Below are 55,673 nucleotides of genomic sequence, written 5' to 3'. Positions count from 1 at the left end.
CTGGAACACCGAGTTGGCACACCCCGACGGCGGGAACATCGTCGGTCACAACGATGTGTGCGTGGAGAACGTCGTGGTGCGCGACGGGCAGGCAGTGGCGCTGATCGACTTCGAGTTTGCTGCCCCGACCGATCCGCTGCACGACCTCGCGGTGTTGGCACGGCATTGGGTCCCTGTTGATACCCAGCAGGATGCGGAGCGCTGGGGACGTTCAGGTTTTGACGTTGGTTCCCGGTTGCGGATCGTCGCCGACGCTTACGGTATTCCCCTCGGTCCGCAGCGGGACGAGTTCCTGGATCGCATCGTGAGGGGCATTCACCGTTCCGGGCCCTTTGTTCTTGCCCGGATCGCGCGCGGAGAGCAAGCTTTTATCGACATGTGGGAACGCAGCGGGGGCCAGGAACGGATCACGCGTCGCATTGCCTGGATCGACTCGATCCGATCCGAACTGTCCGCAGCCCTCAACAAAAACTAGTCGGGAAATCCCACCGGTCTCGCGCTGATCCGGGCCGCATTGGGCTGCCAGACCGGCAGTTCTTCGCCACAATGGGGCGCATGGAACAGTTCACGCCCCGCACCGCCATCGTCACCGGTTCCGATTCGGGCATCGGCCGGGCCACCGCCGTCGCACTTGCCCAGGCAGGAATGGATGTGGGCATCACCTGGCACTCTGACCGGGACGGAGCGGAGGCCACAGCGGAGGAGGTCCGCGCGCTCGGACGCAGCGCCGTCGTCGTTCATTTGGACACCACTGACCTGCCCGACTGCGGGGACGTGGTCGATGCGCTGGCGGAGCAGCTCGGCGGGCTGGACGTGTTCGTCAACAACTCCGGGACCGGTGCCATGGAGCCGTTCCTGGACCTTGACTATGAGACGTGGCGGAAGGTGGTTGCCACCGATCTGGACGGCGCGTTTGTCTGCATGCAGCGGGCGGCCCGGAAAATGGCGGCCGCCGGCAACGGCGGACGGATCATCGCGGTGACCAGCGTGCACGAACACCAGCCGATGGTCGGTGCCGCGCCGTACGACGCCGCCAAGCACGGACTAGGCGGACTGGTGAAGAACATGGCGCTGGAGCTCGGCCGGCACGGCATCACGGTCAATGCCGTCGCGCCGGGTGAGATTGCCACCGCCATGACCGGCAACGAAGACGAGGACCCGCAGGGCATCGACCGGCCCGGCATCCCGCTGTCCCGGCCCGGCGACGCCCGTGAAGTGGCCGCGGTGATCGCGTTCCTGGCCTCCGCAGATGCCGGTTATGTGACCGGGGCGTCCTGGGCCGTGGACGGCGGGATGTTGCAGATGGGGCCGCAGGCGGGAGCTGCCGTCACCGGGCATGATTGGCGCGAGGCGTAGCGGAGCAACGAGACCCGCCGAGCAAGGGGGACGGCATGCCTTGGATGCCGGAAGGTGCCGGGTCTACGTGCGGCCGCAAGCGGCCTTAATCGACCACCGGGCTTTGGGCAGCCACTGCCGTCGTTCGTTAGCCGGCGGCGGTCCGCTCCGTGGAGCCGCGAACGATCAGCGAGCTTTCCAAGGTGAGTTGGGGCTGCTCGAGGTCGCGGCCTTCGATCAGGCCGCGCAGCTGTTCTCCGGCCTTGAGGCCCAGGCGGGTGGCGGGAAGGTGGACGCTGGTGAGGCCGGGGTTGCTGGACGCGGAGTAGGGCAGGTCGTCGAAGCCGGCGACGGCGAGCTCGGCCGGGATCCGCAGGCCGGCCACGCGGGCTTCCTGCAGCACTCCGTACGCATGCGTGTCGGTGGCGCAGACGACGGCGCTGACACCTGCCTGCCGCCACTGCGGCCAGGCCGCGGCAAACGCCTCCGCCGCTGTGCCGACGTCGATGGTGGTGCTGATCCGGTGCTCCGGTTCGACGGACATCCCGAGCGCCTCCGCCGCCTCCAGGAACACCGTGCGGCGGAGGGTGAAGGTGGCCGTTCCGGTCACGCTGTCCAGATAGGCCACACGCCGGTGGCCGGCACCCGCCAGATGCGCCGCGAGTTCGCGGGCGCCGCTGGCGACGTCGAGGTTCACCGACGGCGCATAAGCCTCCACCCCGGGCGCGTCGAGCAGCACCATGGGGACGGTGGTGGAGAGGTTCTCGAGGAAGGCGGCATCGGGGGCATCGACCAGCAGACCTGCAGGGCGCAGGGCCGACAGCCGCCGGATGTCGTCGGCGCGGGGAAATTCGCCGGCCTCGGTGACCGACAGCAGCAGCTGGAAATCCGAGCCGAGAGACTCGCGCACGCCCTCGATCACCTTGGCGAAGAACGGGTTGGAGATGTCCGGTGCGACCAGGATCACGATCGAGCTGACACCCTTGGCCAGCGAACTGCCGACGCTGTCCACCACATAGCCGAGTTCGGCGATGGCCTGTCGGACGCGGGAGATGTTGTCTTCCGAGACCCGGCCATGCGTCTTGCCGTTGGCGACCAGGGAGACGGTTGCAGTGGAGACGCCGGCCCGCGCGGCGACCATCGCGGCGGTCACCCGCCGTCCGGGACGCTGCTGTAGCTCAAGATCTGATGCCGATGCCATAGCCCCATGTTAGACATCTCACCGTGGCGCAAGGCATCAAACGCTTGACGTAATGCACGTCAAGCGTTTGACGTGACCGATTGGAGGGTGTCACACTTCCCTGTGATTGAATTGCCGCCGCGGCGGCCCCCAATGACGTGGAGAGAAAATATGGACGCCACCTCCGTGACCCCTGGACCGAAGAAAATCATCCTCGACTGCGATCCGGGGCACGACGACGCCGTGGCGCTGCTGCTGGCCCACGGCAACCCGGACATCGAGCTGCTCGCCGTAACCACCGTTGTTGGCAACCAGACTCTGGCCAAGGTCACCAAGAACGCTCTGGCCGTGGGGACCATCGCCGGCATCACCGGTGTCCCGTTCGCCGCCGGCTGCGACCGCCCGCTGGTGCGCACCATCGAAACCGCGCCGGACATCCACGGCGAATCTGGCATGGACGGCCCCGCGCAGCCGGAGTCCACCATTGAACTGGATCCGCGCCACGCCGTTGATCTCATCATCGACACGATCATGGCGCATGAACCCGGCACCGTGACCCTGGTCCCGACCGGCGGCCTGACGAACATCGCGATGGCAGCCCGCAAGGAGCCGCGCATTGTGGAACGGGTCAAGGAAGTCGTGCTGATGGGCGGCGGCTACCATGTGGGCAACTGGTCCGCCGTGGCCGAATTCAACATCATGATCGACCCTGAGGCCGCCCACATCGTCTTCAACGAAAAATGGCCCTTGCTCATGGTGGGATTGGACCTCACACACCAGGCGCTGGCCACCCCCGACGTCGTGGAGCAGATCGAAGCCGTCGGCACTGGTCCGGCCCGTTTTGTCCGCGAACTGATGGACTTTTTTGCCCAAACCTACAAGGACGCCCAAGGCTTCGACTACCCGCCGGTCCACGACCCGTGCGCCGTCGCCTACGTCATCGACCCCACCGTCATGACCACCCGCAAGGTCCCGGTCGACATCGAACTGCAGGGCAAGCTGACCCTTGGCATGACCGTGGCCGACTTCCGCGCTCCCGCACCGGCCGACTGCCACACCTCCGTGGCCGTTGACCTTGACCGCACCAAGTTCTGGAACCTGGTGACCGATGCCCTGGTCCGGATCGGCGAGGTAGACCTCGGAACCGCCGCCCCCACGACGACGGCGGCGCCCGACCCCGCAGCCACCGCCGACACGCTGACGACGACGACGGCGGTGCCCGCCTCCGCGGCCCCCGACGCCAACGGCGTGGCGGAGAACGGCGCGGCAGCGAAATGAGCACCGTTCTTCAGGAAGCCAAGGTAACCCGCGGCGGCAGTGCCGCCCTGATGGTCGCCCTGCTGACGGCTTGCGTGGCCTTCCAGCTCAATGCATCCATGCTCAGCCCCGCCCTGGTCACCATGGGGGAGGAGTTGCAGACCGACCAGGCCGCGATCGGCCTGTCCCAGACCTGGTTCTTCACCACCGCCGCGCTGTTCTCCCTGTTCCTGCCCCGGCTAAGCGACATTGTCGGCCGTAAGCGGATCCTCGTCGGGATGATGCTGCTGACGGCCGTCGGCTCCGTGATCGCCGCGCTGGCCCCGGACGTTACCTGGCTCTTCGTGGGCCGGATCATCCAGGGCGTTAGCGGTCCCACCGTGCCGCTGTGCCTGATCATGCTGCGCACCGCCGTGCCCAACCTGCGCACCTACGGCACGCTGATGGGCGTCATCCTTGCGGTCAACGGCGGCGTGGCCGGCGTCGATTCCTTCCTCGGCGGCTACATGGCCGAGCACTACGGCTTCCGCAGCATCTTCTGGATCATGGTGGTCCTCGGTGTGATCGCCGCGGTTCTCGTCGCAGTCCTGACAGCCGAGAGCAAGCCGCAGGCCGGGACGCGGATGGACTGGACAGGCGTCGTCTTCATTGTTGTCGCGGTCGGTGCCCTGCTCACCGCACTGAACGAAGCGGCCAAGCTGGTCGGCGGGTTCTCCGGGGAGACCCTGCTCCTCTCGCTGGTGCTGATCGCCGTGGCCGCCGCCGCGTTCGCCGGCTTCTGGGCCACCGAGAAACGCGCGAAGCAGCCGATGGTCGAGATTGTCCATCTGCGCCAGCGCTCGACGTGGGCGCCGTTGCTGACTACGGTCCTGACCATGACCGGAATCTTCGCCGTCATCAACGGGATCGTTCCCGCCTACGTACAGGCCGCCGCACCCGGCTTCGGCATCGGCCCCACCGAAACGGCCCTGCTCATCCTGACTCCCCACGCGCTGCTGGGCTGGGTCTTCGGCCCGATCAGCGGACGGCTCGCCCCGGTCCTCGGCTACACCAATGTGCTGCGCATCGGCATGATCGGCAGCGTCGTCTCTTTGGTGGTCATTGCGCTGTTCGGCCTGAACAGCCTGCCGCTGATGGTCGCCGGCACTGCACTGCTCGGCATCATGTACGCCGGAACCGCAAACATCATGCTCAACGGGCTCGGCGTGGTGCTCTCGCCCCCGGGCAACCCCGGCTTCCTGCCCGGCATGAATGCCGGAGCCTTCAACCTCGGCGCCGGACTGAGCTTCCTGGTGCTGCCGGCGGTACTCGTGGGCACCTCGGCGCTGGGCGACCACGCCTCTTACCTCACGGTGGTCGTGGTCGGTCTGGTCATCACGGTCGCAGCCTTTGCCGCTTCGCTGCTGATCCCCAAGCCAGTCGACGCCGAGGTGGAAAAGTGAGTCCGCAGGCCGGACGCATCGTCGTCGTTGGTTCGCTGAACGCGGACCTGACCATCTACACCGAGCGGCTACCCAACCCTGGCGAAACCCTTCACGGCGAAGGCTTCGCCGTGAATCCGGGCGGCAAGAGCGCCAACCAGGCCGTGGCCGCTGGCCGACTGGGCGGCAACGTCGCCCTGATCGGCGCCGTGGGCGAGGACTCCAACGGGGACATGCTGCTGGCCTCCGTCGCAGGGGCCGGCGTGGACGTTTCCCGCGTGCGCCGCGCCGCCGGGGTCGAGACCGGCGTCGCCGTCATTACCGTTGACGCCGCGGGGGAGAACAGCATCGTCATTTCCCCTGGCGCTAACGGCACGGTAGGTCCGGAAGACGTCGTCGCAGCCAGCGAGGTTTTCGCTGACGCCGCCGTGGTTTGCCTCTGCCTCGAGGTCGGCTTGGACGCCGTGGAGGCGGCGGCAAGGTCAGGGCACGACGCCGGAGCAACAGTGTTGCTCAACCTCTCGCCCTACGCGCCGGTGCTGCACAGCCTGGCCGAACTCAGCGATGTCCTGCTGGTCAATGCGCACGAGGCTTCGCAGTTCCTCGGAGCCGAGATGCCCGGTGCCGATGCCGCCGTTGCCGACTGGGAGCAGGTGCGCTTGAAGTTTGCGGGGCAGGGACTGGACCGCGCTGTGGTTACTCTGGGCGCCAACGGCTCCATCGTGCTGGATTCGCAGGCCAAGGACGGGCAGCGGATCACCCGGATCGCCCCCACCAAGGTTGACGCCGTGGACACCACCGGCGCCGGCGACGCTTTCACCGGGGCGCTCGCGGCACAGCTTGCCGCGGGGGAGAGCTTGGTCGAGGCGGCGGCGTTCGCTTCGACCGCTGCTGCGTTAGCTGCCACGAAGAAGGGAACCCAGGCCGCGTATCCGCGACGGGCAGACGTGGAGCGCCTGCGGCCTGACGCCTGACGTCCAGGGGCCGAACGCGACGTACTCAACGGACGGCGCGGTGCACCGCGAGGTGCGCCGCGCCGTCGTCGTTGGTGGCCGCCTACGTGCAGGTGCGGGAAGTCCGGACAGAGCGTTGCCTTAGGGCGTCCCCGTTGAGACGAAGTGACCGGCCACGATTGGCGCGGGGTTTAGCTGCGGCCGATGCCCGCCGGAGCTGCCCGCGGCCTGGGTCTCCACGCGGCCGCGGGCGGCCTTGGTCGACCACCGGTGACGCGGGCGGGGGTCTCCACGCGGCCGCGGGCGGCCTTGGTCGACCACCGGTGAGGCGGGCGGCCTTGGTCAACCACCGGTGAGGCGGGCTGCCTTGGTTGACTGCCGTTAGGCCAGGAACTTGTCCGCGGTCAGCGGCAGGTCCCGGACGCGGATGCCGGTGGCGTTGTAGGCCGCGTTGGCCACTGCCGCAGCCGCTCCGACGATGCCGATCTCGCCGATCCCGCGAGCCCCGAGCGGGCCGGCGTGCTCGTCGACTTCCTCCAGCCAGAAGGCTTCCAGTTGACGGATGTCCGCGTTGGCCGGCACGTGGTACTCGGCCAAGTCGTGATTCACGATCATTCCGAACCGCTCGTCCATCACGCTCTGCTCGTGCAGCGCCATGCCGATGCCCATGGTCATGCCGCCCAGGAACTGGGATCGGGCGGTGCGCGGATTGATGATCCGGCCGGCGGAATAGACCCCCAGCATCCGCGACACCCGGATCTCGCCGGTGTCCGCATGCACCTGGACCTCGGCGAACTGGGCGCCGAAGGAATGCAGCGCGTAGTTCTTGCTGGCCGGGTTCTTTTCGCCGTCGCCCTCCGACATGTCCTCGGCGGCGGGAAAACCGCCGTGCTCCTTGCGGAACATCTGGGCCGCGCCGATGATCGCCGAGCCCCAGCTGGCCGTTCCGGTGGAGCCGCCGGCAACGGTTGCCACCGGCAGGTCCGTGTCGCCGATCTGCAGCCGGACCTGTTCCGGACCGCACTCGAGTGCCTCGGCGGCAATCTGGGTCAGGGCCGTCCAGGCACCCGTGCCCAGGTCCACGGCGCCGATCTGCACCTCGTAGAACCCGTCGGCCGTGAAGCGGATCCGGGCGGTGTTCGCCGGCTGCCGTCGCGCCGGATAGGTGGACGCCGCCACTCCGATCCCGGTCCGCCAGCCGTCCACCAGCCTCGTTCCCGGTTGCGGGTTGCGCCGTTCCCAGCCGAACCGGCGGGCACCCTCACGCAGGCAGGCCAACAAGTGCCTGCTGGCAAACGGCTTGCCGGTCTCCGGATCGACGGCGGGTTCGTTCCGCACACGCAGCTCAATCGGGTCGACCCCACACGCCTCCGCCAACTCGTCCATCGCCACCTCCAGGCCGAACGAGCCCGGGCACTCACCCGGCGCGCGCATCCAGGACGGGATCGGAACATCCAGCGACGCCAGCCGGTGGGTGGTGCGCCGGTGATCGGCCGCGTACATCATCCGCGATATGGTCGCGGTTTGCTCGGCGAACTCCTTGATCGCCGACGTCTGCTCCACCACGTCGTGCGTCAGCACGGAGATCCGTCCGTCCGGGCTGGCGCCCAACTGCAGCCGCTGTATGGTCGGCGTGCGGTAGCCCGCCAGGAAGAACATCTGCTGCCGGGTCAGCGCGTACTTTACCGGACGGCCCCCGGTGACTTTCGCGGCCAGCGCGGTCAGCACCACGTGCGCATGCGGCAGTCCCTTAGAGCCGAAGCCGCCGCCCACGTGCGGCGCCACCACGCGGATCTGCTCCACCTCCACATCGAAGAGCGGTGCCAGCGTCTTGCGTGCGTTGTGCACCGCCTGGGTGGAGTCGAACACCAGTAGCCGGTCGCCGTCCCACTGCGCCACCGTGGTGTGCGGTTCCATCGGATTGTTGTGCTCCGTTGGGGTTGTATAGGTGCGGTCAACCACGACGGCGGCGCTCGCCAGGGCGGCGTCCGGATCCCCGGTGCGGGTGTCGGTGTCGAATCCGGCGTTGACCGTCTCCGGCTTGTAAAGGTCCTCGTGGTCAGCCCGCAGCGCCGCGTGGTGCGGCTCCCGCTGGTACTGCACGTGCACGTGGGCTGCCGCCTCGCGCGCGGTCTCGGGCGAATCGGCCACCACAGCGGCGACGAACTGTCCGCGGAAGCCCACTGCGTCGGACTGAAGCACGGCCAGTTCCTTGTCCTCGGTGTTGGCCAGCCGCGGAGCGTTCAGGTGAGTGAGGACCGCGACCACGCCGTCCATCGTTTCGGCCGCGGCGGTGTCGATGGCGGTGATCCGGCCGCGAGCAATGGTGGATTGGACGGCGTGCAGGTAGGTCGGGTGCTCCGCCGCGTGCTCGTAGGCGTAGGGGGCCAGGCCGAGAACCTTGGCCCGCCCGTCGACCCGTTCCAGGTCCAGTCCGGTGGCCGCCGGCTGTTGCGCGCTCATGGTCGGTCCTCTCCGGAAGCCGGAGTCCCCGTCCGGCCGTCGCGCTGCTCGCTGTTCCCATCTCTGGCTTGTCCGCCGCCCTGGTCCAAACCGCCCTCCAGGCCACACAGGTCCCGCAGCACGGACACCACCGTGTTGCGGACCATCGGCACCTTGAACGCATTGTCTGGCAGCGGGACCGCGTGCTGCAGTTCGGCGTCGATGGCCCGGCGGAACTTCCCTTCGGTGGCAGGCTGCCCTCGCAATGCCTCCTCGGCGAACGTGGCGCGCCAAGGCTTGTGCGCGACGCCACCCAAAGCGAGCCGCACCTCGGCGATTCTCGGTGGTGAAGCCGGGGCGCCGCCGTCGTCCGCGTCGCTGGGTTCTTCCAGCCGCACCACGGCGGCCACCGACACCAGGGCGAAGGCGTAGGACGCGCGGTCGCGCACCTTGCGATAGGCCGAGCGGGTTCCCTCCGGCAGTGGCGGCAGCACCACCGCAGTGATCAGCTCACCGTGGTCCAGCACAGTGTCGCGCTGCGGCTGATCTCCGGGCAGCCGGTGGAACGAGTGCAGGCCCACGCTGCGCTCGCCGGAAGGCCCGAGGATCTCCACCCGGGCATTCAGCGCCGCCATCGCCACCGCCATGTCCGAGGGGTGCACGGCCACGCAGTCCATCGAGGCCCCGAGGATCGCGTGGTAGCGGGTGTAGCCCTCCAGCGCCGAACAGCCGGAGCCGGGGCTGCGTTTGTTGCACGGAGTGGTGACGTCCTGGAAGTAGACGCACCGGGTGCGCTGGAGGAGGTTGCCGCCGGTGGTGGCCGCGTTGCGCAGCTGGCCGGAGGCGCCGGAGAGCAGGGCCTGGGAGAGCACCGGGTAGCGCTGCCGGACCAGCGGGTGGGCGGCGAGGTCGCTGTTCGGGACGGTCGCGCCCAGCCGGAGGCCGCCGTCGTCGGTCGTGTCGATGGTGTTGAGCGGCAGTTGCGAGATGTCCACCAGCTGCGCGGGCGCGGCGACGCCCAACTTCATGTGGTCCACCAGGTTGGTGCCGCCTGCCAGGAAGGCGGCGGCCGGGTTGCCGGCGACGGCGGCGACTGCCTCGGGCGGACTGGCGGCGCTGGCGTAGTCGAAGGGCTTCATCCGCGCTGCCCCGTTCCGCCGCCGGGAGTGTTCATTCCGGATTGGTTGCTGCTGCCAGCGGTCTGGCCGGTTGACGGCTCCGGCTGGTCCATCCCGTTGCCGGGCTGCGGTATGGCCGATTCGGTGGCCGGTCGGCCGGGCGTGCCGCCGACTTGTTCGCCTGCGAGGGACTGGCGGATGGCGGCGACAATGTTCACGTAGGCCCCGCAGCGGCACAGGTTCCCGCTCATCCGCTCGCGGATCTCGTCGTCGGGCAGTTCCGGTGCCTGGGTGGGTGGGGAGCCGTCCATCTGCGCGTCTGCGCTGGCCTCCGGCGTCCCCGGTTGCGTGCTTCTATCGGAGCGGCTGGCGGTGACGTAGCTGGGATGGCCGCGGGCGGCTTCGTCCAGCATTCCGACGGCGGAGCAGATCTGTCCCGGGGTGCAGTAGCCGCATTGAAAGCCGTCCTGGTCCAGAAACGCCTGCTGGACCGGATGCAGTTCGCCGTCCGAGGCCAGCCCGGCCGCGGTAACGACGCTAGCCCCGTCCTGGGCCACTGCGAAGACCAGGCAGGAGTTGATCCGCCGGCCGTTGAGCAACACCGTGCAGGCACCGCACTGGCCGTGATCGCAGCCCTTCTTCGGCGAGTAGTTGCCCAGCCGGTCCCGCAGGGCATCGAGCAACGTGGTGCGCGTGTCCAGCATGAGCGTGGTGGCGCGGCCGTCCACCTGCAGTGAGATTTCGGCGTCCATAGGCTACCTCCGGCGTCCGAGTCCTCCATCTGGAAGATTGCGGCCGGCGATTCCAACGCCAAGGTGTAGACGCCGTGTGGTGGCGCCGGCCGCTGCTCTAGCTGGAAACCTAGTCGACTCCACCATGGGCGACAACCCCTCTCCTGCTTGAGGCTGCCCACGATGCCAATTGCGCCGAGGCCCATGTGGTCATGCGGCTACAGTTCGCCCATTCCCTCGCGGGAGGTCCAGCGCCCGGCATCGGGCTGCTGCCCTTCCGCGCCGAATTCAGATCGGCAGAACGCAATGAGAGTACGGACTTTCGCCGTTGGGGTCGTGCCTTCCGGGTAGGCCACGACGACGGCGTTCTCAGGGATATCGTCAGCGATCCGCCGGTAAACCAGCGGTAGGCCATCATACGTATAGTCACCGTACGGACGGCCCATGATGATTGTGTAACCCAACCCCCTGGCGACCATTGAACGAATCGTCTCCACATTCGTGCTCCGCCATCTCACGTTGGGACGCAGACCGGCCCGCCGCAGGATGTCCTCCACATGCCCCATCGAAGGCTGCACGCCCAGCAGGATCGCCTCCTCGTTTTCAAGTTCGCGGAGCCAGATTTCCTCGCGCGCGGCCAAGCGGTGCCCGGGGGCGAGCGCCAACTGTAGCCGCACCGGCACGATTTCCGTCCCGGTGACACCGCCGGCCATGTGGTTGGCGTACAGCAAAGCTACGTCGAGTTCTCCAGCCTTCAGCCGTGCCTGCAATTCGGCCGATGCTCCTTCGATTAGCTGAACGTCGATCCCGGGATGCTCGGCCGCGAAGTGCGCAGCGATGCGGGGAAATAGCCAAGGGGACAAGGTGCTGAAGCAGCCGATCCGAAGAGGACCGGCGAGTTCGCCCCGAACCACCGCCGCCACAGAAGTGATGCCTTCTGCACCTTCGAGTACTTTACGAGCCTGGTCATAGACCCACTTCCCGGCAGGAGTCACCGCCGCGCCCTTCCCCCGCCGGCGGAGGATCAGCTGAACCTTGAGGGTGGCTTCCAATTGACTCATGGCCACCGAGACGCCGCCCGGTGAGACCCTGAGCCTGCTGGCCGCTTCTGTTACGGATCCCTCCTCCACCACGGCAACGAAGAATTGCAGTTGTCTTAGACTGAAGTCGCTCACTTTAGGAAGTGTAAACAATCAATCCAAATACTTGTGATTGTCGAATGTGTGGAAGCGAACCATAGTTGTTGAGGCTCCATGTGAAATACATCTCCCCTGCAAGGAAGGCTCGACGATGAGTGTCTCGCAACATCAAAGGACCGAAGCTCTGCCAAAGGAGCAGAGCCTGAACAGCCCGCAGATGCGGCGCATTTTGGCGTCGAGTTTTCTCGGCAGTGCGATCGAATTCTACGACTTCATGCTCTACGCAACGGCGGCCGCCGTCGTATTTTCTCAGGTGTTCTTCGCTGACCTGTCGCCGGCTTTGGCCACCTTTGCCTCCTTCGGAACCCTGGCTGCGGGCTACGTGGCGCGGCCCCTTGGTGGCATCGTCTTCGGCCATTTCGGCGATCGGCTCGGACGCAAGGGCGTGCTGGTAGTTTCCATGCTCATGATGGGTATCGCCACCACCATCATCGGGTTGCTCCCCACCGCCGCCCAGATCGGCACATTGGCGCCGATCCTGTTGGTCACCCTGCGGATCGTCCAAGGCCTGGCAGTCGGCGGCGAATGGGGAGGGGCGATGCTGATCGCTCTGGAACATGCCCCCGGGGGCAAGCGCGGATTCGCCGCTGCCTTCGCCAACCTGGGCGCTCCGGCGGGGTCCTTGCTCGCGGCCGGCGCGCTGTCCTTGGCAACACTGTTGCCTGAAGAGCAGTTCTTCGCCTGGGGCTGGCGGATCCCTTTCTTGCTGAGCATTTTCCTCGTCACCATTGGCCTCTTCGTGCGGCTCAAGGTGGTTGAAAGCCCGTTGTTCCAGAAGTTCAACTCGGAGGCTGAGAAGCGCCGCATTCCGATTTTCGAAGTCTTCGCCCGGCACCCCAAGAACCTGCTTCTGGGCACCCTGGCAGCAATGAGCCAGTTGACGATTTCGGGTATAGCGAGCGTGTGGGCGGTCAGCTATGCGGTCTCACAAGGCGCGGAACGGACCGGAGTACTGAATGCCAAGGCACTAGCTGCGATCGCGCTGTTCCTGATGACGCTGCTCAGTGCGCGGTTGTGTGACAAATTCGGCCGGCGGCCCGTGATCATCGCAGGCATCTCGGCAGCCATCCTCTTCGCCTATCCGTTGCTCCTGTTGGTGGAAAGCGGAACGGTCGTCGGGTTCACGGTAGCCGTCATGGTGGGACAGGGCATCCAGGGAATCATCCTCGGTCCTCTGGCCTCATTCCTAGCTGAGCTGTTCCCCACTGCCGTGCGCTTTACCGGATCCTCCGTCTGCTTCCAAGGCGCTTCAGCACTGGGAGCTGGATTCACGCCCGTTATTGCGTCAGCGGTCGTGGCCGGCGGCGGAGGCATCATGCTCCTCGGCGGCGTATGGATCGGGGTCCTGGCCCTGTGCCTGCTGGCGGTGGTTGTCGCTACCGAGGGGCGACGCCGCAATTTGGCAGACATCCGCTAGCCCTTCTCCGCATTGCCGTAACACACTGAAGAAGTTTGGAAGAGACTTGAGCAAAATCATCGAGACAGACGTCATCATCATCGGCGCAGGGCCGGTGGGCCTGTTAGCCGCAGCAGACTTGAGCGCCCGCGGGATCAAGTCGGTGGTCATCGAACAGCGCAGCTTTCTGGAGGCGCCGAACGTGAAGTGCAACCATGTCTCGGCACGCACGATGGAGCGGTTCCGCCGGCTCGGTTTCGTAGCCAAGGTCCGTAATGCTGGGCTACCCGAGGACCATCCCCACGATATTGCCTTCCGCACCACCATGACGGGCAAGGAAATCGCCCGCATTCCCATCCCGTCCCGGGGCGAGCGCTACACCTCGACCCTGGGGCCGGATACGTCGTGGGCAACACCTGAACCCCCGCACCGCATTAACCAAAAGTATCTGGAGCCCATCCTGATGGGCCACGTTGCCGAGTTGCCGGGCGTGATGCTCTTGAATGACACCACCTACCAGCGGTATGTCCAAGGTCCCGACGGCGTTGAGGCCGCGATCGTGGACAACGACGGCGGGCGGGAGCGTACGGTGCGCGGCCGGTTCCTGATCGGAGCGGACGGCGGCCGTTCAGCGGTGCGCAAACAGATGGGCGCGAAATTGTCCGGGGATCCGGTGCTGCAACATGTCCAGTCCACCTGTATCCGGGCCAGCGAACTCGGCGCTGCGATGGAAGCAGGAAGGGCGTGGGGCTATTACACGTTCAACCCGCGTCGCAACGGCCATGTCTACGCCATTGACGGAGAAGAGACCTTCCTGGTCCACAACTACCTCAAGCAGGACGAAGTTGCATCCGGTGGCGTCGACAGGGAATGGGCCATCCGCACCATCCTCGGCGTCGATGAGTCCTTTGAATACGAAGTCGTCTCCAAGGAAGACTGGATTGCGCGCCGTTTGGTCAGCGACAAGTTCCGCGAAGGCAACGTCTTCATCAGCGGCGACGCGTGCCACCTGTGGGTGCCCTATGCCGGATATGGCATGAACGCAGGAATCGCGGATGTGTTGAATCTGACGTGGCTGCTGGGAGCTCACCTGTCCGGATGGGCGGACTACGGAATTCTCGATGCCTATGAGGCCGAACGGCTGCCCATCACGGAGCAGGTATCGAAGTTTGCCATGTCCCACTTGCGCAAAATTTCGCAGGCCGACGTCCCAGCCGAGATTGAGGATGACACTGTCGAAGGGCAGGAAGCACGCGCACGGCTGGGCGAAGCAGCCTATGAACTTAACGTCCAACAGTTTGCCGCTGCAGGCCTGAACTTCGGGTACTCCTATGCTGACTCGCCGATTATCTCGTACGACGGCGAACAGGCACCGGAATACTCGATGGGCGCTTACACGCCATCCACGGTTCCCGGCTGCAGGGCGCCGCACTTCTGGCTATCCGAGGACGTGTCGCTTTACGACGAAATCGGACCTTACTACACACTCATCAGCCTTGGTGAGGCTGACGCCGGCATAGTGGACTTCCTCACCAATGCGGCGGAGCTCACCGTCCCGATCAAACTCCTGGAAGTGGATCCGAGCGTCGTGCCATCCGAATACAACCACCGCTACGTCTTGATCCGCGAAGACCAGCATGTGGTGTGGAGGGGGCATACGGCACCGCAGGACGGCCACGGCCTGACTGAGATGCTGCGCGGACTCACGGTTCGATCGTCATCTGCAGACGCTGACAGCCCCAAGAGTGAGCTTTTGCCGGCCTAAACAGCGCTGCCTTTCCCCGCGGTCGCCCGACGGGCTGAAGCTGCCGATCTTTCGGGGAAGAAACGAATGCTCCCGGCACCACCTCGGTGCCGGGAGCATTCGTTATCCAGCTTCGCCGGAAACAGCTCGGGAACTACGCGAAGTACTTCGGCAGCGTTCCCTCGTGCGCTTCCTTCAGTTCGGCCAGCGGCACGGAGAATTCGCTCTGGAAGTCCAGTGCGCCGTTCTCGGTGTCCACCACGCCGATGCGCATGAACGGGAAGCCCCGCGCGCCGCACATGTCCTTGAAGCGGACTTCCTCGCTGCGGGCCACGGAGACCACGGCGCGTGCCTGGGACTCGCTGAACAGCAGGGTGAACAGGTCAACGCCGTCGCGCTCGCAGACCTCGCCCAGGCCGATCCGGGCACCGACGCCGAAGCGCAGGGCCATCTCGGACAGCGCGGCGGCCAGTCCGCCTTCGGAGATGTCATGCGCCGCGTCGATCATGCCGTCGCGGGAAGCATTGATCAGCAGCTCGCCCAACAGCTTCTCGGCGGCCAGATCCACTGCCGGCGGCTTGCCGCCCAAGTGTCCGCGCAGGTTGGCCCACTCGGAACCGTCCAGCTCGTCGCGCGTGGTGCCCATCAGGTAGATCGCCTGTCCGTCCTCGCGCCAGCCCGACGGCGTGCGGCGGGCGACGTCGTCGAACTTGCCCAGCATGGCCACAACCGGCGTCGGGTGGATCGGGGTGGATCCGGTCTGATTGTAGAGGGACACGTTGCCGCCGGTGACCGGGACGCCCAGATCCATGCAGCCGTCGGAAAGGCCGCGGATCGCTTCCGCCAGCTGCCACATGACATCCGAGTCTTCGGGTGAGCCGAAGTTCAGGCAGTCGGACACGGCCATCGGCACGGCACCGGTGGTGGCGACGTTCCGGTAGGCCTCCGCCAAGGCCAACTGCGCTCCTTGGTAGGGGTCCAGGAAGGTGTAGCGGCCGTTTGCGTCGGTGGCCAGCGCGACGCCGAGGCCGGTCTGCTCGTCCACGCGGACCACACCGGCGTCGTCGGGCATGGCCAGTGCGGTGTTGCCGCCCACGTAGCGGTCGTACTGGTTGGTCACCCAGTCCTTCGAGCACATGTTCGGCGAAGCCATCAGTTCCAGCACGGCGGCCTTCAGGTCCTCGGCGCTGGCCGGGATCTCAGAGCCGGCGTCGGAGCCCCGGAAGCTGTCTGCCTGAAGCTTGTCCTGCCATTCCGGGCGGGCGTAGGGGCGGTTGTAAACCGGGCCGTCGTGGGCGACGGTGCGTGGGTCGACGTCGACAATCGTCTCGCCGTCCCACTTGATCACCAGGCGGCCGGTGTCGGTGACCTCACCGAGCCAGGAGTACTCCACGGCCCACTTGGCCATGACGGCCTCGAAGGCTTCGACGTTCTCGGGCGAGACCACAGCCATCATGCGTTCCTGCGACTCGGACATCAGGATTTCGCCCGGGGTCAGGGTCGGATCGCGCAGCAGTACCGAGGTCAGCTCAACGTCCATGCCGCCGTCGCCGTTGGAAGCAAGCTCCGAGGTGGCGCAGGAAATACCGGCCGCACCCAGGTCCTGGATGCCTTCGACCAAGGAGTCCTTGAACAGTTCCAGGCAGCACTCGATCAGCACCTTCTCCGCGAACGGGTCGCCGACCTGAACCGCGGGGCGCTTGGAGGGCTTGGTGTCGTCGAAGGACTCCGAGGACAGGATGGAGGCGCCGCCAATGCCGTCGCCGCCGGTGCGGGCACCGAACAGCACCACCTTGTTGCCCTTGCCGGAGGCATTGGCCAGCCGGATGTCCTCGTGGCGCATGACGCCCACGGCCAGCGCGTTCACCAGCGGGTTGCCCTGGTAGACGGAGTCGAAGACGACCTCGCCGCCGATGTTCGGCAGCCCCAGCGAGTTGCCGTAGCCGCCGATGCCGGCGACCGCGCCGTGGACCACGCGGGCGGTGTCCGGGTGGCCGATCGCACCGAAGCGCAGCGGGTCCATCACGGCCACCGGACGAGCGCCCATCGAGATAATGTCGCGCACGATGCCGCCGATGCCGGTGGCCGCACCCTGGTAGGGCTCCACCATGGTGGGGGAGTTGTGCGACTCGATCTTGAAGGTCACTGCCCAGCCGTCGCCCAGATCGGTCACGCCGGCATTCTCGCCGATGCCCACCAGCATGTGCTTCTTCATGTCCTCGGTGACCTTGTCGCCGAACTGGCGCAGGTGGACTTTCGAAGACTTGTAGGAGCAGTGCTCGGACCACATCACCGAGTACATGGCCAGCTCGGCGGCGGTGGGCCGGCGGCCCAGCACCTTGACCACCTCGTCGTACTCGTTCTGCTTCAGGCCCAGTTCGGCCCAGGGCATCTCCGTGTCAGGGGTCTGTGCAGCATGCTCTACGGTGTCGATGTTGAACTGGCGCCCCTTCTCGCGTTCCACGGCGTCGGCCGCCTGGCCGAAGCTCTGGACGTGTTCATTGCGGACCTCGGCGGAAGTCTCCAGCCGGGTGGCGGCGCTGGTCTGATTGGTCTCGGTCATTACTTGGCACCTGCAACAATCTTCGTCAAAACTGAGGTGAAAATCCCCAAGCCGTCGGTGCCGCCGCGCAGGGCAACGTCGCCAAAAGCGGAGGAATCGGGGCCGAACCCGGCTTCAACGGCGTGCTCGGGGTGCGGCATCAGGCCCACCACGTTGCCGGCCGCATTGCTGATGCCGGCAATGTCGCGCCGCGAGCCGTTCGGGTTCCCGTCCACGTAGCGGAACACCACGCGGTTCTCTGCTTCCAATTCGTCCAGCGTCTTCTCGTCCGCGACGTACTGGCCGTCCTGGTTCTTCAGCGGCACCACAATCTCGGCGCCGGCCTCGTACTGGCTGGTCCAGGCGGTGGCGTTGTTCTCCACCCGCAGCCGCTGGTCGCGGCAGAGGAAGTGCAGGTGGTTGTTCTTGATCATCGAGCCGGGCAGCAGGTGCGCCTCGGTCAGCACCTGGAAGCCGTTGCAGATACCCAGCACCGGCAGGCCGCCCCCGGCGCCGTCGACGATCTGGTCCATCAGCGGCGCGAAGCGGGAGATGGCGCCGGCGCGCAGGTAGTCGCCGTAGGAGAAGCCGCCGGGGATGATCACGCCGTCCACGCCCTGCAGGTCATGGTCGCCGTGCCACAGGCTGACTGCGGTGCCGCCGGCAATCCGGACCGCGCGGGCCGCGTCGCGGTCGTCCAGCGTGCCGGGGAAGGTGACGACGCCGATGCGCGCACCGGAGAGGCCGGCGTCGGGCGCCGGAGAAAAGTCGCCGATCAGGGGGGTCTCGGTCATTATTCGCCGGCTCCGATGGTCGCCTCGGTGATGACCTCCACCCGCGTGACGTCTTCGATCACGGGGTTGGAAAGCAGTGTGGTGGCGGCGTGGCGGGCCTGATCCAGGATCTCCTGGGTGACCTCACCGTCAACCACCAGTTCGAAGCGCTTGCCCTGACGGACCTCGCTGAACCCGGTCTGGCCCAGACGGTTCAATGCGCCGACAATGGCTTTGCCCTGCGGATCAAGGATTTCGGGCTTGGGCATGACATCAACAACGATCCGGGGCATCCGGTCACTCCTGTGCTTGGATTGTGCTCTTCAAACGAAGCGAGGCGCGCGGAATCCAGTGCAGAATCAGTCCAACAATCGGTGCCGTCTCACGCTGACCAGCGCTCCGCGAGCTTGCGGGATCCATTCTACCGGCATCCGGAGGCGCTAATTTTACGGGACGACGGCGGTGAAAGCGGCCAACACCGTGCCGTTGTTCTGCTGGACTCGTAGCATGAATGCCATGAAGGAGAAGCCGCAGTCCATGCTGTTGCCCATCCTGGCCGCCGTGGTGCTGGCTGGTCTCGGGCGGATGGTGATCCAGAAGTTCCGGGCGGACCGGCGGGCAGAGGGCGCCGCGCGTGAGGACCTCGGCCGGAAAGTGAGCGAAGTCATGCGCGGTCGCCGCTGACAACGGCACCCTGAACTTGGCCTGCACCAACCCAGAGGCCCAAGCGGTCGCCCGGGAACACCCGGCGGCCTTGCTGCTGCGCGGCGGCCTAGCCGACGCATGGCGGTCTAGTCGGCGCCCCGCGGTCTATTCGACCACCCAGATGTCCAGCCGGACCTGGGCGGGAAGCCTGGTGCCGCTGCCCACCAAGATCCGCGACGAGAGCCAGCTCCATTCCGGTCCGCCGGCCAGCGCGCGGGGCGAACAGCGGAAGTAGATCCGCTCCGGGGGAACAGGTTCATTGCGGACCAGAGCGGCGATGTCTTCGGGTGAGCCGGTGCGGATGCCGAAGTTGTTGATGTAGATGCGTTCGCCGGAGTCGGTCTCGATGGCGTATTTGGCTTCGAGCTCGGTCATGGTGGATGAGCGCAGCAGCTGGAAGTCGGCGCCGCCCGCCAGCACTCGGCCGTTGAGCTTGGGCCCGGAAACGGTGCCGCCGGTAATCGGGATGATGCGGCGGATGCCTTCGGCGGTCTCGCCGACTTCGATCGGCTCGGCTACTTCTACCGCGATGCTGGCAAGGAAGGTCAGGCCAGGGGCCCCGGGCTCTCGCTGTAGGCTGCCGTGTTCTTCAACTGCGCCTTCGGCTGATTGCAAAGTCATGTATCGAGGTTATCCATGTCCGCTTCCGCTGCCCATGGATGTTTTTCCGTCATGTGATGTCGGAAAAAAGTCGTTGAACTATTCAACTATCCGGGCTCAGATGGGTGGAGTGACCACGACCACACAAGGAGCCAGCATGACCGAGACCACTGCCGTTCCGGCGAGAACCCAGCAGCGCCACCGGCGCAAAGACTTGCTGGCAGTTAACATCGGCAACGCCCTTGAGTGGTTTGACTGGAACATCTACGCGATTTTCGCGCCCTTTTTTGCGGCGCAGTTCTTTGTGTCCGGTGATCCGGTCTCCAGCCTGCTTTCTACCCTCGCGGTCTTTGCCGTTGGTTTTCTCATGCGTCCGGTGGGGGGATGGGTGTTCGGACGTATCGCAGACGAGAAGGGGCGCCGCTTTAGCCTGACTCTTGCCATCCTGCTGGCGGCAGCCGGCAGCCTGATGATTGCCATTGCGCCCACGTTCGAATCGGTAGGCGCCTTTGCCGGCGTCGTGCTTCTACTGGCCCGCCTGCTGCAAGGGCTCTCACACGGCGGTGAAACGGGTTCAGCGTTCACGTACCTGGCAGAGATGGCCCCGCCGGCCAAGCGTGGACTCTGGTCGAGCACGCCCTGGCTGGGTGTGGGACTGGGCACCATGCTGGCCACCGGGCTGGGCGTCTTGCTGACGGCCGTGCTGACGGACGCGCAGATGACCGAATTCGGCTGGCGCATTCCGTTCGCTGTCGGCGCGCTGTTGGGGCTGTACGCCATCTATATCCGCAGGACCATGACCGAATCCGAGGTCCACACCCAGGCCAAGGCGCAGGACGGCGGCCGCAAGCCAAGCCTCACGGACGTGATGCGGGAGCTGCGTCGCGAACGTCGAGGGCTGCTGCAGATCATCGGCCTGACCATCAGCGGGGTCGTGGCGTTCTACACCTGGTTCATCTTCGCTCCCGGTTATGCTGTCCGGTCCTACGGGATGGATCCGAACGCTTCGCTGGTTGCCGGGCTGCTGGGGCAGGCGGTGTTCCTCGCCGCGATTCCGGTGATGGGTTGGTTGTCCGACAAATGGGGGCGTCGGCGCGTCCTGATGATCTTTGCGGCAGGTTTTGTGGTCTGTGCATTCCCGCTGGAATGGCTGCTCAATAGTCACCCGCTGTCTCTTTTCGCCGCCATGGCCATCGGATCGGTGCTGTTGGCCGCGAACTGCGCACCGCTGGGGGCTGTCTTTGCAGAACTGGTGCCTACGCGTCTGCGGGCCACCATTATCGGCGTAGGTTACGCGACCTCCGGTGCCGTCTTCGGTGGCACCGCTCCGTATCTGAACACCTGGCTGTCCAGCATTGACATGCATTGGATGTTTGTCATCTACATGGTTATCTTGTGCCTGATCAGCGTCTTCGTTATCGTCCGCATGCCGGAGACCAAGGGCGTGCAGTTGCGCTAACAACCCGGCATTGTCCGGAGAAGGACCCCGGACAATGCATAAGTTCACCCTGCGCCAACTCGAATACTTCCGGGCTGTCGCCTTGCACGGCTCTATCTCCGCCGCGGCGGAGATAGAGATGGTGTCCAGATCGTCTATCTCCGCCGCACTGGACGACTTGGAACGCGCCATGGGAAGCACCTTGGCCATCAGGACCAAGGCGCAGGGGGTCGTGCTGACCGCCAATGGCCACGACGTGCTGCGCCGAGTTCAGTCCATCTTGCGGGAGACCGGCGAACTGGACCAGCTCGGCGATGAAACCGAACTGCAGGGAACCCTGACCATCGGGTGCTTTCCTTCGCTGGCGCCCACGGTGATTCCGCGATTGTGGCAAGAGTTCGCCCAACTGCACCCCAACGTCACACTCGACGTCGTTACGGCAGGGCGCGCGGAACTGGTGCGCCTGGCGGAGCAAGGCATGATCGACCTGGCCATCGCCTACAACCTGCACACGTTCGATCAGCTGGAGACGGCGGCCCTCTATGACACAGTCATGCATGCCATTCTCGCCGCCGGCCACCCATTGGCAGCCGAGGGCATGGTCCGTGCGGAGGATCTGGCAGGTGAACCGCTGCTGCTGATGGACCTATCACCCAGCTCCGAGGACATCCTCGGCTACTTCTCAGCGCTTGGTCTAACGCCGAAGATCGGTTTACGCACGTCACAGTTCGAATTCATCCGCTCCCTGGTTGCCCGGAGCATCGGTTACTCGATGTTCATCCAGCGGCCCAAGGCGGATACCAGTTACGAGGGATTGCCCATCCAGGCCGTGAGGATCCTCCCCCAACCTCCGCTTGAGCGCGCGTGCATTGGCTGGCTGAGCGGCCAGCGTCCCAACCGCCGCGCGGCGGCTTTCGTCGACCTTGCCGTGAGCAGGGCGGGCGAGCTGAAGCCCTTGGCCCTCTGATTAGACCTCGCCGGCGCGGCTGCCGAGCAGGGCTTGCATGCTGTTCCACTCCGAGATCTTGCAGCCGTCGGTCAAGGAGAATTGCTTGTCCACCTCGCGGCCGCTGATCGTTCCGGTGACCCTGGCCTGCTGGGGTCCGCCGTATTGCTGGGTGCAAATGCGGTTCCGGTCGGGCAGTTCGAAGAAGACCTTCTCCCCGTGCTTGGTCAGCGCAGCGCACGCAGCGTCGGCGTCGCGGACGGTGGACCCGTCGGCGGGCTGGCTGTCTTTGCATACCAGTTTCCGCTCGACCCGGGCATCGCTGCCGGCCGAGGTCAGCACGATGGTCAGATCAGCATCCATGGCGGTTCCTTCCTCGGTGGTCGGTGGCGTTGACTCGGAGGGTGCCCCGGGTGAACCCGTTCCGGGTGAAGCGGTCCCGGGGGAGGCGGGAGTGGTGATCCCGGGCGAGGGGGCCGGTTGGTTGCCCTGGCCGCAGGCCGCGAGCGACGGCGCGGCAAGCAGGCCGATGATGAGTGCGGCGGCTGGGAGCCCTCGGGTCCGCCGCGGGGCCGAACGTCGTGATCTGAACGCCATGATCATTCCTCCGCTCTCATGTTCCCAGTGTTGCCGGCCCCATCAAAGGTGCTGGGCGAAATTCACGTCCCGCCCCATCAAAGGTCCTGCGCGAAACTCTCGTCAGCCCCGCCGTCGAACAGGTCCAGGGCGTCCAGCAGCCGTCCGCGCAGCGCCTGTGCCTCGGCGGCGAAGGCCCGCTGGGCCGCCACGTACTGTGCCCGACCTTCGGTGGTCTCGATCCGCACCGGTTCATAGCCCCATCCGGACAGGTCGTACGGGGAGGCCTTCATGTCCAATTCGCGGATCCGCCAGGATAGCTCGAAGCAGTCCATCACCAGCTCGCTGGGCAGCGCGGGCGCCAGCTTGTACGCCCACTTGTACAGGTCCATGTTGGCGTGCAGGCAGCCGGGCTGTTCCAGCTGCCGCTGGTTCTCGCGCGTGGGCCGCAGCGTGTTCAGCGGAACAGCCTGCGGCGTATAGAAGCGGAAGGCGTCAAAGTGCGAGCAGTTGATCCGGCTGCCCTCCACCACCCGGTCCGTCCCCTCGGCGCCGAGCCGCAGCTCCAGATAGTCGTGCCGGACGCCGTTGAGCTGCGATTTGTACGCCATGGCCCACTCGTGCAGGCCGAAGCAGCCGAACCTCGCCGGCCGCGCTGCGGCACCGGCCAGGATGTCCCGGGAAAACGCCACGGCGGTTCCCCGCGCCGCCAGGAAAGCCTCCGCGTCAAAGGTGACGGCACCGCCGTCGTGCTCCAGACCTGCCGAGCGGCACTCCGCGGCAGTCAGTTCACGGTAGAACTTCCAGCCGAGGCGCTCGCGGGCAGCCGCACCGGTCAACACCACTCCCGCTCCCGGATGCCAGCGCAGCAGCTGGCCCGGCTTGAGGCTGTAGTAGGTGAAGAGGAAGTCTTCCACCGGGTGCTTCAGCCCGGCGGACCGGCGCTGCAGGTACGGCTCGGTGAATCGAGCGGCGCGGTCGTGGTGGGCCTGGGCGCGCGGCAGCCACAACTCCGGTTCAAGAACCCGGGGCCGGTCGAGGAGGGCCTGCTGCGCCATGGCTCCATTGTCCCAGCAGCGGCGGCAGATTGGCACCGGCTAAATGGCCAGCGCTTATAGCACCGCAGGCCGCTGCCGGAAAGAGCCGGCGTCACTATCGGGAAAGACGCACCCAAAAAAGGTGAAACAGTTCTTTCAGATCGGCCGTTACGGTACTTTTAGTTTCACAGGTGCACCAATGTGGCTGTTGTCACAGTTGGGGGAGGGGGCCGGCCTCGCACGCCGGTACGTCCAATACCCTGCGTGGCCGTTCACCGCGCGGGGTACAGCATTCGGTTGCGCCTGGGTCCGGACCAAAGCGGTCGGGCTCACCGGATGAAAGGCTTCACCGCTCATGACCAAGCAAAGCAGCAGCTTTGTGCGCCGGCAGGGAATGCGATCTGCCGCAGCACTCGCACTGGGGATCCCGCTGATCCTCTCCGGGGTGGCCGGCCCGGCCGCGGCCGCACCCGCCAACCTCCCGCGCACCATCACGTCCAACCCGGATGGGCAGCAGGCCATCTACGAGGACGGCCGCTACATCGTGATGCTGGATTCCGCTCCGCTGGCAACCTACGAAGGCGGTGTGGCCGGCATCGAGGCCACCAAGCCAGCCAAGGGCGAGAAGCTGAACGCCAGCACCGCGCACGCCAAGAAGTACCGCGCGCACCTGGCCAACAAGCAGGACGATGTCGCTGCCTCCGAAGGCGTGAAAATCCAGAAGAGCTTCACGACGGCGGTGAACGGCTTCGTGGCCGAGCTGACCGGACTGCAGGCGGCGGAGCTGGCCAAGAAACCCGGCGTCGTGGCAGTGGCTCCGGACGAGCAGCACCAGCCCGACTACGCCAGCACCGACTACCTGAACCTGCCCGGCCGCGATGGCGTCTGGGCCGAGCAGTACGGCGGCGCGAAGAACGCCGGCAAGGGCACCGTGGTCGGCGTCATCGACACCGGTTACTACCCGGAGAGCGAGTTCCTGGCCGGCGAAGAGGTCAAGCCGTTGCGCGGCAAGGCCAAGGTCGGCGAGCCGTACCTGACCGCCGAGGGCAAGATTGCCATGCTCAAGGCTGACGGCAGCACGTTTATGGGCGAGTGCCAGCCGGGCCAGGAGGGCTCCGGCTTCGACGGCACCGAATGCAACTCCAAGGTGCTCAGCGCCCGCTACTACGCCGACGACTTCCTGCGGACCGTCCCGGTGCAAAACCGCCACCCGAAGGAGTCCATCTCCCCGCTGGACATCGCCAGCCACGGCACCCACACCGCCACCACCGCCGCCGGCAACAGCGAGGTGGCACAGACTGTGGACGGCCGCGACTTCGGCACCGGCCACGGCGTGGCGCCCGCCGCCAAGGTTGCCGTCTACAAGATCTGCTGGGAGGACAACGACGAAGCCACCGGCGGCTGCTACACCTCCGCCTCCGTGGACGCGATCGAACAGGCCATCCTGGACGGCGTGGACGTGCTCAACTACTCCATCTCCGGCAACAACGACTCGGTGCTGGATCCGGTATCGGTGGCGTTCCTGAGCGCCGCCGAGGTGGGCATCTTCGTTTCCGCCTCGGCTGGCAACGCCGGCCCGGCCCCCACCACCGTCAACCACAGCGCACCGTGGGTGACCACGGTTGCCGCCAGCACGTTCTCCAACGAACTGCAGGGCACGGTGGAACTGTCCGACGGCACCAAGTACCGCGGCACGTCCATCATGAACCGCGAAGTTCCGCAGACCAGCCTGATCCTGTCCGCCGAGGCCGGCGCGGCAGGCGCCACCGCCGACGAGGCGAGGCTCTGCTACCCGGGCAAACTCGATCCGGCCAAGGTTGACGGCAAGATCGTGGTCTGCGACCGCGGCGTGAATGCCCGTGCGGACAAGTCCGTGGCGGTGAAGGACGCCGGCGGCGTCGGCATGGTGCTGGTGAACGTGGTGCCCGGATCGCTCGATCTGGACCTGCACGCAGTGCCCACCGTCCACATCGACGACCCGTCCATCAAGGACAAGGTGGCCGCCGATCCGGCGCTGACCGCTGCGCTGCGCAATAAGGACACCACCGGCCTGGCCGGTAGCCCGGTCCCGCAGATCGCCGCGTTCTCCTCGCGCGGCCCGTCCACCGCGGTGGACTCCAACCTGCTCAAGCCTGACGTTGCCGCCCCGGGCGTGAACGTACTGGCCGGCGTTTCCCCGGTGCTTGGCGGCGAGACCAACGGCTTCATGTCCGGCACCTCGATGGCCGCCCCACACGTTGCCGGTCTCGGCGCACTGCTGCTGGCCGAGAACCCCCAGTGGTCACCGGCCACGGTGAAGTCGGCGATGATGACCACCGCGGGTGATCTGGTGAACGAGGACGGCACGGTGAACGAAGACCGCTTCGCCACCGGCGCCGGCCACGTGGATACCGCGCGAATGGGCGACCCGGGCCTGGCCTACGACGCCGACGTCAATGACTGGCTGGGCTTCATCCAGGGCACCGGCCTGGACCTGGGGCTGAAGAAGAAGGAAACCATCCAGTCCAAGGATCTCAACGTACCGTCCTTCGCCCTCGGGCAGCTGGCCGGCACGGTCACCGTGGAGCGCACGCTCACGGCCCTGGAAGCCGGTTCCTACACGGTGGACGTGGACCTGCCCGGCGTGGCCGTCAAGGTCTCCCCGAAGAAGCTGACCTTCGCGAAGCCGGGCCAGGAGCGCACGTTCAAGGTCACCTTCGAAAACGTGAACGCCCCGCTGGACGAGTTCGCCATGGGCTCGCTGGTCTGGACGGAAGAGGGCAAGCGCGGCAAGGGCAGCGGCCAGCATACGGTGGCTTCCCCCATCGCCGTCCGGCCGGTCACGGCCATGGCTCCGGCCAGCATCGCCTTCACATCCGACGCCGGCGACGGCACCGGCTCGTTCAAGGTCACCTCGGGCACCAACTCGCCCATCGAGCTGGCGGTCGAGGGCCTTGCCAAGGCCAACGCCACCGAACTGGAAAAGACCCCCGGCCAGCCGGCCGTGATCGGTTCCAACGGCAGCACCGGCTTCGCCCCGCAGGCCGTACCGGCCGGTGCCACGTTGGCGCAGTTCGCCATCAACGCGGCGGATGCCGGAGCGGACTGGGACCTGCACGTGCTCACTCCTGCCGGCACGGTGATCTCCGCCGCCACGGCATCGGCCAGCGAGTCACTGGTAATCAACAACCCGACGCCGGGAACGTACTACGCGATCGCGCACCTGTACTCCAGCCCGGACGGCAAGGCCAGCAAGGGCGCCATCAACACGGTGGCGCTCAGCGGCGATTCGAAGAACCTGACCGTCAGCCCGGACCCGCTGAAGCTGCGCAACGGCAAGACCGGCACGGTGCAGGCCGCCTGGTCCGGCTTGGAGCCCGGCAACTGGGTGGGCCTGGTGAAGTTCAGCGACGGCGCATCCACCGCGGTCACCGTCAATGTCACCGGCGACGGCAGCGTGGCGCAGGAACCGGCAGCTGAAGGCGGCGCGGTGATTGTCGACGGCGGTGCCTCCCAGCAGCCGGAGCAACGCTCCGGCCGGTAACGGCGGCGGTTCCTCGCAACCTTGCGAGGACATGAAGAAGGCGGCCGGTGGTTGAACCACCGGCCGCCTTCGCTGTCTCCGTGGGCTTCCGCCCTACCTGCGCTTCAGGCCAGGTCGTGGCTCCCGGCCTCCTGCGCGGCCTCGGCCTGCTCAGCACCCCCGGCTTCCCGTGCCGCCGCGATCAGGGCATGCATCGTGGCATTCAGGTCCCGCAACTGCTCCCGTTCCAGGCCGAGCCGCGAGAGCATGGTTCCCGGCACGGCCAGAGCCTGCTCGCGCAGCGCAACGCCGGCCTCCGTCAAACCCACGGCCAGTGCCCGCTCGTTGCCTTCCATCCGCTCCCGGGTCACCAGCCCGGCCTGTTCCAGCCGTTTGAGCATGGGGGAGAGTGTGGCCGGTTCCTGCTGAAGTGCCTCGGACAGGTCCTTGACCATCCGCGGGCTCTGCTCCCAGAGCGCCAGCATCACCAGGTACTGCGGGTGGGTGATGCCCAGCTTCTCGAGCACCGGTTTGTACGAAGCCACCACACTCCGCGAGGCCACCGACAGTGCGAAACACAGTTGGTGCTCCAGCAGCAGGTCTTCTGTTGTTCCCGCTGTCACGGCCATCACTCCCGATTGGTTAGTGCACTAATTGTTCGTCCCCTATTATGGATACGACCGCCCGCAGAGTCCACCGGGCACCGGAAGAAGGATCACGCACATGGCCGAGAAGAAGTCCCGCGTCAACGCGTTTATGCGGGCGACCGGCAAGTTCCGCTGGGTCTTCGGCCCGGCGCAGAAGAGCGGCGTCGACCATCCCATGACCGAGGAGAACAAGGCCCTGCTCAAGCAGCGCGAGGCCGAAGCATCGCAGTGGGAAACGGTCACCCGGGCCGACGGCAGCACCTACATCGTGCCGAAGAAGCAGTCCTAGGAATCTGCCGGCCCATCGCGGGCCCGGGCGGGCTGTTCGCCGCCCAAAACCCTGTATTTCCGTACCGCTGCTCGTTACACTGATGCCACGGATTCTTCCGAGCAAGAGGTGATTCAAATGGCTGGGAATTCGCGTTTCATGAACCGATTCATGCGTGCCACGGAGAAGGCGGCAAAAGTGTGGGGTCCGGCGGACCGGATCGATGCGGATTCCCCTGTGGTCCACCGGCACGACGCCGCGGAGAAAGCCTCGGAGGAACAGTTGTCGCAGATCGAAGTGGAGCGGGAAGCCGGCCACTCGTACGCCTACCGCAGGCCAGCGAAGCCTGAAGCCTGAGCCGCCGGAAGCGGCGTCCTCACAACCAATAGTCGCCGGGACAGGCGACATGGCGACGGCGGTGCGCACCGCCGTCGTTGTTCCCCCAGGCGACGAAGGCCAGCGCCCGCCAATTGGTGCGGGCGGCGCCGACCAGCCCCGGCCGAACCCATGCCAGGGGCCAGTTCCCATCGAGAGATCGGCAGGCGCCCTTCCCAAGGATGGGAAGGGCGCCTGCTGATCAGTCGATCCGGAGGTCAGCGAGTCCGCAGTCGGCTGAGTCCGCGGTCAGTGGATCCGCGGCTTGCCGAGCCGCCGGGTCAGCGGCAGGTCAGCGGCCGGTGCCGCCGTAGACCGTGGCTTCCTCTTCGGTGTCCAGGTCGAACGCGGCGTGCACCGCGCGGACGGCGGTATCCAGCAGGTCGGCGTGCGTGACAATCGAGATGCGGATCTCCGAGGTGGAGATCATGTCCACGTTCACGCCGGCCTTGTGCAGGGCCTCGAAGAACTTGTAGGAGACGCCCGGGTTGGAGCGCATGCCCGCGCCGATCAGCGAGAGCTTGCCAACGTTCTCGTTGTAGAGGATGCCCTCGAAGCCCACAACATCCTGTGCCGCATTGAGCGCGTCCAGGGCTTCCTTGCCCTCCACCATGGGCAGCGTGAAGGAGATGTCCGTCTTCCCGGTGCCGCGGGTGGAGATGTTCTGCACGATCATGTCGATGTTCGAGTGCGCGCCGGCCACGATGCCGAAGATTTCCGCGGCCTTGCCGGGGATGTCCGGCACGCCCAGGATGGTGACCTTGGCTTCGGAGCGGTCGTGGGCAACGCCGGAGATGATGGGCTGTTCCAAGGGTTCTCCCTCTTGAATCTTGATCTTGTCGTCGGGGTTGGGCAGCACCCAGGTCCCTTCGTTGGTGCTGAAGGACGAGCGCACGTGCAGCTTCACGCCGAAGCGGCGGGCATACTCGACGCAGCGCAGGTGCAGGATCTTGGAGCCGGAGGCTGCCATCTCCAGCATCTCTTCGCTGGAGATGGTGTCGATCTTCTTGGCGCTGTGCACCACGCGCGGATCGGCGGTGTACACGCCGTCCACATCGGTGTAGATCTCGCAGACATCGGCGCCCAGGGCCGCCGCCAGTGCCACCGCGGTGGTGTCCGAGCCGCCGCGGCCCAGCGTGGTGATGTCGTTGCTCTCCCGGCTGATGCCCTGGAAGCCGGCCACAATGGCGATCTCGCCTCGTTCAATGGTGGTCAGCACCCGGTGCGGCGAGACGTCGATGATCCGCGCCTTGCCGTGGATGGCGTCGGTGACCATGCCGGCCTGGCTGCCGGTGAAGGACTGCGCGCGGGAGCCGAACTCCTGGATGGCCATGGCTAGCAGGGACATGGAGATGCGTTCGCCGGCGGAGAGCAGCATGTCCATTTCGCGCGCGCTGCTGTTGGAGGAGACCTGGTGGGCCAGGTCCAGCAGTTCGTCGGTGGTGTCCCCCATGGCGGACACGACGACCACCACTTGGTTGCCGGCAGCCTGGGTATCGACCACGCGTTGGGCCACGCGCTTAATACCCTCGGCGTCCGAGACTGAGGAACCGCCAAACTTCTGCACTATCAGGCTCATGTGGGCTCTAAACAACTCCTGGGTTGGGCCCGGACGTGCCGCTCGAGGCGGGCGGCCGGGCTTATGGAAGGCTGCCGCGGGTCCTGGCTGCGGACACGGCGCGGCAGGGCAATTCTAACGCCGCATCAGGGGCGGCAGAGAATGCGGCCGGTCAGTGTGACTGGCCTTGGTCATAACGACGCCGGTGCCTCACCGTAGTGCCGCACGGCGCCGGCGTCGCGCTGCCACCCCCGTCCGGAGGATCGAGTGTACGGATATGGCCCGCTTCCGGACGCCGGACGGGCCATATCCGTACACTCGTTTCGGCTAGCGGGTGGCTAGCGGGTGGCTAGCCGGCGGCTCAGCGGGTGCCGAGCTGGTCGTCACCGTTGCCGAGGACGGCGTGCAGGAACGCCTGTGTCCGTTCGTGCTGCGGGTTGGTGAACATGACCTCGGGCGTCGCCTCTTCAACAACCTTGCCGCCGTCGAACATCATCACCCGGTTGGAGACGTCGCGGGCGAACTGCATCTCATGCGTGACGATCAGCATGGTGATGTCGGTGGTGTCGGCGATGTGCCGCAGGATCCCCAGCACTTCGCCCACAATCTCCGGGTCCAGCGCGGAGGTGACCTCGTCCAGCAGCAGGATCTCCGGGTCCATCGCTAGCGCCCGAGCAATCGCCACCCGCTGCTGCTGGCCGCCGGAGAGCTCCAGCGGGTGGGCGTCCGCCTTATCCGGCAGCCCCACGCTCTCCAGCAGTTCCATGGCGCGGGCGGTCGCCTCTTCCTTGGACTGGCCCAGCACGTGCACCGGGGCTTCGATGATGTTCTCCAGCACGCTCATGTTGGGGAACAGGTTGAACTGCTGGAACACCATGCCGATCCGCTTGCGGATCTGCTTCTGTGCCTTTTCGCCCAGCTCCACCCGCTTGCCGCCGCGCTCCTCGTGGGTGAGCGGCTCGCCGTCGATGTAGATAAATCCGCCGCTGAGCTCCTCCAGCGTCATCACCAGGCGCAGGATGGTGGTTTTGCCGGAACCGCTGGGGCCGATCAGGGTCACGCGGTCACCCTTGGCGACTTCGAAGTTCAGGTCCTTCAGGACCACGTTGTCGCCGAACCGCTTCTCCACGTTCTCGAACTTGATGGCGGGAACGGTGGCTGCGGTGTCGGGGGCGGGCATGGTCTCGGGTTCAGTAGTTGTAGGCAAGGCGCTTTTCCAATCTGGAGATGAGCAGGGAGGTCGGGTAGCTGGCCAGCAGGAAGATCACGCCGGCCAGGGTGATGGCCTCCATATATCTGAAGTGGTTGCCACCGAAGGTCAGGCCAGCGCGGACCATTTCCACCACGCCGATGGTCAGCAGGAACGGTGTGTCCTTGAACATCGAGATGGCGTAGTTGCCCAACGCCGGAACGGTGGCACGCAGGGCCTGCGGGATGACCACGGCAATCCAGGTCCGCGACTTGGACATGGACAGTGCCTTGGTGGCCTCCCACTGGCCCTTGGGCACGGATTCGATGCCGGCCCGGTAGACCTCTGCCATGTAGGTGGAGTAGTGGATGCCGAAGACCGCGATGCCGATGATGATCGCGTCAACGCTCAGGAACGTCCAGTAGGCGAAGAGCAGCTGCACCACGATCGGCGTCATGCGGATGAAATCGCCGACGAAGTTGATGATCACCGCCACCGGTTTGGGCACGGACATCCGCAGGATGGCGATGACCAGGCCGAGCACGGCGGCAATGGCGGTACTGACAACCGTCACCAGCAGCGTCACCTTCAGGAACGCGAGCAACAGCTCCGGGAGGACGGCGTAGGCGGCGTCCCAATCCCATAATCCATTCATCAGCCCCTACCTCCTTCCGCCGCAACAGTGGTCTCCGGCGCCTTCAAGCTGAGGGTTTCGCGCAGCGAGTCGCCGCGGCCCAATTTGTGCTTCGCCTGGACCTCAAGGCCGTTCATCATCAGCGTCAGGATGTAGGCCAGCACAAAGTAGATGACCAGGCTGACGCCGTAGGCGAAGAAGGTATTAGTGTCCTGGCGCAATTGCTCGGTGTGATAGGTCAGGTCGGCCAGCGTAATGAAGCTGACGATGGCCGTGCCCTTGAGCATGTGGATCAGGTAGTTGGTCAACGACGGGATCATTAGGGCCCAGGCCTGCGGGAAGATGATCCGGCGCATCCGCTGCGCCTTGGACAGGCTCAGCGCCGTCGTCGCCTCCCACTGGCCGGTGGGCACGGAGTTGATGGAACCGCGCACCACTTCAGCGCAATAGGCGCCGTAGTTCAGCCCCAGCCCCAGGATGCCGCAGACCATGGCCGGAAGGTCCACGCCCAGCTGCGGCAGCACGAAGAAGAAGAAGAACAGCTGCACCACCAGCGAGGTGCCGCGGAAGAATTCGATGAAGACCCGGCAGATGCCCCGCAAGAAGACATTGTTCAGGCGGGCACCCAGTCCCAGGACCACCGCAATGACGATCGCCAGCAGGGCGCCGCCGAGGGTCAGGAGGAGGGTAATGCCCAAGCCTTCCCAGATCCTCGGCGCCGCCTCAGCCAGCGCTGCAAAATTTGCCTCCATGGGGATGGACTAGCCTGCCGTCCCGGCGCAGAGCTGCTCGGTGGTCAGATCCTTCGGCGGCAGGTTCTCCTCGGTGAAGCCGAATTCGCCGAGCACGTCCACGTAGGTTTCCGGACTCTCGGTGATCTTGCCGAGCTCCTGGTTGTAGGCGTCGATCAGCTCGGTGTCGCCCTTGCGGAATACGGTGCCGCCGGCGCCGATCTGCTCCTGGCCGTCGATGTTGGCCACAAAGGCATCGGTGACCTCGACGCCGGCGTCCGGGTTGTTGTCGGCCAGCCAGTTCAGCGAAATTGCGGTCATGGCGAAGGCGTCCGCGCGGCCGGCGGCCACGGTGTCCATGCCGTCCTGGGCGTTGCCCACCGACTGCACGTTGTCGATGCCGAGCTTGTCCGCGTAACCGGCCTCGATGCCGCCGGAGAGTACCGCCAGCTTCACGTCGTCGGCCTTCACCACGGAATCCATGTCGGTAAGGCCCTTGGGATTGCCCTCCTTGACCATCAGGGCGGTGGTGTACATGATCTCCGGATCGCTGAACGCGGCCTGTTCGCAGCGCTCGGGCAGGATCGACATGCCTGCGCTGACCAGGTCGAACCGTCCCGCGTTCAGCCCGGGAATCAGCGCGTCCCAGTCCACCAGCGCCACTTCGACGTTGTCCACGCCCAGGTTCTTGAAAATCTCCTCGTGCATGGCGATGGTGCCGCCGGTCGGTTCGCCGCCTTCCTGGAAGGAGTACGGGGCTTCACCGGCGATGCCGACGGTGACGGTGCCTTCATCCTTGATCTTGGCCAGGGTGTCGCCGGTGGCGGCGCCTTCGCCGCCCTCGGCGGAGTCGATTTGGCCGTCGCCACATCCTGCCAGCAGGAGCATGCCCAGAATGCTGGCGCCCGCCAAGGCTGTTCGAGACTTCGTCAGTCGCGCGTTCATCATTTCCTCTTTCGGTCGTGTAATGGGGCGAACCACCCAGCCCACGCCTCTGCGGCGCAACCCAGCCGACCCGACCCGAATTCGGTTGTGACTGTTGACAACGCTAATGAACTTCTGGTCAACATACAATCAGAGAGTCAGCGTGTATGTTTGTCGACAATCAGCAGGAAGCCGTGAAAACCCTGCGGACGACCGGGACCCTATGCCGCCGCCCACAGCTGATTACAATTTGGCTACGGGGTGGTTGAACGGCGGTCGCCCGCTGATAAACCAGGCGCCCGCCTGCATCCGAAGCGCCGGAAGAGTAAGGAACCAGATGCCGCAGAACTCCGCACCGGCCGGTGCGCCGGCCTTCCTGCGGGTGCACCGTCCGTCGACGGTGGACCTGATCGCCACCGAGCTGCGGAACGCCGTCTATTCAGGCGGACTACCCGTTGGTTCCCCGCTGCGCGAGGTGGAGATTTCCCGGCAGCTGGGCGTCAGCCGTAGCCCGCTGCGCGAGGCCGCCCAGCGGCTGGTGCAGGAAGGCCTGCTCACCGCCATACCCGGACAGGGTCTTCGCGTGGCGACGATCTCCGAGGACCGCCTTCCCGACTTGTTTGAAGCGCGCATCGCCATTGAAGCGCACGCCGCCCGGATCCTCATTCGAAACAACGACGCCGGTGCCCTCACCAAGGTGACTGCGGCCTTCGACCACTTGGTCGAGGCGGTCAAAGGAACGGATGCCCGGACCATCGGCGACGCGGATCTGGACTTTCATTTCGCCCTGGTCGAGGCCGCCGGCAACGGCAGGCTGACCCGTTACATGTCCACACTGGTGGTGGAAACGCGGCTGGCCAGCTTCAGCAGCAAGGACGGCTACGTGGTGCGCCGGGAAATCACGCCCTCCCACCGCGCCATCATGGCGGCGCTGAAATCCGGCGACGCCGATGCGGCCGTAGCGGCCATCGCAGAACACCTCACCGAAGCCACCGCCCGCATGACCGGTGAGCTGGCCGAGCAGGGCATCAAGGTAGAAACGGTCGCCGAAGTCCCCGAACCCGGTGCCGTCTACGAACTCGGCCCCATCGACCAAAACCCCTAACCCCCCCCGGTGGTCGACCAAAGGCGCTTGCGCCTGCGTGGAGACCGGGTGGACAACGACCCCGGTGGTCGACCAAAGGCGCTCGCGCCTGCGTGGAGACCAAGGGAAGACCAAGCGGGCACCTAACCGTCCCCTGACCGGCTTGCTACATTCACCCCATGGTGAATCTGCCCGACGAGCTCACACTGCCCGGAGTAGTACTTCGATACGCGGACAGGCCCGGTGATGGCCCTGCGGTGGTTTTCCTTCATGGTGCCGGTGCCGACCACGTCATGTTCGAGGCGCAGGCGGCCGCGCTCGCAGAGCGGGGACAGCGGGTGGTCTTGCTGGACCTTCGCGGACAGGGGCAGTCCCAGCCGAATACAGCGCCGCTCACCGCAGAGTTGTTCGTCCAAGACGTGGAAGCGCTCCTGACCACGCTGGGGCTGGATCGCCCCGTGCTCGCGGGCCACTCGCTCGGCGGCAACATCGCGCAGGCACTGGTTCGGCGGAATCCAGGAAAGTATGCGGGTCTCATCGTGATGGACTCCACGTGGAATGCCGGACCGCTCACTTCCGGCGAACGGTTCCTGCTGCGATTGGCCGCTCCCGCGCTGGCGCTCATTCCTGCTCGGCGTCTGCCGAAGCTCATGGCCAAGGCATCGACTGTTACAGACGCCGGAAGGGCCGACGCGGAACGCGCCTTCTCGCAGGTCAGCAAACGCGGGTTTATCGACGTGTGGCGGGCCACCGTGCAGTTCGTTGCCCCAGACCCCGGGTACCGAACGCCCGTTCCCCTGCTCCTAATCCGCGGCGCAGAAGACAAGACCGGCAACATCGCCACGGCAATGCCAGCTTGGGCAGCGGCCGAGAACGTGCCAGAACACGTGATCGGCGGTGCCGGTCATCTGGTCACTCAGGATGCGCCAACCGCCGTCACGGAGGCCATCATCAAGTTCTTGGCTGGTGAGACTGATTGATCTGCGGCACCGTAGCCGCTTAGTCGCCCACGGCCGGCGGGATCGGGTCAGAATGCGGCGCCACGGCCGTACCCGCCTGGGCGCCCAGACCGGCGGCTTAGGTCAGGATGCGGCGGCCTTCGAAGGCGCGGCCCAAGGTGACTTCGTCCGCGTACTCCAGATCTCCGCCGACCGGCAGGCCCGAGGCGAGCCGGCTGACCGGGATGCCGATCGCCTTGAGCATGCGCGCCAGGTAGGTGGCGGTCGCCTCGCCTTCCAGATTGGGATCGGTAGCGATAATGATTTCTTCGATCTGCTTGTCTGAGAGCCGGTTCAACAGCTCCTTGATCCGAAGCTGCTCCGGGCCCACACCGCCGATCGGATTGATCGCCCCGCCGAGCACGTGGTAGCGGCCCTTGAAGGAACGGGTCCGCTCAATCGCGATGACGTCCTTGGACTCTTCCACCACACAGATGGCCCTGGGGTCCCGGCGCGGATCGCGGCAGATGTTGCAGGTTTCCTGCTCGGAGACGTTCCCGCAGATGGAGCAGAACTTCACCCGTTCCTTGACGTTGGTCACGGCGTCAACGAGCCGCTTCATGTCGGCCGGATCGGCGTCCAAGATATGGAACGCGATGCGCTGGGCCGACTTCGGGCCGATTCCAGGCAAGCGGCCGAGCTCGTCGATCAGCTCCTGGACAGCACCTTCGTACACTGAACCTTCATTCTCCGCGTCCGGTCAGGAACCGTCGTGGCTACGTTCTTCAATCAGGCGTCCGCCGAGCAAACGTTCGATGGCTGCGCGGCCGACAAGCCCGGAGTCCTCGATGGACTCGTCGTCGTCGCTGGGGATGTCCTCGACGTATTTCAAGTTTAGGTTACTGCCCGACGGGGACGGCGTTGGGGCTGCCGCCGCCTGCGTCGCCTTCGCCTGGTCCAGCAGCTGCTGGTAGCGGCTGCGCTTCTGGCCGGGCACCTGCCGATCGGGCGTGGTTTCCCATTCTTCGGCAGGCGGCTCGTCGTTGGCGTAGGGGATGTCGTCGTAGGGCGAAGCCGGGACCGAGGGCGCCGGAGCGCTGGGGCCTGACGCCGGCGCGAACTGCGCGTTGGGCTGGGCAGCTCCGGGCCCGCTGGGAGCAGCAGCTTCCGCTCCCGCGGTCTGATGACCCGGGGCGGACTGCACGGCCACCGCTGCAGGGGCGCGGGAGACAGCGGACGCCGAGGACATCCGCTCGGCCAGCTGCGCGAAGACCGGCTTCTCGCCGGGCAGAGCCGGAGGCCGTTGCCCGTTGCCGGAGGCGCTGTTCGGTGAATCGGCCGACGGCGCAGAGGCCGCAGTGGCCCCGGACATGCCGCTGGGTGCTGACGCACCCGACGCCGCCGATGCGGCGGACCAACCGGAGGCCGCTGAGCTGCCGCTGTGGGCAGACATGGCCGTGGGCGCCGAATCGCCGCTGCCTGCGGACGGCGCAGTTGATGCTGAGATCCCGCTGGGAGCGGAATAACCAGCATCAGCCGGAGTGGGGGAGGCGGGCGATTCAGGTGAAGCGGCAGTTCCCGGCTCGGAAGCTCCGGCAGAGGACGACGGCGACTGCCACCCGCCAGCGACCGATGCGACTGGTGAAGGGGCAGGACTGGGGGCAGGCTGCGGGGCCCCCGGCGCCGGGGACATCGGCGCGACCGCGGGGGCGGGGTCTGATTCTGCCGACGCTGGCGCGCTTACCGTAGCGGTGTTGGCGGACCATCCACCGTCTGCCGGCTGCTGCCGGCTAGTTGGTACTTTTGGGCTGGACTCACCCGCTGTCACCGAAGCATCTTCCACGGTCAGGATCCGCAGATCCATGCCGAGGACCTGCTGGATGGCCTGCCGCAGATTCTCCGCGTGGTCACCGTTGCCGAAGTTTGTTGCAGAACCCTGGTTCTTGAAACCGAGCGTGAGCGCCGAGCCGTCGAGGCTGAGCGGCGACGCATTGGCGCTCACGTTCATCCAGGTCACCTTGCGGATGCCGCTGAGGGTGCTCAGGATCTCTGGCCAAGCTCGGCGGATCATCTCGATTTGGCCCGAGGCCTGCGGGGCAGCCTGGTCCTGCCGCGGGGCGGACGCCTGCGGTGCAGCTTGCTCCTGCCGCGACGGCTGCTGCGGTGCTGCGGCTGGTTCCGGACGGGACGGCTGCTGGGCGGCTGGTGCTGCCTGTGCCGGATGCTGCGGCGCGTCAGGATGACCCTGGGGCTGCCGCGGTGCCTGCCGCTGCTGGCCCGGCGTTTCGCCCTGCTGAGTTCCAGCCTGCTGGGTTCCAGCCTGCTGGGTTCCGACCTGCGGTGCCCCGGCCTGCTGGGCCGCGGACGGTGCAGCCGGGTTCGCCGATGCGGGCGCGGGGGTGGCGGGCTTCTCCGGCGCGGGGGCCGGTTCCGGCATAGCACCCCACGTGCCGCCCCAATCGGCCGCGGAAGCAGTTGAGGCGTTGGGGGCACTCGATTGTGGGCTGGCAGTGTCGGACGGTCGCTTCACCCCAGCGTCTCCCCGGCCCGCGTCGCGCGGGTTTCCGAAAACTGACGCCGGGACGGCGGGGCCGGCCTCGGCGCCCGCCGCGCCGCCGGACGGCGTGCCGGGTCCGGCGGGCGCGGCAGCAGCCGAAGCCGAAGACACCGGCGCCGAAGTATCCGCGCCAGCGGACGGCGCGGCGCCGGACGCGGCGGCTGAATCCGGGGATCCGAAGGTTCCCGAAGACGCAGGTGCGGTGTGGCTGGAAGCGGCGGGAGCTCCGCCGTCGTGCTGTGCGGCAGATTGCGCCGCCGGCTGGGTGGTGTTGGCGGAAGAGGCCGGAGCCTGCTGGTCCTCCCGCGGCCAATCGGCGGTGCTCACCCGCGGGGGAGTGATGCGCTCGGCGTCCGGGCGCGGAGATCCAGGCGTGGTTGAGGCGGGGACTGACGCCGGGGCCTGAGCGGGCTCCTGCGCCTGCGCCTGCGCCTTGTGGGCGTTGGCTCCGCGGAGTGCGGCGCGGGCAGCAGCCGGCCCGGAGAGCGCGGGTTCTGCGGCAGCGTGGGCGACCGGTGCCTGGCCCTGGTCGAGCGGGGCAGACACCGGGGCTCCGCCGTAGCTGAGCCGGCGTTCGATCCGGTCCACCCGGGCGGCGACGCCTTGCTCGCCCTGGTCGGCGGCGGGCAGCAGGATCCGCGCGCAGAGCAGTTCCAGATGCAGGCGCGGCGAGGTGGCACCGGTCATCTCGGTCAGCGCTTGGTTGGTGATGTCCGCGGCGCGGGAAAGCTCGGAGGCACCCATCTGGTTGGCCTGGGTCTGCATCCGGGCGATCTGGTCCTCCGGGACGCCGCGCAGGATGGCGTGGGCGCTCTCCGGCATGGCCCGGACAATGATCAGGTCTCGGAAGCGCTCCAGCAGGTCTTCGACGAAGCGGCGCGGGTCGTGACCGGTCTGCACCACGCGGTCCACCGCGCTGAACACCGTGGACGCGTCTGCCGCCGCGAAGGCGTCGACGACGTCGTCGAGCAGCGAAGCGTGGGTGTAGCCGAGTAGCGAGACGGCCAGTTCGTAGTCCAGCCCGGCAGGCCCGGCGCCGGCCATCAGCTGGTCCAGCACGGACAACGAGTCGCGGACCGAACCGCCGCCCGCCCGGATCACCAGCGAGAGCACGCCGGGCGCAACCGGCACGTTCTCCTGCTGGCAGAGCAGCTCCAGGTACTGCATCAGCGGCTCCGGCGGGACCAGCCGGAACGGGTAGTGGTGGGTGCGCGAGCGGATGGTGCCGATGACCTTGTCCGGCTCGGTGGTGGCGAAGATGAACTTGATGTGTTCCGGCGGCTCTTCGACGATTTTCAGCAGCGCGTTGAAGCCGGCGGGCGTGACCATATGGGCCTCGTCGATGATGAAGATCTTGTAGCGGTCGCGCACCGGGGCGAAGGTGGCCCGCTCGCGCAGGTCGCGGGCGTCGTCGACGCCGCCGTGCGACGCGGCGTCGATCTCGATGACGTCCAGGCTGCCGGGACCGCCGCGGCCCAGTTCAACGCAGGAGTCGCACGTACCGCACGGCGTGGGGGTGGGGCCTTCGGCGCAGTTCAGGCAGCGGGCCAAAATTCGGGCGGAGGTGGTCTTGCCGCAACCGCGCGGGCCGGAGAACAGGTAGGCGTGGTTGACGCGGTTCTTCTGCAGTGCCGCCATCAGCGGATGGGTGACGTGTTCCTGCCCGATAACGTCCGCGAAAGTGTCCGGGCGGTAGCGACGGTAAAGGGCTGTACTCACGATGAAACCCTATCGGTTGAAACTGGGCCCTCGCACGCCGGAGCGCCGGGGCTGGGGATAGGCAGCAGGCGGGGATAAGTAAAGACCCCTCATGCACCTGACAGAGCCCGCTTACCCTTGCTACCTTCCGGTCCTGGGGGAGTTCACAGGATGACACCGCATGAGGGGCCGACGAATAGTCTACCCGACTCCGGACGGCGTCCCGAAATCAACGGGAGCCGGGCCGGCGGCGTCCCACCAACGCAGCACCCGGGCGCAGCGGAGCGTGGCCCAGCGGCTGATGTCCTCGGGCGTCCAGCGGAACCACATCCGCCCCGGGTACGGCCGGTAGCCGCCCCAGTTGCCCGGTGTCCGCTGGTGGGAAGCGATCGACTGGACGGCCATCGACATCCGGTCATCCTGCGGGCAGCGTTCGGCGCGAAAATACTCCAGCCCGCGCAGAATGTCGAAGTGCCATTGCGGCGGGAACCGGAACTGGGCCAGCGTGGGATGGGCCACCGAACCGGTGCGGTGCGAACGGTAGAGCGAATGCATCAGCAGGAACTCCCGGCCCCGGGCCTCGGCTGCAGCCACCGGGAGCGGGCCGCCGCTGTGCCGGTAGGCGGCCAGCGCCTCCAGTGTGCTGATGGTGGTGTGGAAGGAGCCGTGCTTGTCCGGCGAAGTGTGGGGCTCGCAGTTCCAGCCGCCGTCGGCGAGTTCCTCCGCCAGCAGCCAATTCACGGCGTCGTCTATCCGTGAATCGCCGTCCAACCGCTGCCCCAGCTCGGAGCAGACCAGCACGGCCATCGCGGTGACGCAGTTCTCGGCCCGCTGCGGATGCCGCCCAAAGTCGATACCGCCGTCGAAGTATTCCGCCCCGTCCAGCAGCCGCAGACACCCGGAAACGGCCTGCGGGTGCCCGGGCTGCAGGCCCAGCCAGTGCAGCAACAGCAATGTGAACATGGTGGACGTCCACTTGGGGTTGTACAGGCCGCCGCCCCAACTGCCGTCCGGATCCTGGGCCTGGAGGAGCAGCGCACCCCAGCCGTTGCCCGGAATATCGGCCTGCGCCTTGGCCACCTCAGGCTCCGGCGCATCGCACAGATCGCGCAGGGTCTGGAACCGGATCGACGGGTCTCCGGCCAGCAGCCAGTCCACTATGCGCGCCGATGGGGCGCTGCCGTTAATGGACTCCGGAGCGGTAGCCACGACGCCTCATTCCCCTCGGATGAAGGCTTCCCCTGAGCCGTTCACCTTTTCTATGGCGACATTTTGCCACTGCCGGATTCAGGCTTCCAGAGCCGGCCGGCGGATACATCCGGCCGGAGCAGAATTCCTTTCGGCGACCCCGGCCGTGGCCGGTTTAGCGCCTGCAGGCGACCTGCTCCCTACCTGCCCGATTCGGCAGATCGGACGGGTTTCGGGTACTCTGGTATCTGCTCTTGTGAGCAAACATCTGGAGGATTCGCCTAGCGGCCTATGGCGCACGCCTGGAACGCGTGTTGGGTTCACGCCCTCGGGGGTTCAAATCCCCCATCCTCCGCCAAGAACAGCGGCCCCGATCTGCACTGCAGACCGGGGCCGCTGTTTCTCTTTAACGACGACGACGGCGCTCGCCTTATTCACGGCGCTGTGCTCGCCGCCCGCTGGAAAGCCGCGCAGTGGATGTTTGAATCAGCAATCACTTGCCATGGCGGAAAGAATCTAATATCTTTCCGGTATGGAAAGTGATTTTCAGGGGCGGTCGCGTCGCGAGGCCATAGAGGCATTAAACGAACTTTCGGCCGACCGGGATCGGCTTGCGGAGGTTATCCGCGTTCCTTGGCCGCTTCTCGCCGGATTCGGAGGCGTGGCGGCGTGGTGGGTCGGCTCGGCGGCAGGGACGTCGCCCGGTGAGGGATACGAACCGCCGACGATGGGTTGGATGGCACTGGCCGTAGCTCTCGTGGTCGTTTATCTGATCCACCGGGAAACCGGCGTCCGATTCCGGAGCATGGGGACGCGTGCCGGACTGGCTGTCGTCGGGATCGTGGTCACCTGCCTCGTGTTGTTCAGTGTTTCTCTCGGGCTGGTTTCCTTTGGCCTGCACTGGAGCGTCGCCCTTACTAGCGTCGTGGCGTTCGCCGTAACGACGTGGTTGGCCGGAGCGGCCTACCGTTCTGCGGTTGAGAACCTCCGTCGTGGATGAGGCGCGCTTCGACGAGATTATCCATGCGCCGCTGCGTCTGCGCATCTGCGGACTTCTCCGACCCGTCGACCGGCTCGATTTTGCCGTTCTCCGGGATGCGCTGGATGTTTCCGATGCCACGCTGTCCAAGCACGTGAAGACCTTGGTTGCGGCTGGCTATGTGGTCTCGGACAAGGCGGCGTCCGCGGACCGGCGTGATGCCCGTCGGGTGATGTGGCTGTCGCTCTCCCGAGCCGGACGTAAGGCATTCGACGCGCACGTCCGGGCCCTCCGGAAGATTGCCGGTGACGCGGCGACCTAATCGTTCAGCGCTCGCCTTAATCACGACGGCCGTGCTCGCCGCCGAAGGGCGCACCCGGCGGCTAGCTCCGTCTGCGGTGGCCCAGGTTCGGTGACAGCTGTCCACGTTCAGCGATAACTGTCCAAGTTTTGGAGACGCATCAGGCTCTGACCTGCGGGTTTGTTTCGGCGGTCGCCAAAACATGGACAGTTGCGGCCGGAGTGCCGAGCGCGAGGCGGCGATCTCTCGGCGCGGTCAGGCCTGCTGGCGGAGCCGTGCGAGTCGGCGGCGTGCGGCGGCTTCGCTCGGGCCGGTCTTGCTCAGGCCTAGCCGGACGACGCCGAGCACCAGCCAGGTGGCGGGCTTGATCAGGATCCGCAGCGGCAGCGGAGTGCTCGGCCGCAGCCCCAGCAGCCGGCGGTAATCCTCGGGCAGGGTTTCGACGGCGGCGGCGAACAGAATGCTGTAGCCCAGCCGTTGGGAGCGGGGCAACGGCGGGTGGCGGACGAACTCTACTGTTTCCTGCATGGCAGGCGAGGCGGTGAGCTCCGGGCGGTAGCTGTCCAGTTGGGTGCGCAGTTCCGCGAAGGTGAGGGGCGGATCGGTAACCTGCATCAGTTCGCCGGCCTTGGCCCATTCGGCCACATACTGGTCGGGCCCGCCGGGCAGCCGGCCGCCGTAAGCCTGGTGGGAGGTGACGAAGGCGTCGGTGAAGGTCAGGTGCACCCAGCGCAGCAGATGCGGGTCATTGGCGTAGTAGGCCTGCTGCTGGCCGGAAGCATCCGTGTAGGTGCCGCGGACGCGTTCGTGCAGGTTCAGCACCAGGTCGCAGGCAGATTTCGCCGCGGCGGTGTCGCCGTAGGTGACCGTGAAGATCCACCGGATGGTGTTGGCCAGCCGGGCCAGCGGTGCCTCGCGGTAGGCGGAGAAGTCATCGACGCCGGCCAGTGCCCCTGGGTGCAGCGTTTGCGTGAGTAGCGAGCGGATGCCCGCCACCAGGGTGGTCATCGAGCGGTGGACCGTCCAGACTGCGGAATCCGGCGCGAAGTAGCCCGCATCGTCGCCATACTCCAGCTCCAGTTCCCATTGGGGGACCGTTTTGCTCTGTCCGGCGAACGTGCCGCGCAATTCATCGCGCCAGCGGATCAAGATGTTGCCCACAGAGCCATTATGGGTGCGCGGGCGGCAGTTGGGTACGGGAGGGGTGGGGCTGCGCGGAGGGTCTCCACGGGTCTCCGCGCGCTCGCTGGCGCTCGCTTGGTCGACCACCGGGGGTGGGGCTCCGGGTCTCCACGCAGGCGCGAGCGCCTGTCGACCACCGGGAGGGGCGGGTCTCCGCGCAGGCGCGAGCGCCTTTGGTCGACCACCGGGGAGGTGGTCGACCAAAGGGGCCAGGCTACTTCTTGGCGAGGAGTTCGGGGTAGTACTTCTCGGTGACGTCCGGGTGGGCGCGGAGGCGGCCCTTGAGCATGTTGGCGCCGAAGCTGGAGAGCATCGGGTTGGTCGGGTCGTCGGTGCGTCCGCGGGACTCGGCCTTGAGCTCGTCCGGCAGCGGCACCGGATCGATCACGGCGTCCAGGCGCGGCGACCAGAAGAACGGCACCGAGTAGCGGTCCACGCCGGGCGGCGGTGCCTGCACGCGGTGAATGGTGGCGGTGATGTAGCCGTCGGTGGCCACTTCAAGCATTTCGCCCAGGTTCACTACCAAGGCGCCCTCGATCGGCTCCACGGGCAGCCATTCCTCGGACTCCGGCGGCCGGACCTCCAGACCGCCCACCATGTCCTGCAGCAGCAGGGTGACGAAACCGTAGTCGGCGTGGATGCCCACGCCCTGGTCGCCGGCTTCCTCCACGACGCCGCCCACGTAGTGCACCAGCTTGCCCATCCAGTGCGGGGTGTCCGCGAACGGCTCGTCGAAGTAGTCCGCCGGCAGGCCCAGTCCGACGCCGATGGCGGCCAGCAGGTCGTGGCCCACCGAGGACATGAGCTCGGCCCAGGCCATGGCCTTCTCGCGCAGGTCCGGCTGCACAGCGTCCGGCCACTGGTTCGGGCCGCGCAGCAGCCAGTACTTCTGGTCCTCGGAGTAGTCGGTGACCGGCTCGCTCTCCGGCGAGTAGTCCAGCTGCTCGCGGGCATCGGCCCGGCCCTGGGTCCGCTCGGTGCCCATCCGGGTGTAGCCGCGGAAGTGCGGGGAATTCCGGTTGTCCAGCTTGAGCCGCTCGTCCAGCGGCAGCTCGAAGAAGCGCTTGATCGCATCGAAGAGCCCCGCCACCTGGCCGTCGGCAGCGCCGTAGCCGATGATCTGGAAGAAACCGACGCGGTGCGCGGCGTCGCGCAGTTGGTCGATGAAGTCCGGATTGAAGCTGCCGTCCGCCAGCCGGGCGGTGCTCATGTCGAGGACAGGAATGGATCCCTGAAAAGCGTTCATGCTGGCAGGCTAGCACCGGGTCCGCTGTCAATTATTACGGACGTTACGATTTACTGCGCCGGCAAAGTTTTGCTTGACGCACGCGGGAATCAGGCGTCAAATACGCCCCCGGTTACGCCGTGTTACAGCGTCTGCGCGATCGCCGCCCAGGTCCGCAGGAACGCCGCGCCGGCCTCCTCGTGCACGGCCTTCGGGAAGCCCAGATGCGCCGCGGTCAGCACCGGATACGGCTTTTCCGGCACTCCCTCCGCCGGCCGCACATCCACATGCAGCACGGCATGGCCGTGGTGGTGCAGCAGGTCGGACATGGCATAGTCCGTGCGCGAATCGCCCATCGTCCGCCAGGCGTGCGGCACCACGCCGTCGGCGGCCAGCATCTCCAGCGCCCGCTGCGCGCCCAGGTCCTTGCCCAGCTGCACCGATTCGATGTCCGTGGCGATGATGTTCGGATCCACCCGGTAGTCAATCCGGTCGTCGCTGTCCGGCAGGTGCTGGTCAAGCCGGGTGGCACCCATGTCGAACCGGCCCATCAGAGCCAGGACCTCGGCGTCGAACTTCTCCTGCACCCGGCGGTACTCCCGGTTCTCCGTGCCCACCACCTGTTCCACGGACACCATGGCCTTCTTGGTTTCGTCGAAGAACATCAGGCTGGAGTAGCCGGAGCTGACCAGCTTGCGCACTTCGGCGGCGAACTCCTGCGGCGGGGCCAGCGAGTGGTCCACATGGATGGTTCCGGGGCCGTCCGCGGTGAAGCTGAACCAGACGGCGCCCTTCTCGCAGACCGCGTAGCAGCGCACCCCTGCGGGCATTCCGGCGGCGAGCATCGGCTCCATCACCTGTTCGCGGATGAAGTGGTCCGAGCGCCCGGTATTGAATACGATCGGCCAGCCGCGCTTGGCCATCACCAGCAGCGAATGAATGATCTCGGGCGGAACCGTGCGGGTCACCGGGGAGGAGACCGGGCCGTCGACGTCCAGCAGCAGCCCGATGGGTGGCTGCTCGGGGCGGGCGGGGGCACCGGCAGTGAGGGTCATGATCCCAGTATGGCCGCGTGCCAAGGCGGTGTGAAACCCCTCAGGTTTTTCCCAAGTCCGGACGGAAACGATGGGGTCCTTATATCCATTGGGGAGTGGAAGCGGTACCGCAATGACAACGCTAATTGGGGATAGCGCGGTCGCATCGGAGCCGGAGGGCAGCGCGAGCCTGCCGTCCGGTCTCTCGCGCCGTGTCTTCGGAGTCTTGGTCGGAGCCGGCGTGGCCGGCGTGGTGGGCGGCGCAGGTCTGCTCACGGCCAGCCATCAACGGGCAGGCGGCATGGCGCTGGGAGGCGTGCAAACGTCCTTCGGCACGGTGCGGCTGGTGTCCGCGGAGCGCCAGCATCGGTTGGCGTACGACGGCGGTGTTCCCGCCACGGGCGCGGAATCCTCCGCTGCGGCGGGGCCGGCAGCGGCAGGCTCAGGCGGGGTAGCGGGGTCGGGCGGGGGCGCGCCAGCAGGCAGCGCCGGGCACGCGGGCCATGGCACCATCGTGGCGACGGCACCTCAGCCGGCGAACATGACATGGGGCGACCACCTGCTGCTGGAGCTGGAGGTGCAGAACGCTTCGGACGGTCCCGTGCTGTTCGCCCCCGGACAGCTGCGGCTGAAGGTCGGCGACGGCGGGCCGACGGTGACCAACCGGGACTCCGGGGAGGCTGTGTCGCTGGCACCCGGGAGCGCCGAGCGCTTCTGGATCAGTTTCCTGGTGCCGGCGGACGCGCAGAGCTTCTCCGCGGAGTTCACCGATCCGTGGCTGCACTCCGCGCCGCTGCAGCTCCAAGTGCCCCGGGTGGCGCTGAGACCCGGCTGGCTGGACGAAGGCGGCCATCATGACTGAACAGATCCCGGAGCCGGACTACGGCGCCACGGGTAGCGCTGCCTCGGAGCTGGCCGCTTCTGATCTGGCCGCCACTGATCTGGCCACTGCGGCGACGGCCGATGTTGCCGGTGCGGAGGCCGGGCGGGCGAACGGCGCCGCGGAGACAGCCAGCGTGGGGCGCTGGCACTTCCTCAAGTACGGGGCCGCCGCCGGGCTCGGCGCGCTGGCCTTGGGCGGACTGGGCGGCGCGGCACCGGCCCAGGCGACGGCGGCTGGGCTGAGGAGCCCCGCCCGGTCCGCCCCTTCCACGGTCCGGACGCCGGGCATAACACCGGCCGGCGGCACCCAGGCCCGGCCCGCCCCGGCCGGAGGCGCCCATGCCGGCGCCGCCACCGGGACCCGGCCCTCCGCCGTCGTGCCCATGCCGGGCGTGCTGGACCTGTACATCAACGAGGGCTACCTGAAGATGGTGGACGACTCGCTGGTCTACCACCGCGGTTTCGGCGACCGGCCCACCGGCTTGCGCGACGCGTCGCCCAGCCTGGCGGTTGTGCCCAAGGTGTTCACCGCGGACGGCCGGCTGGAGGAGTCGCGGACCTATCCGCTCGGCGCCGCGCTGCCGCCCCGCGGCACGCCGCTGCCGTACGGCCCGGACCCGGCGAACCCCGGGCAATACTTCATCCGGCGCAACCACTGGGCCAGCTACTTCCCGGCGCGCACCATCATCGCCGAGGCCGGCTCGACGCTGCGCTTCCGGGTGCACAACCGGCTGGCCAAGGAGCACGAGTTCGTCCTGCACGACGTCGGACCCAACCACGCGGACGCCGGTACCGGTCCGATCGCGCCCGGGGAGAGCGCCCTGCTGGAGCTGCCCTGCCCGCCGGCCGGCACGTACATCTACACCGATCCGACCAACGCGCCGGTTGAGCGGACGCTCGGGCTGTTCGGTGCGCTGGTGGTGATGGACCCGGTGCACCAGTGGGACATCACGCCCGGCAAGGCCAGCTTCGAACGGCAGTGGGTGTGGATGTGCCATGCAGTGGAGTCGAACTGGGCGGCGATCGAGGCCGCCGGGGGCACCGTTGACCCGCTGCAGACCAAAGCGGTGCCGCGGTACTTCACGCTCAACGGACGCAGCGGCTACGAGTCGCTGGCTATGACCCGTAACGAGGCGCTGAACCTGGCCAGCGAAGAGGAAACCCTGGTCTCCGGGTATCCGCGGCAGCTTGATGTGCGCCAGTTCGGCGAAGGCAGCACAGCCGGCACCCTGCGCGGCGGCCAGCTGGTCCGGCTGATCAACCCCGGGATTGTCTACCACCAGATCCACTTCCACGGGAACCACCTCTGGACGGTGCGGCGGAACAACTACCACTGGCCGCGGAGCGACGGGTATGTGGACCAGCAGGGCCACGTGGTGCTGCAGCAGTGGGAGGACGTGGTGGAACTGGAGCCGATGGACCGCAAGGACTGCATCATCCCGGTCAAGCGGCCGCCGGATTCCCTTGAACAGGTCTGGAACGCCCGGACCACCGACTGGGAGTACCCGATGCACTGCCACGCCGAACCCTCGCAAACCGCCGCCGGCGGCATGTATCCGGGCGGCTTGGTGGCGCACTGGAACCTGAAGGCACCGATTCCCGGGGAGGGAGCATGAGCAACGTGACCGTGCCGCTGCGGCGGGACTCGGACGATCGGAAGTCCACGAAGCAGGCCGAGCGCGAGGCGGAGCAGGCCCGCAAACGCGCGGCCGAGGAGCGCAAGCGCCAGGAAGCCGAACGGAAGCGCGACGAGGCTGCCCGCAAGCGCGAGGAGGACCGAAAGAAGCGTGAAGCCGAGGCCCGCAAGAAAAAGGACGACGACGATCGGAAGCGCCGGGGCAAACCGACCACAGCTCCGACGCCGAAACCGACAACTGCGCCGACGCCGCGGCCTACGTCCCAGCCGACCCCGCAGCCAACGGCCTCGGCCACCGCCGGCCCCACGCAGCAGCCGACGCAGCAGCCCACGGAGGCACCGACGTCGTCACCCACGGGGGAACCAACCGCGGGACCAACGGGCGGGCCCAGCCAGGAGCCGACGTCCGGTCCGACCCAGCAACCGAGCCAGCAGCCGACACAGCAGCCGACGCAGGGCCCGCGGCCGGACGACGACGAGATCCCGCGTCACAGCTTCCGCAGCCAGGTGGACTTCAGCTCCGACCAGTTGGACCTGGACCGCCCGGTGACCGAGTTCCGGCAGACGCCGCATTCGTCCGTGTACCTGGAGGTCTTCAACCGGGACCTGCGCTTCGACGACGGCGCGACGTTCGAAATGTGGAGCTTCGATTCGCCGCAGTCGGGCCGCGGTTTTCCGGGTCCGCTGATCCGCCCGCTGGAAGGGGAGATCTTCCACGCCACCGTGCATCCCTCGATGGGGCCGCACACCATCCACTGGCACGGGCTGGAGCCGGACCCGCGCAACGACGGCGTGGGGCACACCTCGTTCGAGATCGGCGGCACCTACACCTACCAGTGGGCGCCGGAACCGGGCCGTCCGGGGGATCCCAACTATGGCGCGGCCGGGACCTACTTCTACCACTGCCACGTCAACACCGTGCTGCATGCGCAGATGGGCATGTTCGGCCCGGTGATCGTGGACCCGGTGGTCCATCCGGACTATCCGGTGACGCCGGGTGCACGCCGGGCATTCGTCGACGGGCCGGAGTACGACATCGACACCGAGTCGATACTGATCCCGTACTCACTGGATCCGCGCTGGCATGAAATGCACCATGCGGCCGGGCTCTCCGGCGAAGACGTGGGGCTGAACCGGTTTGAGCCCAAGCACTTCTACCTGATGGGCGGCGAACTGATCCGCAGGCGCTCGGGCGACAACCGGGTGTGGAGCCTGTCGGCGCTGCGGGCCAACGTCGCCGGAGGCGTGAAGAAGCCCACGCTGCTGCGCATCCTGAACGCCAACTACCTTCCCAACCACATGCACTTTACGACGGCGGAGGGGGAACCCGTGCGGATGGCGGAGTTGATCGCCCATGACGGCCGGCCGTTCCGCGACACGTCGGTGCCGGGTGCGCCGGCGCCTACCTGCCGGGAGGCCGGATACCCGTTGCTGACCAGTGTGCTGGCCTTCGGCGCCGCCGAGCGGTACGACGTGATCCTGCATCCGCCGGAGCCAGGGCGGTACCGGCTGCGGGTGGAATGGGAGGACTGGATCACCGGCGAGATCCTGGGAGTCCGCGAGGTGCCGATCACCGCCGCCTGATAGGGGCGGGCCGGGTGTGGGCGGGGTGCGGAGCCGGCGCCGGTCGGCGACCCGGAGCGTAACCATTTGGCCACGGTCGGCTGCTCCCAGCGGTTTGCGTTTCATTCGGCGCCGGAGTTCCTTAGGCTGGGTCCGTGATCTTCAAAGCCGTCGGCGACCATCGTCCCTATCCCGAACATGGCCACGTCAGCCCCAAGGATTGGGCCGGGGTGCCGCCGCGCCAGGTGCGCCTCGACGAGCTGATCACCACCAAGTCCACCCTGGATCTGGACGCCCTGCTGGCCGAGGACTCCACATTCTTCGGCGACCTGTTCCCGCACGTGGTGCAGTGGAAGGGCAACCTGTATCTGGAAGACGGACTGCACCGCGCGGTCCGCACGGCGCTCCATCAGAGGGCCGTTTTGCACGCCCGGGTCCTGGTGGTCGATGACTGATACCAGCGTCCCGCCGCCACCCAAACGCCAGCCCCAGCAGCCCTTGGACTGGCAGGGCCGCCGTGTGATTACCGAGGACGACCTGGATGTCGCCTTCGAAGACGACGGCAACGTGGAGAAGCCGCACATTTATCACCGCCGGATTTTGCACGGTGTGGTGCTGGTGCTGCTGGTGGGGCTGGTTATCGCCGCAGTGCTGACCGCCATGGCCGTGGCCCGCGGAGACTTGAAGATTCCCGGCTGGGGCCCGCCGCCACCGCCCGTGCCCATCACCTGCCCAGCCGGCACCTACGACTACCCGGATAACGGTTCCTTCCGGCTCAACGTCTACAACGGCACGCAGTTGGAAGGTCTGGGCAGCAAGGTGGCCTCCCAACTGGCCGATCGCGGCTACGACATCGGTTCGGTGGGCAACAAGACCTTGAGCTTCTACGGCATGAGCGCCGTGGTGGTCTCCGGCAAGGCGGGGGAGGCCAACGCCTTCAACCTGCAGCGGAACATCCCGGACACCGAGTACGTGGCGGACAACCGCGCCGACGACAGCGTGGACGTGGTGGTGGGCGCCGGTTACAAAGAGCTGGTCGCCGTCAACAAGGTTGATCAAACACCCGGACTGCTCAGCTGTCCGCGGCTTTCGCCCAAACCCACCGAACCGGCCGGGTAGCGCCCAGGATCGGGTGGGTAGCTGCCCGGCTCAACCGGGCGCCTGACCCAGGTACCGGCCTACCGAGTTCCGGTTCAGGCGTGGACGGCGCGGCCGCCGTGCCGGCCATGTGCAAAGAAGTACAGCAGCGTGGCCAGCACCATCACCACGGCCAGCATCAGGTACATGCCCGGGTAGTCGAGCACCGGGATGAGCGCGCCCAGCACCAGGGGCCCGAGTCCGCCGCCGACATCCAGCATCAGGAAGAACGTGGACGTCGCGGTGCCAATCCGCATTGTCGGCGACACCTTGACGGCAATCGCCTGCGCACCGGACATGACCGTGCCGAAGCCGATGCCGCTGAAGATGGCCGAGCCGATAATCGTCAGCAGTGTGGGCTCCGGGATCAGCAGCAGTAGGCCCAGCACAAAGGAGACCAGGGTGGGGTACATGACACTGTTGTCGCCGCGCCGGTCCTGGATCCGTCCGGCAAACAGGCGGGAGAGCAGCACGGCCCCGGCGTAGACCAGGAAGAACACGCTGGCCAGCGCGGCGGATCCCCGCGTCTCCGCGTAGGAAGTCAAGAAGGTAAGGATGCCGGAGTAGGCGGTTCCCGCCAGCAGGATGACGCAGGAGATCGGCAGGGCGGCCGTTTCGAAGATGTCGCTCAGCGTCATTCGGAACCTGCCCGGGCGCTCCGCGGCTGGCAGTTCCGGCACCCGCAGGAACAGGGCCACCACCAGGGCCGCGACTGAGGCGGCGGCGGAGAAGTAGAACATGGCGTTGTAGTTTCCCAGTCCTGCCAGCAGCACGCCCACAAACGGGCCCACCGCCGTCGAGAGCGTTGTGGACAAGCCAAAGTAGCCGGTTCCCTCGCCGCGCCGCGCATGCGGGATCAGGGATTGCGCAGAGGCAGCCACGGCCGTGGTGCCCGCGCCGAAGGCCATGCCATGCACAATCCGGAGCACCAGCAGCCAGGCCAGCGAACCGGTGGGAATGTAGAGCAGCGAGGCGGCCACGAACACCGCCATGGTCACCAGGATCAGCCTCCGCCGGCCGACAATGTCCAGCAGCCGCCCGGCGAAGATCCTGGCGAAGACGGAACCGACCACGAAAGCACTGGAAGCGAATCCGGCGGCGGTGTCGGAGGCCTGGAACCGGTCCACCGCGTACAGCGCCATGGTGGTCATCAGCATGTAGAAGACCATGGAGATGAACAGGTTGACGACGATCGCCAGGATGAAGTTCTTCGTCCAGAGTTTCGCCGGTTGCTGGTACATCCCGCTATCAGTCCTTTCCACGGTCGGGCCGGGCCGGCCGTTGCCAATACGTGCACGCGCAGGCAAGCGGAACCGATTCAGGGGCGAACCGATCCGCCGGGGCGCAATCAGGTGCTCCGCCGCCGTCGCTCGGGGGACGGCGGACGGCGGACGCCACATCAAGGGGAAGCGGACCACCGCGGGACAGCAGGAAGGCCGTCAGCCGGTTCGAGGAGGTCCGTGGCATCGGTCCTCATCCGTGAGGTGCCAAGCCTTCTTACTCTACTGCCGGTCCTCGTTCCGCACGGCAGGAAGCGTTATGAGCTTGGCCACCGGGCGCCGACCGCGCTGCTGACCAGCGGGCGCCGCCCACCGGGCGCCGCCCACCGGGCGCCGACCACGTTGCGGACCAGCTGGCACCGAGCAGCGGACGGGACCCCGGAACACAAAACAGGGGGCCTCAGTAAGGCCGCACGCCCTTCAACAACCCCTTGCCTCGGCGGTAGCATGGCCGCCAAGCGCAGCCGCGGGACCCGGCGGCCGGCGGTCGGGGCGAGGAGAACGTAATGGGCGAGGCAACCGCGGAGACACCGTCAGCAGACCTGCTGGTGGACCTGATCATTTCCCTGGACGGGTACGCCTCGGCCGAGGGCTGGCCCGGTTGGTGGGGTTTGGAGGGGCCGGAATACCTGGCCTGGCTCGATGAGGAGGCGCAGAAGGATTACACCCTCCTGATGGGCGCGAACACCTATCGGCTGATGTCCGGGATGTCGGCGGAAGCCGAGGCCCGCGACTCCGGCTTCTCCGAGGAGGAAGAGGCCAGCCTGAGCGGGCTGGCCGCGGTGCCCAAGGTGGTGTTTTCCTCCACCGTGCAGGAGCCGCTGGCCTGGCCGAACACGGAGCTGGTCAGCGGGGACGCGGTGGAGGCGGTCCGGGAGATGAAGCGGACCCGGACCGGGACCCTGAGCACGCTCGGCAGCCTCAGCCTCACCCGGTCGCTGCTGACCGCGGGCCTGGTAGACCGGTTCCGGCTGGTCGTCTTCCCGGTCATCACGGGCAAAACGGGGTCCGAGCGGATCTACGACGGCTATCCCGACGTCGCGCTGGAGATGGTGGACAGCCGGATCTTCGACGGCCGGCTCCAGTTGCTCGAATACGTCCCCACCCTGCTCGACGGCCCGCCGGTCCGCGGCTCGCGGTGATCCAGCGGGCCGCGGCGGGTTAGACGGGGCCGCAGCGGTTCAACAGCAAACCGGCGGGCCGCCCGAAAGCGTCCCGCCGGTGCCGGTCAGTCAGTTCAGTTGCAGCCGTCCGGGCCGCACACCGCGCCGTCGGCCGACGTCGACTGCGGCAGCACGGTCAGCGGGCTGCGCTCGTTCCACGCCTGCCGGATCGCCTGCGCGAACGCCTCGGCCGGCTGCGCGCCGGAGATCCCGTACTTGCGGTCCAGCACGAAGAACGGCACCCCGTTGACGCCCAGCGCGCGGGCTTCGGCAATGTCGGCGCGGACCTCCGCGGCAAAGCGGTCGCCCGCCAGCGTCTCGCGGATCTCCGTCTCATCAAGGCCCAGTGCGACGCCGGTGCTCACCAGATACTCCGGGTCGCCAATGTCCTTGCCTTGCTCGAAATGGCCGGACAGCAGCGCGTCCTTGGCCTGGTCCATCAGCCCGTGCTCCTTGGCCAGGTGCAGGAAGCGGTGTGCGGTGAAGCTGTTCGCCACCACGACCTTGTCGAAGTCGTAGTTCAGCCCCTCGCCGGCGGCCTGCGCTGTCACATGGCCGAACATCTGCTTGACCTGCTCCTGCGGGATGCCCTTGATCCGGGACAAGTACTCGGTTTCCGTGCCGTCGTAGTGCTCCGGCAGCGTGGGGTCGAGTTGGTAGCTGCGCCACTCGACGTCAATCTGGTCCTTGTGCTCAAAGCCCGCCAGGGCCGTCTCGAAGCGGCGCTTGCCAATGAAGCACCAGGGGCACGCGATGTCTGACCAGATCTCAATCTTCATGGACACGTCAACATGTTTAGCGGTCGCTGTATTCCGCCGCGGGCTCCGTGCCGGTCTCGTCCGCCAGTTCCGCGCGCCGGCGGCCGGCGCCCTTGACGCCGAAGCGGTAGGCGAGGAACAGCAGCCCGATCCAGACACAACCCACCACCAGCGCCACCCGGGTGTCCGGCATGATGCCCAGCAGCACCACGATGAAAGCCATGAACGCCAGCGCCAGGTAGGACGCGACTGGCCAGAACGGTACCGGGAAATCCGACGCCGGCAGGCCCTTCCGTGCGATCTCCCGCTTCATCGCGATGTGCGAGAGCAGGATCATCAGCCAGACCCAGACGGTGGCGAAGGTCGCGATGGACGCGACGATCAGGAACAGCGACTCGGGCAGCAGCGCATTGAGCACGACGCCGGCCAGCAGCACCGCGGCCATCGTCGCCACCGTCATCCACGGCACCCCGTGCCGGGAGATCTTCGCGAACGCCTTGGGCGCGTGGCCTTGCTCGGCCAGTCCGTACATCATCCGCCCGGCGCCGAAGGTGTCCGAGTTGATCGCGGAGATGGCGGCGGTGATCACCACGGCGTTGAGGATGTGCGCGGCTGCCGGGATGCCCAGCATGTCGAAGATCTGCACGAACGGGCTGGTGGACCCGTCGATCCGGTCCCACGGCGAGATCATCATCAGCACGGCCAAGGTGCAGACGTAGAACAACAGGATCCGCAGCGGCACGGTGTTGATCGCGCCCGGAATCGCCTTCTTGGGGTTCTCCGCCTCGCCGGCCGTGATGCCGATGGTCTCGATCCCGCCGAAGGCGAACATCACGATCGAGAAGGAGGCCAGCAGTCCCCAGAACCCGTTGGCAAAGAAACCGCCCGAGCCCAGCATGGTTTCCAATCCCGGGTTGGCCCCGGCCGGCAGGCCGAATCCGAAGATGATGATGGCGGTCCCGCCGAGGATCATGGCGATGATGGCCAGAACCTTGACCAGCGAGAGCCAGAACTCGGTCTCGCCGAAGACCTTGACCTTGACCAGGTTGATCGCGGCAATGAAGAAGACGACGGCGAGGATCCAGATCCAGCGCGGCACGTCGGGGAACCAGAAGCCCATGTAGATGCCGAACGCTGTCACGTCGGCGATTGCCACGATGGCCATCTCGAAGGCGAACGTCCAGCCGGTGATGAAGCCGGCGAACGGCCCCAGATAGCGGCTGGCGTACTGGCCGAACGACCCGGAGACGGGGTGCCGCACCGCCATCTCGCCCAGCGCCCGCATCACCAGGAACACGGCGGCCCCGCCGATGGCATAGGCCAGCAGCACGGCCGGCCCGGCAGCTTGGATGGCCGCGGCCGAACCGTAGAACAGTCCGGTGCCGATGGCGGAACCAAGGGCCATGAAGCGGATGTGGCGGACCGTCAGGCCCCGCGCGAGCGCAGAAGCGAATTGCGGCATGGAAAAAACAACCTTGCTGGAGGGGAAGCGGCGGCGCTGAAAATGCGGCCAATCAATTCTACGCCCCGCACGCAACCCGCTTGGCTGCGCCGATGGAGCGGAACTGTCGCCGGCATCGTCCTGTCTTTTGCAGCGGGCGGGTAGCGGATGGCAGAATTAACCTGTCCACGGCGATCAAGTCGCGGGCTTTTTCTGTCTTTTGATCTTGAGAGGATCTGATGTCTACTCCCGGTGACAGTCCGGGGCATAGTCCATGCCCCCTGCTGATGCTCGAACATGCTCCGAGAAATGCAGCAGGGGGTGCCCCTCAGTGGAAGTAATCTCGATCCTCGGCGGCTTGCTGCTGGTCGTCGGCTGCGGCCTGTTTGTCGCGGCCGAATTCTCC

At 66.8% G+C, this 55,673-nt stretch carries 50 protein-coding genes, 1 tRNA gene and 1 other RNA gene (2 of these 52 cut by a window edge); 25 read left to right on the top strand and 27 right to left on the bottom strand.

Features of this window, described 5'->3' with window-relative positions:
• Together ACMX2H_RS01910 and ACMX2H_RS01905 are read left to right on the top strand one after the other, a co-directional pair.
• Positions 1–475, top strand: the 3' portion of a protein-coding gene (locus ACMX2H_RS01910; protein WP_414958710.1) for a phosphotransferase. Its footprint begins 329 nt before the window's first position; only the last 475 of its 804 coding nucleotides appear in the window; its start codon lies off the left edge, out of view; its stop codon occupies positions 473–475.
• 80 nt (positions 476–555) lie between these two features.
• Positions 556–1,356: an SDR family oxidoreductase gene (locus ACMX2H_RS01905; protein WP_414958709.1), complete on the top strand. Its 801-nt coding sequence runs from the start codon at positions 556–558 to the stop codon at positions 1,354–1,356.
• A gap of 127 nt (positions 1,357–1,483) precedes the next feature.
• On the opposite strand, the gene ACMX2H_RS01900 is transcribed toward ACMX2H_RS01905, so the two are convergent.
• Positions 1,484–2,476 carry a LacI family DNA-binding transcriptional regulator gene (locus ACMX2H_RS01900; protein ID WP_414958746.1) on the bottom strand — a complete coding sequence of 331 codons (993 nt, stop codon included), beginning with the start codon at positions 2,474–2,476 and terminating at the stop codon, positions 1,484–1,486.
• A 210-nt stretch (positions 2,477–2,686) separates the two neighbouring features.
• Here ACMX2H_RS01900 and uriH point away from each other — a divergent pair, with 210 nt between their 5' ends.
• Genes uriH through ACMX2H_RS01885 form a run of 3 tightly spaced genes read left to right on the top strand, consistent with a single transcriptional unit; the run spans position 2,687 to position 6,167 of the window.
• On the top strand, positions 2,687–3,793 hold the full coding sequence (gene uriH, locus ACMX2H_RS01895) for a uridine-preferring nucleoside hydrolase UriH (RefSeq protein ID WP_414958708.1): 1,107 nt from the start codon (positions 2,687–2,689) through the stop codon (positions 3,791–3,793).
• On the top strand, positions 3,790–5,214 hold the full coding sequence (gene uriT / locus ACMX2H_RS01890; RefSeq protein WP_414958707.1) for a uridine transporter UriT: 1,425 nt from the start codon (positions 3,790–3,792) through the stop codon (positions 5,212–5,214). The genes uriH and uriT overlap by 4 nt, the downstream gene beginning before the upstream one ends.
• Positions 5,211–6,167, top strand: coding sequence for a ribokinase (locus ACMX2H_RS01885; protein WP_414958706.1), 957 nt, complete (start codon positions 5,211–5,213; stop codon positions 6,165–6,167). Before uriT ends, ACMX2H_RS01885 begins: the two co-directional genes overlap by 4 nt.
• 360 nt (positions 6,168–6,527) lie before the next feature.
• Here ACMX2H_RS01885 and ACMX2H_RS01880 read toward each other — a convergent pair whose 3' ends face one another.
• From ACMX2H_RS01880 to ACMX2H_RS01865, 4 genes are all read right to left on the bottom strand, one after another.
• Entirely contained in the window at positions 6,528–8,609 is a 2,082-nt protein-coding gene (locus tag ACMX2H_RS01880; protein ID WP_414958705.1) for a xanthine dehydrogenase family protein molybdopterin-binding subunit, read from the bottom strand.
• Complete coding sequence (locus tag ACMX2H_RS01875; RefSeq protein ID WP_414958704.1) at positions 8,606–9,727, bottom strand: FAD binding domain-containing protein; 1,122 nt, start codon at positions 9,725–9,727, stop codon at positions 8,606–8,608. The genes ACMX2H_RS01880 and ACMX2H_RS01875 overlap by 4 nt, the downstream gene beginning before the upstream one ends.
• A complete protein-coding gene (locus ACMX2H_RS01870) occupies positions 9,724–10,458 on the bottom strand; it encodes a (2Fe-2S)-binding protein (RefSeq protein WP_414958703.1) in 735 nt (244 codons plus the stop codon). Before ACMX2H_RS01870 ends, ACMX2H_RS01875 begins: the two co-directional genes overlap by 4 nt.
• Positions 10,459–10,655: 197 nt before the next feature.
• Complete coding sequence (locus ACMX2H_RS01865; protein ID WP_414958702.1) at positions 10,656–11,612, bottom strand: LysR family transcriptional regulator; 957 nt, start codon at positions 11,610–11,612, stop codon at positions 10,656–10,658.
• A 115-nt stretch (positions 11,613–11,727) separates the two neighbouring features.
• On the opposite strand from ACMX2H_RS01865, the gene ACMX2H_RS01860 reads away from it, so the two are divergent.
• Together ACMX2H_RS01860 and ACMX2H_RS01855 are read left to right on the top strand one after the other, a co-directional pair.
• A complete protein-coding gene (locus tag ACMX2H_RS01860; RefSeq protein WP_414958701.1) occupies positions 11,728–13,053 on the top strand; it encodes an MFS transporter in 1,326 nt (441 codons plus the stop codon).
• Positions 13,007–14,797: an FAD-dependent oxidoreductase gene (locus tag ACMX2H_RS01855; protein WP_414958700.1), complete on the top strand. Its 1,791-nt coding sequence runs from the start codon at positions 13,007–13,009 to the stop codon at positions 14,795–14,797. Before ACMX2H_RS01860 ends, ACMX2H_RS01855 begins: the two co-directional genes overlap by 47 nt.
• Positions 14,798–14,930: 133 nt before the next feature.
• Here ACMX2H_RS01855 and purL read toward each other — a convergent pair whose 3' ends face one another.
• Genes purL through purS form a run of 3 tightly spaced genes read right to left on the bottom strand, consistent with a single transcriptional unit; the run spans position 14,931 to position 18,384 of the window.
• Positions 14,931–17,339: a phosphoribosylformylglycinamidine synthase subunit PurL gene (gene purL / locus ACMX2H_RS01850; RefSeq protein WP_414958699.1), complete on the bottom strand. Its 2,409-nt coding sequence runs from the start codon at positions 17,337–17,339 to the stop codon at positions 14,931–14,933.
• On the bottom strand, positions 17,339–18,112 hold the full coding sequence (gene purQ, locus ACMX2H_RS01845) for a phosphoribosylformylglycinamidine synthase subunit PurQ (RefSeq protein ID WP_136786110.1): 774 nt from the start codon (positions 18,110–18,112) through the stop codon (positions 17,339–17,341). Before purQ ends, purL begins: the two co-directional genes overlap by 1 nt.
• On the bottom strand, positions 18,112–18,384 hold the full coding sequence (purS, locus tag ACMX2H_RS01840; protein ID WP_364644954.1) for a phosphoribosylformylglycinamidine synthase subunit PurS: 273 nt from the start codon (positions 18,382–18,384) through the stop codon (positions 18,112–18,114). The genes purQ and purS overlap by 1 nt, the downstream gene beginning before the upstream one ends.
• Positions 18,385–18,607: 223 nt before the next feature.
• On the opposite strand from purS, the gene ACMX2H_RS01835 reads away from it, so the two are divergent.
• Positions 18,608–18,775 (top strand): hypothetical protein, encoded by a 168-nt coding sequence (locus tag ACMX2H_RS01835; protein WP_414958698.1) that lies wholly within the window; start codon positions 18,608–18,610, stop codon positions 18,773–18,775.
• A 126-nt stretch (positions 18,776–18,901) separates the two neighbouring features.
• On the opposite strand, the gene ACMX2H_RS01830 is transcribed toward ACMX2H_RS01835, so the two are convergent.
• Positions 18,902–19,417, bottom strand: a complete 516-nt coding sequence (locus ACMX2H_RS01830; protein ID WP_414958697.1) for a DUF3237 domain-containing protein — start codon at positions 19,415–19,417, stop codon at positions 18,902–18,904.
• A 136-nt stretch (positions 19,418–19,553) separates the two neighbouring features.
• Here ACMX2H_RS01830 and ACMX2H_RS01825 point away from each other — a divergent pair, with 136 nt between their 5' ends.
• Together ACMX2H_RS01825 and ACMX2H_RS01820 are read left to right on the top strand one after the other, a co-directional pair.
• Complete coding sequence (locus ACMX2H_RS01825; RefSeq protein WP_414958696.1) at positions 19,554–20,855, top strand: MFS transporter; 1,302 nt, start codon at positions 19,554–19,556, stop codon at positions 20,853–20,855.
• A gap of 34 nt (positions 20,856–20,889) precedes the next feature.
• Positions 20,890–21,801, top strand: coding sequence for a LysR substrate-binding domain-containing protein (locus ACMX2H_RS01820; RefSeq protein ID WP_414958695.1), 912 nt, complete (start codon positions 20,890–20,892; stop codon positions 21,799–21,801).
• On the opposite strand, the gene ACMX2H_RS01815 is transcribed toward ACMX2H_RS01820, so the two are convergent.
• Both ACMX2H_RS01815 and ACMX2H_RS01810 read right to left on the bottom strand, forming a co-directional pair.
• The gene (locus ACMX2H_RS01815; protein WP_414958694.1) at positions 21,802–22,143 is read right to left on the bottom strand and encodes an SSI family serine proteinase inhibitor; all 342 of its coding nucleotides are present in this window, start codon (positions 22,141–22,143) and stop codon (positions 21,802–21,804) included.
• A 311-nt stretch (positions 22,144–22,454) separates the two neighbouring features.
• On the bottom strand, positions 22,455–23,414 hold the full coding sequence (locus ACMX2H_RS01810; protein ID WP_414958693.1) for a 3-methyladenine DNA glycosylase: 960 nt from the start codon (positions 23,412–23,414) through the stop codon (positions 22,455–22,457).
• Between the two features lie 334 nt (positions 23,415–23,748).
• Here ACMX2H_RS01810 and ACMX2H_RS01805 point away from each other — a divergent pair, with 334 nt between their 5' ends.
• Positions 23,749–26,916, top strand: a complete 3,168-nt coding sequence (locus tag ACMX2H_RS01805; protein ID WP_414958692.1) for a S8 family serine peptidase — start codon at positions 23,749–23,751, stop codon at positions 26,914–26,916.
• 104 nt (positions 26,917–27,020) lie between these two features.
• Here the strand turns inward: ACMX2H_RS01805 and ACMX2H_RS01800 are convergent, their stop codons facing one another.
• Positions 27,021–27,524 (bottom strand): MarR family winged helix-turn-helix transcriptional regulator, encoded by a 504-nt coding sequence (locus tag ACMX2H_RS01800; protein ID WP_414958745.1) that lies wholly within the window; start codon positions 27,522–27,524, stop codon positions 27,021–27,023.
• A 94-nt stretch (positions 27,525–27,618) separates the two neighbouring features.
• On the opposite strand from ACMX2H_RS01800, the gene ACMX2H_RS01795 reads away from it, so the two are divergent.
• Together ACMX2H_RS01795 and ACMX2H_RS01790 are read left to right on the top strand one after the other, a co-directional pair.
• Complete coding sequence (locus tag ACMX2H_RS01795; protein WP_364644974.1) at positions 27,619–27,831, top strand: hypothetical protein; 213 nt, start codon at positions 27,619–27,621, stop codon at positions 27,829–27,831.
• A gap of 138 nt (positions 27,832–27,969) precedes the next feature.
• Entirely contained in the window at positions 27,970–28,167 is a 198-nt protein-coding gene (locus ACMX2H_RS01790) for a hypothetical protein (protein WP_414958691.1), read from the top strand.
• A 310-nt stretch (positions 28,168–28,477) separates the two neighbouring features.
• Here the strand turns inward: ACMX2H_RS01790 and ACMX2H_RS01785 are convergent, their stop codons facing one another.
• The 5 genes from ACMX2H_RS01785 to ehuB form a co-directional block, all read right to left on the bottom strand.
• Entirely contained in the window at positions 28,478–29,764 is a 1,287-nt protein-coding gene (locus tag ACMX2H_RS01785; protein WP_414958690.1) for an aspartate kinase, read from the bottom strand.
• Between the two features lie 340 nt (positions 29,765–30,104).
• Positions 30,105–30,923 (bottom strand): ectoine/hydroxyectoine ABC transporter ATP-binding protein EhuA, encoded by an 819-nt coding sequence (ehuA, locus tag ACMX2H_RS01780; protein ID WP_414958744.1) that lies wholly within the window; start codon positions 30,921–30,923, stop codon positions 30,105–30,107.
• Positions 30,924–30,933: 10 nt separating this feature from the next.
• A complete protein-coding gene (gene ehuD / locus ACMX2H_RS01775) occupies positions 30,934–31,587 on the bottom strand; it encodes an ectoine/hydroxyectoine ABC transporter permease subunit EhuD (RefSeq protein WP_414958689.1) in 654 nt (217 codons plus the stop codon).
• A complete protein-coding gene (ehuC, locus tag ACMX2H_RS01770) occupies positions 31,587–32,318 on the bottom strand; it encodes an ectoine/hydroxyectoine ABC transporter permease subunit EhuC (RefSeq protein ID WP_414958688.1) in 732 nt (243 codons plus the stop codon). The genes ehuD and ehuC overlap by 1 nt, the downstream gene beginning before the upstream one ends.
• A 9-nt stretch (positions 32,319–32,327) precedes the next feature.
• Positions 32,328–33,242, bottom strand: a complete 915-nt coding sequence (gene ehuB / locus ACMX2H_RS01765) for an ectoine/hydroxyectoine ABC transporter substrate-binding protein EhuB (RefSeq protein WP_414958687.1) — start codon at positions 33,240–33,242, stop codon at positions 32,328–32,330.
• 316 nt (positions 33,243–33,558) lie between these two features.
• On the opposite strand from ehuB, the gene ACMX2H_RS01760 reads away from it, so the two are divergent.
• The gene (locus ACMX2H_RS01760) at positions 33,559–34,326 is read left to right on the top strand and encodes a GntR family transcriptional regulator (RefSeq protein WP_414958686.1); all 768 of its coding nucleotides are present in this window, start codon (positions 33,559–33,561) and stop codon (positions 34,324–34,326) included.
• A 158-nt stretch (positions 34,327–34,484) separates the two neighbouring features.
• On the top strand, positions 34,485–35,285 hold the full coding sequence (locus ACMX2H_RS01755) for an alpha/beta fold hydrolase (RefSeq protein WP_414958685.1): 801 nt from the start codon (positions 34,485–34,487) through the stop codon (positions 35,283–35,285).
• 97 nt (positions 35,286–35,382) lie between these two features.
• Here the strand turns inward: ACMX2H_RS01755 and recR are convergent, their stop codons facing one another.
• The 4 genes from recR to ACMX2H_RS01735 form a co-directional block, all read right to left on the bottom strand.
• Positions 35,383–35,979 carry a recombination mediator RecR gene (recR, locus tag ACMX2H_RS01750; RefSeq protein WP_414958684.1) on the bottom strand — a complete coding sequence of 199 codons (597 nt, stop codon included), beginning with the start codon at positions 35,977–35,979 and terminating at the stop codon, positions 35,383–35,385.
• 24 nt (positions 35,980–36,003) lie between these two features.
• Positions 36,004–39,519 carry a DNA polymerase III subunit gamma and tau gene (locus tag ACMX2H_RS01745; protein ID WP_414958683.1) on the bottom strand — a complete coding sequence of 1,172 codons (3,516 nt, stop codon included), beginning with the start codon at positions 39,517–39,519 and terminating at the stop codon, positions 36,004–36,006.
• A gap of 77 nt (positions 39,520–39,596) precedes the next feature.
• Positions 39,597–39,692: signal recognition particle sRNA small type (gene ffs, locus ACMX2H_RS01740), an RNA gene on the bottom strand.
• A gap of 7 nt (positions 39,693–39,699) precedes the next feature.
• On the bottom strand, positions 39,700–40,707 hold the full coding sequence (locus ACMX2H_RS01735; protein ID WP_414958682.1) for a prenyltransferase/squalene oxidase repeat-containing protein: 1,008 nt from the start codon (positions 40,705–40,707) through the stop codon (positions 39,700–39,702).
• A 249-nt stretch (positions 40,708–40,956) separates the two neighbouring features.
• Here ACMX2H_RS01735 and ACMX2H_RS01730 point away from each other — a divergent pair.
• The 3 genes from ACMX2H_RS01730 (at position 40,957) to ACMX2H_RS01720 (ending at position 41,987) form a co-directional block, all read left to right on the top strand.
• A tRNA-Ser gene (locus tag ACMX2H_RS01730) sits at positions 40,957–41,044 on the top strand.
• A 378-nt stretch (positions 41,045–41,422) separates the two neighbouring features.
• The gene (locus tag ACMX2H_RS01725) at positions 41,423–41,686 is read left to right on the top strand and encodes a hypothetical protein (RefSeq protein WP_414958681.1); all 264 of its coding nucleotides are present in this window, start codon (positions 41,423–41,425) and stop codon (positions 41,684–41,686) included.
• Positions 41,664–41,987 (top strand): transcriptional regulator, encoded by a 324-nt coding sequence (locus ACMX2H_RS01720; protein ID WP_414958680.1) that lies wholly within the window; start codon positions 41,664–41,666, stop codon positions 41,985–41,987. The genes ACMX2H_RS01725 and ACMX2H_RS01720 overlap by 23 nt, the downstream gene beginning before the upstream one ends.
• Before the next feature lie 234 nt (positions 41,988–42,221).
• Here the strand turns inward: ACMX2H_RS01720 and ACMX2H_RS01715 are convergent, their stop codons facing one another.
• The 3 genes from ACMX2H_RS01715 to ACMX2H_RS01705 all read right to left on the bottom strand — a co-directional run bounded on the left by ACMX2H_RS01715 (position 42,222) and on the right by ACMX2H_RS01705 (position 45,428).
• Positions 42,222–43,127 (bottom strand): oxygenase MpaB family protein, encoded by a 906-nt coding sequence (locus tag ACMX2H_RS01715; RefSeq protein ID WP_414958679.1) that lies wholly within the window; start codon positions 43,125–43,127, stop codon positions 42,222–42,224.
• A 235-nt stretch (positions 43,128–43,362) separates the two neighbouring features.
• Positions 43,363–44,394, bottom strand: coding sequence for an isopenicillin N synthase family dioxygenase (locus ACMX2H_RS01710; protein WP_414958678.1), 1,032 nt, complete (start codon positions 44,392–44,394; stop codon positions 43,363–43,365).
• A 122-nt stretch (positions 44,395–44,516) separates the two neighbouring features.
• Positions 44,517–45,428, bottom strand: coding sequence for a Cof-type HAD-IIB family hydrolase (locus ACMX2H_RS01705; RefSeq protein ID WP_414958677.1), 912 nt, complete (start codon positions 45,426–45,428; stop codon positions 44,517–44,519).
• A 112-nt stretch (positions 45,429–45,540) separates the two neighbouring features.
• Between ACMX2H_RS01705 and ACMX2H_RS01700 the strand changes: the two genes are divergently transcribed.
• From ACMX2H_RS01700 to ACMX2H_RS01680, 5 genes are all read left to right on the top strand, one after another.
• Positions 45,541–46,269 (top strand): DUF4352 domain-containing protein, encoded by a 729-nt coding sequence (locus ACMX2H_RS01700; RefSeq protein ID WP_414958676.1) that lies wholly within the window; start codon positions 45,541–45,543, stop codon positions 46,267–46,269.
• Positions 46,262–47,905 (top strand): multicopper oxidase domain-containing protein, encoded by a 1,644-nt coding sequence (locus ACMX2H_RS01695; RefSeq protein WP_414958675.1) that lies wholly within the window; start codon positions 46,262–46,264, stop codon positions 47,903–47,905. Before ACMX2H_RS01700 ends, ACMX2H_RS01695 begins: the two co-directional genes overlap by 8 nt.
• Positions 47,902–49,509, top strand: coding sequence for a multicopper oxidase domain-containing protein (locus ACMX2H_RS01690; protein WP_414958674.1), 1,608 nt, complete (start codon positions 47,902–47,904; stop codon positions 49,507–49,509). Before ACMX2H_RS01695 ends, ACMX2H_RS01690 begins: the two co-directional genes overlap by 4 nt.
• Before the next feature lie 134 nt (positions 49,510–49,643).
• Entirely contained in the window at positions 49,644–49,943 is a 300-nt protein-coding gene (locus ACMX2H_RS01685; RefSeq protein WP_127514137.1) for a type II toxin-antitoxin system VapB family antitoxin, read from the top strand.
• Positions 49,936–50,607: a LytR C-terminal domain-containing protein gene (locus ACMX2H_RS01680; protein ID WP_414958673.1), complete on the top strand. Its 672-nt coding sequence runs from the start codon at positions 49,936–49,938 to the stop codon at positions 50,605–50,607. Before ACMX2H_RS01685 ends, ACMX2H_RS01680 begins: the two co-directional genes overlap by 8 nt.
• 74 nt (positions 50,608–50,681) lie before the next feature.
• Here ACMX2H_RS01680 and ACMX2H_RS01675 read toward each other — a convergent pair whose 3' ends face one another.
• Entirely contained in the window at positions 50,682–51,866 is a 1,185-nt protein-coding gene (locus tag ACMX2H_RS01675) for an MFS transporter (protein WP_414958672.1), read from the bottom strand.
• A gap of 545 nt (positions 51,867–52,411) precedes the next feature.
• Between ACMX2H_RS01675 and ACMX2H_RS01670 the strand changes: the two genes are divergently transcribed.
• On the top strand, positions 52,412–53,047 hold the full coding sequence (locus tag ACMX2H_RS01670; protein WP_414958671.1) for a dihydrofolate reductase family protein: 636 nt from the start codon (positions 52,412–52,414) through the stop codon (positions 53,045–53,047).
• Positions 53,048–53,142: 95 nt separating this feature from the next.
• On the opposite strand, the gene ACMX2H_RS01665 is transcribed toward ACMX2H_RS01670, so the two are convergent.
• Both ACMX2H_RS01665 and ACMX2H_RS01660 read right to left on the bottom strand, forming a co-directional pair.
• Complete coding sequence (locus ACMX2H_RS01665) at positions 53,143–53,847, bottom strand: DsbA family oxidoreductase (protein ID WP_414958743.1); 705 nt, start codon at positions 53,845–53,847, stop codon at positions 53,143–53,145.
• Between the two features lie 16 nt (positions 53,848–53,863).
• Complete coding sequence (locus ACMX2H_RS01660) at positions 53,864–55,288, bottom strand: amino acid permease (protein WP_414958670.1); 1,425 nt, start codon at positions 55,286–55,288, stop codon at positions 53,864–53,866.
• 310 nt (positions 55,289–55,598) lie between these two features.
• Here ACMX2H_RS01660 and ACMX2H_RS01655 point away from each other — a divergent pair, with 310 nt between their 5' ends.
• Positions 55,599–55,673 carry the 5' end (the start) of a hemolysin family protein gene (locus ACMX2H_RS01655; RefSeq protein WP_414958669.1) on the top strand. The gene runs 1,272 nt beyond the window's last position, so only the first 75 of its 1,347 coding nucleotides appear in the window; the start codon lies at positions 55,599–55,601; its stop codon lies beyond the right edge, outside the window.

The organism is Arthrobacter sulfonylureivorans (assembly GCF_047607445.1).
Classification (GTDB): domain Bacteria; phylum Actinomycetota; class Actinomycetes; order Actinomycetales; family Micrococcaceae; genus Crystallibacter; species Crystallibacter sulfonylureivorans_A.
This window is presented reverse-complemented; position numbering and strand designations above follow the sequence as displayed.

What these genes read in the sequence shown, in the direction of transcription:
- ACMX2H_RS01905 (WP_414958709.1), top strand. Translation starts at nt 556, where the DNA reads ATGGAACAGTTCACGCCCCGCACCGCCATCGTCACCGGTTCCGATTCG.
- ACMX2H_RS01900 (WP_414958746.1), bottom strand. Translation starts at nt 2,476, where the DNA reads ATGGTCGCCGCGCGGGCCGGCGTCTCCACTGCAACCGTCTCCCTGGTC.
- uriH (WP_414958708.1), top strand. Translation starts at nt 2,687, where the DNA reads ATGGACGCCACCTCCGTGACCCCTGGACCGAAGAAAATCATCCTCGAC.
- uriT (WP_414958707.1), top strand. Translation starts at nt 3,790, where the DNA reads ATGAGCACCGTTCTTCAGGAAGCCAAGGTAACCCGCGGCGGCAGTGCC.
- ACMX2H_RS01880 (WP_414958705.1), bottom strand. Translation starts at nt 8,609, where the DNA reads ATGAGCGCGCAACAGCCGGCGGCCACCGGACTGGACCTGGAACGGGTC.
- ACMX2H_RS01875 (WP_414958704.1), bottom strand. Translation starts at nt 9,727, where the DNA reads ATGAAGCCCTTCGACTACGCCAGCGCCGCCAGTCCGCCCGAGGCAGTC.
- ACMX2H_RS01870 (WP_414958703.1), bottom strand. Translation starts at nt 10,458, where the DNA reads ATGGACGCCGAAATCTCACTGCAGGTGGACGGCCGCGCCACCACGCTC.
- ACMX2H_RS01860 (WP_414958701.1), top strand. Translation starts at nt 11,728, where the DNA reads ATGAGTGTCTCGCAACATCAAAGGACCGAAGCTCTGCCAAAGGAGCAG.
- purL (WP_414958699.1), bottom strand. Translation starts at nt 17,339, where the DNA reads ATGACCGAGACCAATCAGACCAGCGCCGCCACCCGGCTGGAGACTTCC.
- purQ (WP_136786110.1), bottom strand. Translation starts at nt 18,112, where the DNA reads ATGACCGAGACCCCCCTGATCGGCGACTTTTCTCCGGCGCCCGACGCC.
- purS (WP_364644954.1), bottom strand. Translation starts at nt 18,384, where the DNA reads ATGCCCCGGATCGTTGTTGATGTCATGCCCAAGCCCGAAATCCTTGAT.
- ACMX2H_RS01835 (WP_414958698.1), top strand. Translation starts at nt 18,608, where the DNA reads ATGAAGGAGAAGCCGCAGTCCATGCTGTTGCCCATCCTGGCCGCCGTG.
- ACMX2H_RS01830 (WP_414958697.1), bottom strand. Translation starts at nt 19,417, where the DNA reads ATGACTTTGCAATCAGCCGAAGGCGCAGTTGAAGAACACGGCAGCCTA.
- ACMX2H_RS01825 (WP_414958696.1), top strand. Translation starts at nt 19,554, where the DNA reads ATGACCGAGACCACTGCCGTTCCGGCGAGAACCCAGCAGCGCCACCGG.
- ACMX2H_RS01820 (WP_414958695.1), top strand. Translation starts at nt 20,890, where the DNA reads ATGCATAAGTTCACCCTGCGCCAACTCGAATACTTCCGGGCTGTCGCC.
- ACMX2H_RS01815 (WP_414958694.1), bottom strand. Translation starts at nt 22,143, where the DNA reads ATGGATGCTGATCTGACCATCGTGCTGACCTCGGCCGGCAGCGATGCC.
- ACMX2H_RS01810 (WP_414958693.1), bottom strand. Translation starts at nt 23,414, where the DNA reads ATGGCGCAGCAGGCCCTCCTCGACCGGCCCCGGGTTCTTGAACCGGAG.
- ACMX2H_RS01805 (WP_414958692.1), top strand. Translation starts at nt 23,749, where the DNA reads ATGACCAAGCAAAGCAGCAGCTTTGTGCGCCGGCAGGGAATGCGATCT.
- ACMX2H_RS01800 (WP_414958745.1), bottom strand. Translation starts at nt 27,524, where the DNA reads ATGGCCGTGACAGCGGGAACAACAGAAGACCTGCTGCTGGAGCACCAA.
- ACMX2H_RS01795 (WP_364644974.1), top strand. Translation starts at nt 27,619, where the DNA reads ATGGCCGAGAAGAAGTCCCGCGTCAACGCGTTTATGCGGGCGACCGGC.
- ACMX2H_RS01790 (WP_414958691.1), top strand. Translation starts at nt 27,970, where the DNA reads ATGAACCGATTCATGCGTGCCACGGAGAAGGCGGCAAAAGTGTGGGGT.
- ACMX2H_RS01785 (WP_414958690.1), bottom strand. Translation starts at nt 29,764, where the DNA reads ATGAGCCTGATAGTGCAGAAGTTTGGCGGTTCCTCAGTCTCGGACGCC.
- ehuA (WP_414958744.1), bottom strand. Translation starts at nt 30,923, where the DNA reads ATGCCCGCCCCCGACACCGCAGCCACCGTTCCCGCCATCAAGTTCGAG.
- ehuD (WP_414958689.1), bottom strand. Translation starts at nt 31,587, where the DNA reads ATGAATGGATTATGGGATTGGGACGCCGCCTACGCCGTCCTCCCGGAG.
- ehuC (WP_414958688.1), bottom strand. Translation starts at nt 32,318, where the DNA reads ATGGAGGCAAATTTTGCAGCGCTGGCTGAGGCGGCGCCGAGGATCTGG.
- ehuB (WP_414958687.1), bottom strand. Translation starts at nt 33,242, where the DNA reads ATGAACGCGCGACTGACGAAGTCTCGAACAGCCTTGGCGGGCGCCAGC.
- ACMX2H_RS01760 (WP_414958686.1), top strand. Translation starts at nt 33,559, where the DNA reads ATGCCGCAGAACTCCGCACCGGCCGGTGCGCCGGCCTTCCTGCGGGTG.
- ACMX2H_RS01755 (WP_414958685.1), top strand. Translation starts at nt 34,485, where the DNA reads ATGGTGAATCTGCCCGACGAGCTCACACTGCCCGGAGTAGTACTTCGA.
- ACMX2H_RS01725 (WP_414958681.1), top strand. Translation starts at nt 41,423, where the DNA reads ATGGCACTGGCCGTAGCTCTCGTGGTCGTTTATCTGATCCACCGGGAA.
- ACMX2H_RS01710 (WP_414958678.1), bottom strand. Translation starts at nt 44,394, where the DNA reads ATGAACGCTTTTCAGGGATCCATTCCTGTCCTCGACATGAGCACCGCC.
- ACMX2H_RS01705 (WP_414958677.1), bottom strand. Translation starts at nt 45,428, where the DNA reads ATGACCCTCACTGCCGGTGCCCCCGCCCGCCCCGAGCAGCCACCCATC.
- ACMX2H_RS01700 (WP_414958676.1), top strand. Translation starts at nt 45,541, where the DNA reads ATGACAACGCTAATTGGGGATAGCGCGGTCGCATCGGAGCCGGAGGGC.
- ACMX2H_RS01695 (WP_414958675.1), top strand. Translation starts at nt 46,262, where the DNA reads ATGACTGAACAGATCCCGGAGCCGGACTACGGCGCCACGGGTAGCGCT.
- ACMX2H_RS01690 (WP_414958674.1), top strand. Translation starts at nt 47,902, where the DNA reads ATGAGCAACGTGACCGTGCCGCTGCGGCGGGACTCGGACGATCGGAAG.
- ACMX2H_RS01680 (WP_414958673.1), top strand. Translation starts at nt 49,936, where the DNA reads ATGACTGATACCAGCGTCCCGCCGCCACCCAAACGCCAGCCCCAGCAG.
- ACMX2H_RS01675 (WP_414958672.1), bottom strand. Translation starts at nt 51,866, where the DNA reads ATGTACCAGCAACCGGCGAAACTCTGGACGAAGAACTTCATCCTGGCG.
- ACMX2H_RS01670 (WP_414958671.1), top strand. Translation starts at nt 52,412, where the DNA reads ATGGGCGAGGCAACCGCGGAGACACCGTCAGCAGACCTGCTGGTGGAC.
- ACMX2H_RS01665 (WP_414958743.1), bottom strand. Translation starts at nt 53,847, where the DNA reads ATGAAGATTGAGATCTGGTCAGACATCGCGTGCCCCTGGTGCTTCATT.
- ACMX2H_RS01660 (WP_414958670.1), bottom strand. Translation starts at nt 55,288, where the DNA reads ATGCCGCAATTCGCTTCTGCGCTCGCGCGGGGCCTGACGGTCCGCCAC.